This is a genomic window from Collinsella sp. CLA-AA-H167, from assembly GCF_040095305.1.
In the GTDB taxonomy this organism is placed as follows: domain Bacteria; phylum Actinomycetota; class Coriobacteriia; order Coriobacteriales; family Coriobacteriaceae; genus Collinsella.
The window spans coordinates 1-57,671 of record NZ_JBBNGA010000004.1 but is presented as its reverse complement, the minus strand read 5'-3'; the positions used below and the strand labels follow the sequence as shown (position 1 = coordinate 57,671).

General features: G+C 59.8%; 47 protein-coding genes and 4 tRNA genes (1 of these 51 running past the window's edge). 32 read left to right on the top strand and 19 right to left on the bottom strand.

The genetic code is table 11. The features are described from left to right. From pckA to AAAT03_RS03935, 5 genes are all read left to right on the top strand, one after another. Positions 1–1,111: the 3' portion of a phosphoenolpyruvate carboxykinase (ATP) gene (pckA, locus tag AAAT03_RS03955; RefSeq protein WP_349102644.1), read on the top strand. The gene continues 560 nt to the left of window position 1, outside the view; 1,111 of the gene's 1,671 nt are visible here — the last part of the coding sequence; its start codon lies off the left edge, out of view; the stop codon is at positions 1,109–1,111. 227 nt (positions 1,112–1,338) lie between these two features. Beyond that, positions 1,339–2,058: a phenylalanine--tRNA ligase beta subunit-related protein gene (locus AAAT03_RS03950; protein WP_117641034.1), complete on the top strand. Its 720-nt coding sequence runs from the start codon at positions 1,339–1,341 to the stop codon at positions 2,056–2,058. A 173-nt stretch (positions 2,059–2,231) separates the two neighbouring features. After that, entirely contained in the window at positions 2,232–2,681 is a 450-nt protein-coding gene (locus AAAT03_RS03945; protein ID WP_022093866.1) for a MarR family transcriptional regulator, read from the top strand. A gap of 119 nt (positions 2,682–2,800) precedes the next feature. Continuing rightward, entirely contained in the window at positions 2,801–3,655 is an 855-nt protein-coding gene (locus AAAT03_RS03940; protein WP_117641033.1) for a DegV family protein, read from the top strand. 79 nt (positions 3,656–3,734) lie between these two features. Further along, on the top strand, positions 3,735–4,055 hold the full coding sequence (locus AAAT03_RS03935) for an MGMT family protein (protein WP_089572047.1): 321 nt from the start codon (positions 3,735–3,737) through the stop codon (positions 4,053–4,055). A 331-nt stretch (positions 4,056–4,386) separates the two neighbouring features. Here the strand turns inward: AAAT03_RS03935 and trpS are convergent, their stop codons facing one another. Together trpS and AAAT03_RS03925 are read right to left on the bottom strand one after the other, a co-directional pair. Further along, on the bottom strand, positions 4,387–5,436 hold the full coding sequence (trpS, locus tag AAAT03_RS03930) for a tryptophan--tRNA ligase (RefSeq protein WP_089572045.1): 1,050 nt from the start codon (positions 5,434–5,436) through the stop codon (positions 4,387–4,389). A 161-nt stretch (positions 5,437–5,597) separates the two neighbouring features. Beyond that, positions 5,598–6,797 (bottom strand): MraY family glycosyltransferase, encoded by a 1,200-nt coding sequence (locus AAAT03_RS03925; protein WP_349102643.1) that lies wholly within the window; start codon positions 6,795–6,797, stop codon positions 5,598–5,600. A 524-nt stretch (positions 6,798–7,321) separates the two neighbouring features. Here AAAT03_RS03925 and AAAT03_RS03920 point away from each other — a divergent pair. The 5 genes from AAAT03_RS03920 to proB all read left to right on the top strand — a co-directional run bounded on the left by AAAT03_RS03920 (position 7,322) and on the right by proB (position 11,786). Beyond that, positions 7,322–8,260 (top strand): radical SAM protein, encoded by a 939-nt coding sequence (locus tag AAAT03_RS03920; RefSeq protein WP_117637806.1) that lies wholly within the window; start codon positions 7,322–7,324, stop codon positions 8,258–8,260. 151 nt (positions 8,261–8,411) lie between these two features. Further along, positions 8,412–8,484, top strand: a tRNA-Ala gene (locus AAAT03_RS03915). Positions 8,485–8,548: 64 nt separating this feature from the next. Then, complete coding sequence (locus AAAT03_RS03910) at positions 8,549–8,989, top strand: hypothetical protein (RefSeq protein ID WP_117635034.1); 441 nt, start codon at positions 8,549–8,551, stop codon at positions 8,987–8,989. A gap of 84 nt (positions 8,990–9,073) precedes the next feature. Further along, entirely contained in the window at positions 9,074–10,579 is a 1,506-nt protein-coding gene (locus AAAT03_RS03905) for a nicotinate phosphoribosyltransferase (protein WP_349102642.1), read from the top strand. Positions 10,580–10,658: 79 nt separating this feature from the next. Next, positions 10,659–11,786, top strand: a complete 1,128-nt coding sequence (proB, locus tag AAAT03_RS03900) for a glutamate 5-kinase (protein WP_349102641.1) — start codon at positions 10,659–10,661, stop codon at positions 11,784–11,786. Positions 11,787–11,887: 101 nt separating this feature from the next. On the opposite strand, the gene AAAT03_RS03895 is transcribed toward proB, so the two are convergent. Continuing rightward, positions 11,888–13,306, bottom strand: coding sequence for an alpha/beta fold hydrolase (locus tag AAAT03_RS03895; RefSeq protein WP_349102640.1), 1,419 nt, complete (start codon positions 13,304–13,306; stop codon positions 11,888–11,890). A 112-nt stretch (positions 13,307–13,418) separates the two neighbouring features. On the opposite strand from AAAT03_RS03895, the gene AAAT03_RS03890 reads away from it, so the two are divergent. Then, entirely contained in the window at positions 13,419–14,705 is a 1,287-nt protein-coding gene (locus AAAT03_RS03890) for a glutamate-5-semialdehyde dehydrogenase (RefSeq protein ID WP_349102639.1), read from the top strand. A gap of 69 nt (positions 14,706–14,774) precedes the next feature. Here AAAT03_RS03890 and AAAT03_RS03885 read toward each other — a convergent pair whose 3' ends face one another. Next, a complete protein-coding gene (locus tag AAAT03_RS03885; RefSeq protein WP_055252329.1) occupies positions 14,775–15,374 on the bottom strand; it encodes an HD domain-containing protein in 600 nt (199 codons plus the stop codon). 117 nt (positions 15,375–15,491) lie between these two features. Then, positions 15,492–15,977: a CarD family transcriptional regulator gene (locus AAAT03_RS03880; RefSeq protein ID WP_089572030.1), complete on the bottom strand. Its 486-nt coding sequence runs from the start codon at positions 15,975–15,977 to the stop codon at positions 15,492–15,494. Positions 15,978–16,319: 342 nt separating this feature from the next. Between AAAT03_RS03880 and argS the strand changes: the two genes are divergently transcribed. The 4 genes from argS (at position 16,320) to AAAT03_RS03860 (ending at position 23,648) form a co-directional block, all read left to right on the top strand. Continuing rightward, positions 16,320–18,173, top strand: a complete 1,854-nt coding sequence (argS, locus tag AAAT03_RS03875; RefSeq protein WP_117757736.1) for an arginine--tRNA ligase — start codon at positions 16,320–16,322, stop codon at positions 18,171–18,173. 790 nt (positions 18,174–18,963) lie between these two features. After that, the gene (gene rho, locus AAAT03_RS03870; RefSeq protein WP_349102638.1) at positions 18,964–21,477 is read left to right on the top strand and encodes a transcription termination factor Rho; all 2,514 of its coding nucleotides are present in this window, start codon (positions 18,964–18,966) and stop codon (positions 21,475–21,477) included. 313 nt (positions 21,478–21,790) lie between these two features. Continuing rightward, positions 21,791–23,191 carry a hypothetical protein gene (locus tag AAAT03_RS03865; RefSeq protein ID WP_349102637.1) on the top strand — a complete coding sequence of 467 codons (1,401 nt, stop codon included), beginning with the start codon at positions 21,791–21,793 and terminating at the stop codon, positions 23,189–23,191. Between the two features lie 7 nt (positions 23,192–23,198). After that, positions 23,199–23,648, top strand: coding sequence for a VanZ family protein (locus tag AAAT03_RS03860; RefSeq protein ID WP_117583742.1), 450 nt, complete (start codon positions 23,199–23,201; stop codon positions 23,646–23,648). Positions 23,649–23,763: 115 nt separating this feature from the next. Here AAAT03_RS03860 and AAAT03_RS03855 read toward each other — a convergent pair whose 3' ends face one another. Together AAAT03_RS03855 and AAAT03_RS03850 are read right to left on the bottom strand one after the other, a co-directional pair. Further along, positions 23,764–24,654 carry an ROK family protein gene (locus AAAT03_RS03855; protein ID WP_271806931.1) on the bottom strand — a complete coding sequence of 297 codons (891 nt, stop codon included), beginning with the start codon at positions 24,652–24,654 and terminating at the stop codon, positions 23,764–23,766. A 136-nt stretch (positions 24,655–24,790) separates the two neighbouring features. Further along, positions 24,791–25,972, bottom strand: a complete 1,182-nt coding sequence (locus tag AAAT03_RS03850; protein WP_055252293.1) for an aminotransferase class I/II-fold pyridoxal phosphate-dependent enzyme — start codon at positions 25,970–25,972, stop codon at positions 24,791–24,793. Positions 25,973–26,138: 166 nt separating this feature from the next. Here AAAT03_RS03850 and AAAT03_RS03845 point away from each other — a divergent pair. The 3 genes from AAAT03_RS03845 (at position 26,139) to AAAT03_RS03835 (ending at position 26,432) form a co-directional block, all read left to right on the top strand. After that, positions 26,139–26,215, top strand: a tRNA-His gene (locus AAAT03_RS03845). A gap of 22 nt (positions 26,216–26,237) precedes the next feature. Then, positions 26,238–26,313, top strand: a tRNA-Lys gene (locus AAAT03_RS03840). Between the two features lie 43 nt (positions 26,314–26,356). Then, positions 26,357–26,432 (top strand) — tRNA-Lys (locus tag AAAT03_RS03835). Positions 26,433–26,515: 83 nt separating this feature from the next. Here the strand turns inward: AAAT03_RS03835 and AAAT03_RS03830 are convergent. The 5 genes from AAAT03_RS03830 to AAAT03_RS03810 all read right to left on the bottom strand — a co-directional run bounded on the left by AAAT03_RS03830 (position 26,516) and on the right by AAAT03_RS03810 (position 31,077). After that, positions 26,516–27,106, bottom strand: a complete 591-nt coding sequence (locus AAAT03_RS03830) for a hypothetical protein (protein ID WP_349102636.1) — start codon at positions 27,104–27,106, stop codon at positions 26,516–26,518. Continuing rightward, positions 27,097–27,375: a BRO family protein gene (locus tag AAAT03_RS03825; protein ID WP_197032112.1), complete on the bottom strand. Its 279-nt coding sequence runs from the start codon at positions 27,373–27,375 to the stop codon at positions 27,097–27,099. The genes AAAT03_RS03830 and AAAT03_RS03825 overlap by 10 nt, the downstream gene beginning before the upstream one ends. A 161-nt stretch (positions 27,376–27,536) precedes the next feature. Continuing rightward, a complete protein-coding gene (locus AAAT03_RS03820; RefSeq protein ID WP_349102635.1) occupies positions 27,537–29,063 on the bottom strand; it encodes an FAD-binding protein in 1,527 nt (508 codons plus the stop codon). A 256-nt stretch (positions 29,064–29,319) separates the two neighbouring features. Next, positions 29,320–30,324, bottom strand: coding sequence for a GGGtGRT protein (locus tag AAAT03_RS03815; protein ID WP_055252290.1), 1,005 nt, complete (start codon positions 30,322–30,324; stop codon positions 29,320–29,322). Between the two features lie 18 nt (positions 30,325–30,342). After that, positions 30,343–31,077, bottom strand: coding sequence for a nitrogen-fixing protein NifU (locus AAAT03_RS03810; RefSeq protein WP_006235554.1), 735 nt, complete (start codon positions 31,075–31,077; stop codon positions 30,343–30,345). 403 nt (positions 31,078–31,480) lie between these two features. Between AAAT03_RS03810 and AAAT03_RS03805 the strand changes: the two genes are divergently transcribed. After that, positions 31,481–32,293 carry a transposase gene (locus AAAT03_RS03805; protein WP_117758332.1) on the top strand — a complete coding sequence of 271 codons (813 nt, stop codon included), beginning with the start codon at positions 31,481–31,483 and terminating at the stop codon, positions 32,291–32,293. A gap of 658 nt (positions 32,294–32,951) precedes the next feature. On the opposite strand, the gene sufU is transcribed toward AAAT03_RS03805, so the two are convergent. Genes sufU through sufC form a run of 5 tightly spaced genes read right to left on the bottom strand, consistent with a single transcriptional unit; the run spans position 32,952 to position 38,197 of the window. After that, positions 32,952–33,386, bottom strand: a complete 435-nt coding sequence (gene sufU / locus AAAT03_RS03800) for a Fe-S cluster assembly sulfur transfer protein SufU (RefSeq protein WP_117758331.1) — start codon at positions 33,384–33,386, stop codon at positions 32,952–32,954. After that, positions 33,379–34,704, bottom strand: a complete 1,326-nt coding sequence (locus AAAT03_RS03795; RefSeq protein ID WP_206428119.1) for a SufS family cysteine desulfurase — start codon at positions 34,702–34,704, stop codon at positions 33,379–33,381. Before AAAT03_RS03795 ends, sufU begins: the two co-directional genes overlap by 8 nt. Then, positions 34,701–35,972: a SufD family Fe-S cluster assembly protein gene (locus AAAT03_RS03790; protein WP_349102634.1), complete on the bottom strand. Its 1,272-nt coding sequence runs from the start codon at positions 35,970–35,972 to the stop codon at positions 34,701–34,703. Before AAAT03_RS03790 ends, AAAT03_RS03795 begins: the two co-directional genes overlap by 4 nt. Next, on the bottom strand, positions 35,972–37,384 hold the full coding sequence (gene sufB / locus AAAT03_RS03785; RefSeq protein WP_117736726.1) for a Fe-S cluster assembly protein SufB: 1,413 nt from the start codon (positions 37,382–37,384) through the stop codon (positions 35,972–35,974). The genes AAAT03_RS03790 and sufB overlap by 1 nt, the downstream gene beginning before the upstream one ends. 12 nt (positions 37,385–37,396) lie before the next feature. Beyond that, on the bottom strand, positions 37,397–38,197 hold the full coding sequence (gene sufC / locus AAAT03_RS03780) for a Fe-S cluster assembly ATPase SufC (protein ID WP_349102633.1): 801 nt from the start codon (positions 38,195–38,197) through the stop codon (positions 37,397–37,399). A 224-nt stretch (positions 38,198–38,421) separates the two neighbouring features. Between sufC and AAAT03_RS03775 the strand changes: the two genes are divergently transcribed. The 4 genes from AAAT03_RS03775 (at position 38,422) to AAAT03_RS03760 (ending at position 42,800) form a co-directional block, all read left to right on the top strand. Then, positions 38,422–38,853, top strand: a complete 432-nt coding sequence (locus AAAT03_RS03775; RefSeq protein WP_349102632.1) for an Rrf2 family transcriptional regulator — start codon at positions 38,422–38,424, stop codon at positions 38,851–38,853. A 139-nt stretch (positions 38,854–38,992) separates the two neighbouring features. After that, positions 38,993–40,801, top strand: a complete 1,809-nt coding sequence (locus AAAT03_RS03770) for a hypothetical protein (RefSeq protein ID WP_158552038.1) — start codon at positions 38,993–38,995, stop codon at positions 40,799–40,801. A gap of 200 nt (positions 40,802–41,001) precedes the next feature. Beyond that, positions 41,002–42,207 (top strand): AAA family ATPase, encoded by a 1,206-nt coding sequence (locus AAAT03_RS03765; RefSeq protein WP_349102631.1) that lies wholly within the window; start codon positions 41,002–41,004, stop codon positions 42,205–42,207. After that, entirely contained in the window at positions 42,123–42,800 is a 678-nt protein-coding gene (locus AAAT03_RS03760; RefSeq protein WP_349102630.1) for a hypothetical protein, read from the top strand. The genes AAAT03_RS03765 and AAAT03_RS03760 overlap by 85 nt, the downstream gene beginning before the upstream one ends. Positions 42,801–42,820: 20 nt before the next feature. Here the strand turns inward: AAAT03_RS03760 and AAAT03_RS03755 are convergent, their stop codons facing one another. Further along, entirely contained in the window at positions 42,821–43,840 is a 1,020-nt protein-coding gene (locus tag AAAT03_RS03755; RefSeq protein ID WP_349102629.1) for a glycosyltransferase, read from the bottom strand. Positions 43,841–44,096: 256 nt separating this feature from the next. Between AAAT03_RS03755 and AAAT03_RS03750 the strand changes: the two genes are divergently transcribed. From AAAT03_RS03750 to AAAT03_RS03725, 6 genes are all read left to right on the top strand, one after another. Then, positions 44,097–45,200 (top strand): glycosyltransferase, encoded by a 1,104-nt coding sequence (locus AAAT03_RS03750; protein ID WP_349102628.1) that lies wholly within the window; start codon positions 44,097–44,099, stop codon positions 45,198–45,200. 6 nt (positions 45,201–45,206) lie between these two features. Further along, positions 45,207–46,247 (top strand): glycosyltransferase, encoded by a 1,041-nt coding sequence (locus AAAT03_RS03745; protein WP_349102627.1) that lies wholly within the window; start codon positions 45,207–45,209, stop codon positions 46,245–46,247. 74 nt (positions 46,248–46,321) lie between these two features. After that, entirely contained in the window at positions 46,322–47,440 is a 1,119-nt protein-coding gene (locus tag AAAT03_RS03740; protein WP_273377168.1) for a glycosyltransferase family 2 protein, read from the top strand. A 12-nt stretch (positions 47,441–47,452) separates the two neighbouring features. Then, the gene (locus AAAT03_RS03735) at positions 47,453–48,520 is read left to right on the top strand and encodes a glycosyltransferase (protein ID WP_349102626.1); all 1,068 of its coding nucleotides are present in this window, start codon (positions 47,453–47,455) and stop codon (positions 48,518–48,520) included. Continuing rightward, positions 48,521–51,007 (top strand): glycosyltransferase family 2 protein, encoded by a 2,487-nt coding sequence (locus tag AAAT03_RS03730; protein ID WP_349102625.1) that lies wholly within the window; start codon positions 48,521–48,523, stop codon positions 51,005–51,007. Between the two features lie 210 nt (positions 51,008–51,217). Beyond that, entirely contained in the window at positions 51,218–51,661 is a 444-nt protein-coding gene (locus tag AAAT03_RS03725) for a hypothetical protein (RefSeq protein ID WP_349102624.1), read from the top strand. A gap of 388 nt (positions 51,662–52,049) precedes the next feature. On the opposite strand, the gene AAAT03_RS03720 is transcribed toward AAAT03_RS03725, so the two are convergent. Continuing rightward, positions 52,050–53,021, bottom strand: a complete 972-nt coding sequence (locus AAAT03_RS03720) for an Abi family protein (RefSeq protein ID WP_349102623.1) — start codon at positions 53,019–53,021, stop codon at positions 52,050–52,052. 483 nt (positions 53,022–53,504) lie between these two features. On the opposite strand from AAAT03_RS03720, the gene AAAT03_RS03715 reads away from it, so the two are divergent. From AAAT03_RS03715 to AAAT03_RS03705, 3 genes are all read left to right on the top strand, one after another. Then, positions 53,505–54,242, top strand: coding sequence for a hypothetical protein (locus AAAT03_RS03715; protein ID WP_349102622.1), 738 nt, complete (start codon positions 53,505–53,507; stop codon positions 54,240–54,242). Positions 54,243–54,852: 610 nt separating this feature from the next. Further along, positions 54,853–55,626: a transposase gene (locus AAAT03_RS03710; RefSeq protein WP_349102621.1), complete on the top strand. Its 774-nt coding sequence runs from the start codon at positions 54,853–54,855 to the stop codon at positions 55,624–55,626. Between the two features lie 467 nt (positions 55,627–56,093). Then, the coding region (locus tag AAAT03_RS03705) for a GH25 family lysozyme (RefSeq protein ID WP_349102620.1) at positions 56,094–57,671 on the top strand (1,578 nt) is incomplete at its 3' end.

Sequence of the window (57,671 nt, the reverse complement as noted above, 5' to 3'; positions counted from 1 at the left end):
CAACTTCCAGGAGCGCGTGATTTTGGTCGCGGGTACCGGCTACTCCGGCGAGATCAAAAAGTCCATCTTCAGCGTCATGAATTACCTGCTGCCCGTCGAGGACGACGTGCTGCCCATGCATTGCTCGGCCAGTATGGATCCCGTCACGCACGAGACCGCGGTGTTCTTTGGCCTGTCGGGCACCGGCAAGACCACGCTTTCGGCCAACCCCACGCGGCTGCTGATCGGCGACGACGAGCACGGTTGGTCCGACATGGGCATCTTCAACATCGAGGGTGGCTGCTACGCCAAATGCGAGGGCCTGGACGCGCTCCACGAGCCTGAGATCTTCAACGCCGTCCGCTTTGGCGCGATCTGCGAAAACGTGGTGCTCGACGAGAGCCGCAAGCCCAACTACGATGACGTCTCGGTCACGCACAACACGCGCGTGGCCTACCCTGTGGAGCACATTCCCAACGCGTGGACCAAGGGCATGGGCACCACTCCGAGCGTCGTGCTGTTTTTGACCTGCGACGCCTTTGGCGTGCTGCCGCCCATCTCGCGCCTGACGGCCGACGCCGCCATGTATCACTTTGTGACGGGCTTTACGGCCAAGATCCCCGGCACCGAGGTCGGCGTCACCGAGCCCACGCCCACGTTCTCTTCGCTGTTTGGCGAGCCGTTTATGCCGCTCGACCCCATGGTCTATGCCAAGATGCTCGGTGAGCGCATCGCCGACGGCCGCACGCGTGTGTACCTGGTCAACACCGGCTGGATTGGCGGCGGCTACGGCGTGGGCCATCGCATCGAGCTTGCCTACACGCGCGCCCTGGTGGCCCGCGCCCTCGACGGTACCATCGAGGACAGCGAATTCGTGCATGACGATATCTTTAACGTTGACATTCCCACCACGTGCCACGGCGTGCCCGACGGCATCCTGGTGCCGCGCCAGTACTGGCAGAGCACCGCGCGCTACGACGAGGCGGCGCACAACTTGGCCGTGATGTTCGAGGAGAACTTCGAGAAGAAGTACTCGCACCTGCCCGAGTCCGTGAAGGCCGCCGGTCCGCACGCTCAGGTGCACGCCGACGCCCGTCATCGCGGCCGCGGCCTGCTGGGACTCCGACACTAGCGTCGCCGCGAGTCCATATCCGCCACAAAGGGGACAGGCACCTTTGTGGCGGTTTTGCTTGGGCGAATGACTCGGGTTACAATACGCCTGACATATCGCCTCCTTCTCCGGATGGGGGCAGCGTAAGCGCTCTTGTGGCGGCACCGTAGGACTTTGAAGGTGGCCGTCGTAAGGGCGCTTTTTGTTTAGGCACCCGGGCTCGGGCGCATGCTATGAAGGGAGAGCACATGAAGAGTTTCGTTGCCGAGGATTCGTTTTGGGAGCTATTTCCGCAGGCGGCTGTCGGTGTTGTGGTCGTAAAGGGCATGAAGCCCGCGGCTCAGATTCCTCAAGAGGACGTTGATGCGATTGCCGCGTTGCTCGACCGCGCCAATATCGATGCGGAGCGTCACCTGACGAGTGATACCATCAGCGAGAATGCGCCGGTTAAGGCATGGCGCGAGGCATATCGCCTATTCAAGACCAAGAAGGGCGCGCGTTGCTCAATTGAGAACCTGCTCAAGCGCGTGCTCAAAGGAAAGCCGGTGGGCCACATTACGCCCGCGGTGGACATCTACAACACGGTGTCGCTGTCCTACGCGCTGCCCGTAGGCGGCGAGGATTTGCACGCGATTGAGGGAGACCTTTGCCTGAAGGTGACCGACGGTGGCGATTCATTTCTGCCGCTTGGCGAGGAGACAGATGACCCGACGCTGCCCGGCGAGCTCGCCTACATCGATGATGCGGGCGCCGTATGCCGCTGCTGGAACTGGCGCGATGGCGTTCGAACGGCGTTGTCCGATGATTCGGCCGATGCTTTCCTGGCGATTGAGTGCGTGGAGCCCGAGCGGATGGGGGATTGCCAGGCCGCGATCGATCGCTTAGCCGAGCTGCTCGAGCGCTATCTGGGAGCGACGGTTGTCGTTAAAACGCTTGTGACCCGCGACAATCCTTGCGTGGGGCTGTAGCGAAGTCTGCGGATCAAACTCGATGCCCCAAACCACCACAAAGGTGCCTGTCCCCTTTGTGGTGGTTTTTATGTTGATGGGTTAACAAATGGGATATTTGGGTATGGGTGTTGCCTCGTGCGGCTAAGATGTTTACCCGTTAGCATCATGTAAGCGAAAGGCGGTCGTCTCCCATGCAGCAGAACGACGAGACACGTTTCGAGGACTTTGTCGGACTGATCAGCGGGCTCTACAAGGAGATCCAGCGCATTAAGACATCCGAGGGCGCAAGGCTGGGCCTCAAGGGCTCCGACGTTATGTGCCTGTACTATCTTGAGCGCAGCAAGGACGGCCTGACTGGCGCTGACCTGGCTCGCATGGCAGGCGTGACCCGTGCCGCCGTCTCGCGCACGCTCGCGCATCTGGAGGAGGGCGGCTACGTCGAGGTCGACGACTCGGGTGATGCGGCCGTTAAGTATCGTGCCCCGGTGCGCCTGACCGCTCTGGGCGGCGAGAGCATGAGCGAGGCGGACCGCATCATTCGCGAGGTGCTCGACACCACCGGTAAGGCTATGGGTGTGGAGCAGCGCGAGCAGATGTATGCGTCGCTGCGTACGATTCTCAACACCCTGCGTGAGATCTAAGGCCGCCAAGGCATTTGCTTCCCATTAAAAACTGCATAGTCCCGTTTGGGCGCGTATGCCGTGCCGGGGCATTGCTGTCAAAATTCCCCGCGCGGGACCTGCGCAAGAAAGGATTCGTTATGTCCGTCCGCATTATTACCGATTCCGCAAGCGATATGTCGCCGGCGGAGCACCCCGCTCTGCGTGTTCTGCCGCTGTCCGTCACCTTTGGCACCGATGTGTATATGGATGGCGTCGACATCGATCACCAGCGCTTTTACGAGATGCTTGTGGAGCGCGATGAGCTGCCCAAGACCGGTCAGGTCAACCCGTACGCCTTTTCGCAGGCGATTGCCGAAGCGCGTGAGGCCGGCGATGAGGCCGTGATTATTACCGTGGGCGCCAAGCTCTCGGGCACCAACCAGAGTGCTCGTACGGCACTTGCCGAGGCGCCGGGCGGCGACATGTTCGTCGTGGACAGCAATAACGTGACCTTGGGCGAGCGCGTGCTGGTCGAGTATGCGCTGCGCCTGGTGGACGAGGGCCAGGGCGCGGCTCAGGTTGCGGCGGCTGTCGAGGCCGTGCGCGACCGCGTGGTCGTCATCGGCCTGCTCGAGACGCTGGAGTACCTGGTGCGCGGCGGTCGCCTGTCTGCTGCGGCCGGTGCCGTGGGTACGCTGCTCAACGTAAAGCCCGTGGTGGCTGCCGAGGACGGTCTGATCGTGCAGCTGGGCAAGGCGCGCGGTTCCAAGAACGGACGTAACCTGCTCAACCAGAAGGTCGAAAAGGCGGGCGGCATCGACTTTTCCATGCCGCTGGCGCTCGGCTATACGGGCCTTTCGGATGCGGTGCTCAAGAAGTATATCGAGGACAGCGCGGCACTGTGGGCTGGCCACACCGAGGGCGAACTGCCCGTTCACACCATCGGCGCCACCATCGGCACCCATGTAGGCCCCGGCGCCGTAGCCGTAGCCTTCTTCCAGCCCGTTAACTAGCCCACCTGCCAAAACCACCACAAAGGGGACAGGCACCTTTGTGGTGGTTTATGCTATTCCGGGTGGAAGGGAGCGAGCAATGGCGTCTGAGGGCTTTTTTGAGCGGGTGTACGAGGTGGTCGAGCAGATTCCCGAGGGGATGGTCGCCACGTATGGTCAGGTGGCGCTGCTTGCTGGACGTCCACGAAGTGCGCGGTACGTGGGGTATGCCCTGCATGGCAATCCGCGCCCCGGCGAGATTCCCTGTCACCGCGTGGTGTTTGCCGATGGCCGCATATGCGATGGTTTTGCTTTTGGCGGTCCCGATGCTCAACGTGAGCTTTTGCTAGGGGAGGGTGTGGCGTTTAAGGACGACATGCACGTCGACTTGGCCGCCTGTCGCTGGCCTGCAGGGCTCTAGCGGCTCTGCCGTGGCTTAAACCACCACAAAGGTGCCTATCCCCTTTGTGGTGGTTTTGGCAGGTTTACCGAGGTTAACTTATGGAGAAGGTATGGCGGCGCGGTTTGTCGCAGCAAAGTAAACCACGGTGAACTATATTGTTTTCAGCAACGGAGCAGGCAATAGGCGATGAAAAAGCCTGCCCTGTTGAGTTTGATTCGCATTCCTCCCCTCTGTGCGATTCAACGGTGTACTTCGGGAACAGGCCCGCTGGCAACTATCTGCCAGCGGGCCTGTTCCTGTTTCGGTGAGGATTCAGCCTCACCGTCTATGTTGTGCGAAGGCGCTTTGCCTAGTACACCATGCCCATGGCGTCCTGAACCTCGGCCAGGGTCTGCTCGGCAATCTCGTTGGCGCGACGGTTGCCCTCGTGCAGCACGTCCTTCACATAGTCCAGATCGTTCTCATAGCGCTGACGACGCTCGCGGATCGGCGCGAAGTACTCGTTGACGGCCTCGGTCACGTACTTCTTGAGCTGGCCGGAGCCGCCCATGCCAATCTCCTCGGCAATCTCGACCTCGGAACGGCCGGTGCAGATGGCGGCGGTTGAAAGCAGGCCGGACACGCCGGGGCGATTCTCGGGATCGAACGTGATCATGCGCTCGGAGTCGGTCTGGCTCTTCTTGATGCGCTTGGCCGTCTCCTCGGCGGTCATCGAGATGTTAATGGCGTTGCCGTAGCTCTTGCTCATCTTGCGCCCGTCCAGGCCGGGCAGCAGCGGGGTCTCGGACAGCAGCGCGTCGACCTCGGGGAACACCTTGCCGTAACGGTTGTTAAAGCGGCGGGCGATGGTGCGGGTGAGCTCGATGTGCGGCAGCTGGTCGCGACCGACGGGCACCACATTGCCCTTGCAGAACAGGATGTCGCAGGCCTGGTGCACCGGGTAGGTGAGCAGAAGGCCGGTGAGCTCGTGGCCCGAGGCCTCCATCTCGGCCTTGACCGTGGGGTTGCGCGCCAGCTCGGCCTCGGAGACCAGCGACAGGAACGGCAGCATGAGCTGGTTTGCGGCGGGTACGGCGGAGTGCGCGTAGATCATGGTCTTGTCGGGGTCGATACCGCAGGCAAGGTAGTCCATGACCATGTTGTACACGTTGTCCTGGATGTGCTCGGTCGTATCGCGGTCAGTGATGACTTGGTAGTCGGCGATGAGCACGTTGGTCTTGGCGCCCATGTTCTGCAGCTCAACACGGCCCTTGAGGGTGCCGAAGTAGTGACCCAGGTGCAGACGGCCGGTGGGGCGGTCGCCTGTGAGCATGGTGAACTTCTCGGGCGTTTTGGCCAGGCCCTCGCGAATGGCGTTGCTCTTTTGCAGCGCGACTTCGTAGCTGTTCTCGTTTGGCATGATTGCTCCTAACGTATGTTCATGGGTCAAGATGATAACGCGTTTATTGGAGGGTCGGGGCGTAAGTACGCGAGGGGCGGGAGAGCGGCGGTATGTGCGATGGGCGCGGCGTGGCTGCGCGTTTGGCCGGCGGCGCCTGGGCGCAGCCTCGGCAGCTTACCCTAGCGCCTGTGGTGGCGCTCCTTCCTGCGTTCTTCTGCCGCCTGCTCCTCCTGCTTAAAGGCGGGATCGTCGGGGGTGACGAGCTCGTCCTCGTGCGTGCGCTTGTTGTAATGGTGGCGCAGCACGGGCTCAAACAGGTGCAGGTGCTTGGCAAAGGCCGCCGAGCCAATGGCGAGTACGGTAAAGATGAGCACGCGCATGGGCACCTCGACCTGGTTAATCGCGGCGGCGCCGGCCGAAAGCATGATGCACCAGGCGTAGATGGGGAGCACTGCCTGCTTTTGGTTGTAGCCCTCTTGGATCAGGCGGTGGTGGATGTGGCCCTTGTCGGCCTGCCCGATGCTAATGTGGGCGCGCTTGCGGCGCACGATGGCGCTAAACGTGTCGATGATGGGCACGCCGGTAACGATGAGCGGGATGATAAGCGAGGTGAGCGCGGCGGTGCGGCTCACGTTGAGCAGCGAGATGGAGCCCAGCGCAAAGCCCAGAAGCAGCGACCCCGAGTCGCCCAAGAAGATGCTTGCGGGGTTGAAGTTGTAGCGCAAAAAGGCCAGACAGGCGCCAAAGAGCGCAATGGAGAGCGCGGCGGCGTCGATGCGGCCCGAGAGAACGGCCATCGAAAACATGGTGAACGACGCGATGCCGCAGATGCCCGTGGCTAAGCCGTCGAGGCCGTCGATGAGGTTAATGATGTTGGTGAATGCCACCAGATAGATCACGGTGATGGGGTAGGCGAGCCATCCGAGCATGATTTCGCCGGGGGCAAACGGGTTGACGATGACGCCGATCCGCAGGCCGCCGATACAGGCGATAAGCGCGGCGAGGACCTGTCCGGCTAGCTTTTGCTTGGGCTTGAGCTGGAAGACGTCGTCGATAGCGCCGGTCGCAAAGATGACGGTAAAAGAAAGCGCAAGTATGGGGTAGCTGATGTGCAGACGGGGGTGGGGCACCAAAACGGGCGGCCAACCCAGGTACCAGGTGCCTAGGATTTGCACAATACAGGCAACGACCAGGCCCAAAAACACCGCCGTTCCGCCCAAACGCGGGATGGGCTTGGTGTTAATGCGGCGCTTAGAAGGATAGTCGACGGCGTCGAGCTTAATTGCCAAGCGCTTGACCAGGGGCACCGTGAGGAAGGTCGTGATAAAGGCCGCCGCTGCCACGCATAGATACGGTATGTAGCTCGGGGATGAAGCCATGAATCTAAAAACCGCCAAGCGTCGAAGGAAAAGGTCAAAGGTTGCTAAGCGCAAAGGGCATAGCCGAACCATGATACTCGACCAAGGGGGGTGCATGGAATTGCACGCAGCGATAATCACGCGCTTACCAGATATTGGGATGTTGTCGATGGATTGTCGGGATACCGGCGGGGATCCATATGGGCTGTAATGGTGGTTTTCGGCAAATAAAAACCACCCCCCACGTTACGAAAATGAACCCACCTAAAACAGGTGGGTGCCCTCATCGACTGTTCCAGCGTCCTTAACAACGAAGGATACCTGTACTAGGTACGACTGTGTGGGCTCCCTAAATAAACGCGACGGTTCACCCAGTTGCTCCGCGGGGGGCGGAATACCTACATCATAAAGCGGCACTTTATCGATTCCAGTCTTGACATTACAAAAATCGTGTCGGACGATTACGGCGCCTTGGGCTCGAGCCGTCTGTGCGGTTGGTCCCTTTACGTTTGAGCTGCTGAATCGTTGTTTTGGAGCATGTTTTTATGTCGACGCCGTTGACCGAACTTTTTTCGCCCGCCTGCCATTTGTGTCCGCGCCGTTGCGGTGCGGTGCGCGACGAGGGTGCGCACGGCGTATGCGGTGCCGATGACACGCTCAAGGTGGCCCGCGCGGCGCTCCATATGTGGGAGGAGCCGCCCATTTCGGGCGAGGCCGGCTCGGGTACGATTTTCTTTAGCGGCTGTTCGCTCAAATGTATCTATTGCCAGAACCACGAGATCTCGACGGGCAATTTTGGGCTTGAGATTTCGCCCGAGCGCCTGGTCGAGATTATGCTGGAGCTGCAGGACCAAGGTGCCAATAACATCAATCTGGTGACGGCGACGCATTATGCTCACCTGCTGCCGGCCGCGATTGCCGCAGCTCGGGAGCGCGGACTGGTCATTCCAATCGTCTACAACACGAGCGGTTATGAGCGTGCGAGTGCCGTGGCGGCGCTCGGCGATTTGGTCGACGTGTGGCTTACCGACTTTAAGTATGCCAATGCGGCGCTTGCGCAGTCACTCTCTCATATTAAGGACTACCCGCGCGTGGCTGTGTCGGGTCTGGCCCAGATGGCGCGCGAAATTGAGCGCCGCGGGGGAGAGCTGGTAGACGGGGACGGGCTCATGAAGCGCGGCATAATCGTGCGTCATCTGGTGCTGCCGGGGCATGCGGACGATTCGTGCCGCGTGTTGGACCTGGTGTGGCAGACGATGGGCGACGTGCCGATCTCGGTCATGAACCAGTACACGCCCAATGCCCTCATGCGCGAACAAGGCGGCGACCTGGCGCGCGCCGTGACGCGCGAGGAGTACGAGCAGGTGCTCGACCATGCCGACGACCTGGGCTTTACGACGATGTTTTGGCAAGAAGGTGGAGCGGTAGACGAGAGCTTCACACCGGCGTTCGACACCACCGGCGTCCTCACCAGCGCAAAGTAGTGCGCTCGCCGATGATTTTTCTGGGACGGGGATTAAAAAATCATCGAGAGGATCGCCTGCTCGAAAAGTTGTCAAAATAGCCGCGTCCCAAAAAGACTGGGTATTGGGCGTTGACAGTTGGCGAGCCGTAGGTAAAATATCAACTTGTCTTGGGGACGTAGCTCAGTTGGGAGAGCGCTGCCGTCGCATGGCAGAGGCCGAGGGTTCGACTCCCTTCGTCTCCACCCTTGGATTTGATAAGCCGCTGACATTGTGTCGGCGGCTTTTTTTAAAAGAAAGGGCTGTACCATGGCCAAGCTTGAGTCCCAACCACTGTCTGCCGAGGAACGCGCCGAGTTGGAAGAGCTCCGCGCCGAGAAAGCTCGTCGCGAGGCCCAGGAAGAGGCACGCCGCGAGCGTGAGGAGCTGGCCGCCCTGCGTGCCGAGCGTGCGAAGGCCGAGGAGGCCGCCGCGAACGTCGCCCCCGCGCCCAAGCCCGCCGCCGCGAAGCCCGCGCCCACCGCACCTAAACCTCAGCCTAAAAAGGTCGCTCGTTCCAAGTCCGTCGAGCCCAAGCCGAGCCGTGACGAGATGACCTTTGCCCAGCGCATGGTCACCTCCAAGGAGCCTACGGGCGAGAACGAGATCCCTGGCATGGCGCCGGCTCAAAAAATCATCATTGTCCTTGCCCTCATCGCGTTTGTCATCTTTATGGGCTACACGATCCTGACCAGCATGGGCCTGCTCTAGCCCATTCGCGCTGGGTGCCATGCCCGAACACTCTGCCCTTTTCCAACCCTCAACCTCTGCACAACGCATCCGAAAGGTCGCCCCATGGCTTTGACCGACATCTCGCATCCCACCGACATTGCAATGCTCACCGATCTGTACGAGCTCACTATGGCCCAGGGCCTGTGGGAGAGCGGCAAGGCCAATGAGCAGGGTTGTTTTACCGCGTTTTACCGCGACCATCCTTTTGGCAGCGCCTATGCCGTCATGTGCGGCACCGCCGAACTGCCCGAGCTGGTCGAGAATCTGCGCTTTACGCCCGAGGACATCGACTACCTCGCCTCGCTCCAGGCCCCGGCCGGCGGCGCGATGTTCAAGCCTGGATTCCTCGACTACCTGCGCGATTTTCGTGCGCATGTAAACATCGACGCCGTGCCCGAGGGCGAGCTCGTCTTTCCGCGCGAGCCCATGGTTCGCGTCACCGGCCCCGCGCTGGAGTGCCAGCTGCTTGAGACGGCGCTGCTCAACATCGTTGGGTTCCAGACGCTTGTCGCCACCAAGACGGCGCGCGTGGTGCTGGCGGCGGACGGCCGTCCCGTTGCCGAGTTTGGCCTGCGCCGCGCTCAGGGTCCCGATGGCGGCTTGGCCGTCGCGCGCGCGAGCTACGTTGCCGGCTGCTCCTCTACGTCCAATGTGCTCGCCGGCCGCCGCTACGGTATTCCCGTCTTTGGCACGCATGCGCACAGCTGGGTGATGAGCTTCGACTCCGAGCTCGAGGCATTCCGGGCTTTTGCTAAGTCGAGTCCCAAGAACTGCACGCTGCTCATCGACACCTACGACGTACGCGAGGGTTGCGAGCATGCCATTACGGTTGCCAAGGAGATGGAGGCGGTGGGCGAGCGTCTGTCGGCTATTCGCATTGACTCGGGCGACCTCGCCAAGCTCTCCAAGTATGTTCGTGGCCGTTTTGATGCCGAGGCCCTGCCCTATGTGGGGATCTCGGTTTCTAACGATCTGGATGAGTACACGATTCAGTCACTGCTCGACCAGGGCGCGCCCATCGATAGCTTTGGCGTGGGTACCAAGCTTGCGACCTGCTATGACCAGCCGGCGCTGGGCGGCGTGTACAAGCTTTCCGCCCGCCGTGCGAGCGAGGCAGATCCATGGACGCCGGTGGTCAAGCTCTCTGAGCAGCCATACAAGCGCACGATCCCGGGTGTGCAACGCGTGCGCCGTTATTACGACGGCTTTGGCGGCCCGGTCTGCGACATGATCTACGACGAGGACCATCTGGCGGGGGAGGGCGCCGCGCGCGGCAATACCCTTGTGGCCGTGAACGATGCCGCCCTGGTGACCGACGTGTCCGAACTCGAGTATCGCGAGCTGCTGGTGCCGATCGTGCGCGATGGCAGTGCGGTGGCTCCGCGTGAGAGCATCCAGGACGCGCGCGAGCGCTGTGCTTGGGCGCTCGACCATCTGGACGCAGCTTCCAAGCGCTTCCTGTACCCGCAGACCTATGTGGTGGGTATGGAGCAGGGCCTGGCTCAGGTGCGCGACGAGCTCGTGCGTAAGAACATGGCCGCGGCCTCTGCCTTTCCCTGGGCTCACTAATTCCTTGGGCGGTAGGGGCGAGTCACGCTTCCCTGGCCGCCGGCTCGGCCGTTCGCTGAACAGTTGATTGGTTTGACGTATGACGACTTCTTATAAAACGATGGTGGTAAAGATCGGTTCGTCCACGGTGGTGGGCGCCGACGGCAAGGTCAACCGCGCCTTTATCGGCGGGCTTGCCGATCAGGCCGCAGCGCTGCGCGAGCTTGGCTGGCGCCTGGTCGTGGTGAGCTCGGGCGCCATTGCCTGCGGCTATCCCGTGCTGGGCTTCGACCGTAAGCCGGTCGGTGACCTGCCGAGCCTGCAGGCCTGCGCCTCGGCCGGTCAGTGCATCATCTCGTCGGCCTACGACGAGGAGTTCCATGCGCGCGACCTGCTCACCTCGCTCGTGCTGCTCACGCGTCACGACACGGCGCGCCGCACGTCCTACCTGCACGCGCGCGACGCCCTGCTGCGCCTTGTGGAGCTGGGTGTGGTGCCGGTTGTCAACGAGAACGACACCGTCACCGTCGATGAGATCAAGTTCGGTGACAATGACACGCTGGCGGCGCTTGTGAGCTGCCTGGTTTCTGCCGATCTGTGCGTGACGCTCTCGGACATCGACGGCCTCTACACCGCCAATCCGCATGAGGATTCCACGGCCGAGTTCGTCCCGGTCGTGCATAAGATCGACGCCAAGATCATCGCCTCGGCGGGCGATTCTTCCACATCGGTGGGCACGGGCGGCATGATTACCAAGATCCGCGCGAGCCGCATTCTCATGACGGCGGGCATTCAGAGCGTGATTTGCTCGGGCGAGGAGCCCGATGCGCTCGTGCGTCTGGCCCGCTGCGAGAGCGTGGGTACGCTGTTCGATCCGCCGGCGGAGCGCCTGGACATTGCGCCGCGCAAGCTGTGGATCGCACTGGGCGACAAGGCGCACGGCTCGGTGACGGTCGATGACGGCGCCGCGAAGGCGCTGGTCAGTCGCGGTTCGTCGCTGCTCGCGGTGGGTATTCGCGAGGTCGATGGCGTGTTTTCCGAGGGCGATGTGCTCGACGTGTGCGACCCGAGCGGCATGGTTGTCGCCCGTGGTATCGCCGAGGCCGATTCGGACGTGCTGGAGCTTGCCGCCGGCCGCCGCCAGGACCAGATTGCCAGCAACCGCCTGCTCGCAGACCTGGCCGAGAAGCCCGCGATCCATAGGGACAACTTGATAGTGTTTGCATAAAGAGAGGCAGCGCTGCGGCTCGTTTTGCCAGCAGTGCTGCCTCTCCTTTTCCGGCACTTGGGGACGTTCCTTATGTGCCGGCACTTTGGGACACTCCTTTGCTAGAAGATCTGGCGCAGGTCTCCGCGGTTGAGGGCTTCGTAGAAGAGGTGCTTGAACACCACGCTGCCGTGCAAGCCGTCGTGCTCGAACTCGTTGGTCACCCAGGCATGCGAGTTGCCCACGCGACTGAGCGTATCGAGCTGCATGACCGAGTCCACGTACATGTCATCGAAGTACACCGCGGCCTGCAGGGGCACCTCGTTGCACGCCAGGCGCTGCGGGTCGTAGATCTTGTCCCAGCTTGTGTCTTCCATAAGCAGATCCATCGCCGGCTTGAAGGGCTTAAGTTCGGGCATCTGCTCAAACATCCACGGGAACATGGCCTCGCCGGTAAACATGAGCGGTCGCGTGAGCGTGTCGAACTCGGCACGACGGGCCTTCTCTTCTGCCGCGGCCCAGCGAATGGGCATGGTGTCGCCGTCGGCGTAGATGAACTCCTGAAGCGTCCAGTACAGCGGATTCGTGCGCATGTTGGTGCGCTCGAAGGCGCGTATCAAAAAGCTGTCAGATACCGAGGCGCCGCAGGCCAGCGTGCCGTCGCCGTCAACAAAAGCATGATCGATAATCCAATGCATGCGCTCAAAGCTCGGCTTCATGCCAAAGTCGCTGCCCATGAGCTGTAGGCGTTCGACCGTCATCGGCGAGCCGTCGGGTAGCACGGGCTTTTGCTCCTCGAGGGCATCTGCCAGGGCCGCCACGCGCTCGACGTCGGCGGGGTAGCGGTTGTAATACTGCTGCGTCTTGGCGGCCATGCGCGGGAAGGTGTGCGCGTAGACCTCGCTTGCGCTCGCCGGTACGTGGGGGATGCCGCCGCAGGTAAAGCTTGCCGCCACGCCCTCGGGGAAGAGCGACAGGTAGCTCAGCGTCAAAAAGCCGCCGTAGCTCTGCCCGAGCGTGACCCAGGGCCTGCCGCCAAAGCCCACCAGGCGCAGGTACTCAAAATCGCGCACGATGGAGCTGGCGAGGTGGCGCTTGAGGAAGTCCGCCTGCGAGCGGGCAGCATCGGAGCCGGCCGCCTCGGCGCGCTCGCCCAGTGCGGCAATCGTGCGCCCGTCTACACAGCTGCTGCGCCCGGTACCGCGCTGGTCGGGCAGCACGACGCGGAAATGCTTGACGGCCTCTTCGATCCAGCCATCGCTTGTGGGCGACAGCGGACGCGGGCTCTCGCCACCGGGGCCACCCTGCAAAAAGAGAAGGAGCGGCAGGTCGTCGTTGATGCGGTCGGGTGCGCAAACCACGCGGTAGAAGAGCTTGATGCTCTCGGGCGCGCCGGCGATGGGTGTCGGTATAGCGCCGCGGCGCATGGTGCTGCCGACGGCCAGGAGCATCGGCTCCAGGCCGCGCCAGTCGAGGGGGACGTCGATGCTGTGGTCCTCGACATACAGGCCGGGGACGTGGTACGAAGTGATGAGGGCCATGTGAGTCTTCCGTTCGTTGCGGTGTTTCGGGTTGACCAATTCTACCGCCGCGGGCGAGGCCATGCGCAAATCGGCTACCATGGTTGCAAACTTCTAGGAGAAAGGGCCGCCCATGTCGGTCGATATAGCCACGTATGTCCACGATCTTGCCGTTGCCGCTAAGGCAGCGTCGGCCTCGCTTGCCACGGCGAGCGACGAGCAGCGCCAGGAGGCCGTGCGCGCCATGGCCGCAGCGCTGCGCAACGGTATCGACTCCATCGTCGCCGCCAACGAGCTCGATATGTCCGCCGCGCGCGATGCGGGGACCTCGGCGGGGCTCCTCGACCGTCTGCTGCTGACGCCCGAGCGCGTTGAGGGTATGGTCGCCGGCCTGGAGAAGCTCGCCGAGCTGCCCGATTCTGTCGGCCGCGTGCTCGACCACCGCGTGCTCGCAAGCGGCGTGGACCTCACCCGCGTGAGCGTGCCGTTGGGCCTGGTCGCCATGGTGTACGAGGCGCGCCCCAACGTGACGGCCGACGCCGCGGGCATCTGCATCCGCACCGGCAACGCCTGCATTCTGCGCGGCGGCTCGCTGGCCTATCACTCGTGTGCCATGATTGCCGAACTGCTGGCCGATGCGCTCGAGGCCAAGGGCTTCCCGCGCGAGGCCGTGTCGATGATCGAGTCTACCGACCGCGAGGCCACCGGCGAGCTCATGAAGCTCCGCGGCGTCGTCGATGTGCTCATTCCGCGTGGCGGTGCGGGCCTGATCCAGCGCTGCGTGCGCGAGTCGCTCGTTTCGGTGATCGAGACGGGCACGGGTAACTGCCACATCTACGTGCATGAATCCGCCGACTTCGATAAAGCGCTCAATATTATCGTCAACGCTAAGACGCAGCGCGTGGGCGTGTGCAATGCCGCCGAGTCGCTGCTGGTCGACCGTGCCGTGGCCGATGCGTTTTTGCCCGCGGTCGTGGCCGTGCTGCATGACCACGGCGTGCTCATTCACGGCGACGAGGCCACGTGCGCCGCATGCGCCGACGCCGGGCTTGCCGAGGGCGATGACTACGTTGCCGCGACTGAGGAGGACTGGGGTCGCGAGTATCTGGCGCTCGAGATGAGCGTGAAAGTCGTGGCAAACGAGGACGACGCCATCGCACACATCAATCGCTACGGCACGATGCACTCCGAGGCCATCGTTGCCGAGGACACGGATGCTTGCGAGTGCTTCCTGGACGCGGTCGATGCCTCGGCCGTGTACGCCAACGCCAGCACGCGCTTTACCGACGGCGGCGAGTTTGGCCTGGGCGCCGAGATCGGCATCTCGACCCAAAAGCTCCACGCCCGTGGCCCCTTTGCCGCCGAGGCCCTCACCACCTACAAATACAAGCTCCGCGGCACCGGTCAGGTCCGCCCCTAACCCCTCGTAAACGAAAACCGCCACAAAGGTGTCTGTCCCCTTTGTGGCGGTTTTAGGTGGCGTGGGCGGTTAGGCCTGGAAGGTATCGCGGTCGGGGGCGAAGGACTGCATGGCCGCGATGGTACGGTCGAAGAGCTCGGGGAGCTCCCAGCCCAGCATCTCGGCACCCTGCGTAATCACATCGCGCGAGCAGCCGGCGGCAAAGCGCTTGTCCTTGAATTTCTTCTTGAGCGACTTGGTCGTAAAGTCCATGACGCTCTTACTCGGACGCATGATGACGGCAGCACCGATCAAGCCGGTGAGCTCGTCGCAGGCAAACAGGATCTTTTCCATCTGCAGCTCGGGCTTGGGCAGCGAGGTGTTGAAGTCCGACGTGTGCGTCTGAATGGCGCGAATGAGATCGGGAGAGGCGCCCTCGCCTTCAAGGATCTCGGCCGCATAGATGGTGTGGTTCATGGGGTCGTCCTCATGCTCCTCCCAATCTAGGTCGTGCAGCAGACCGACGATGCCCCAAAACTCCTCGTTCTCGGGGTCGAACTCGCGCGCAAAGTAGCGCATGGTGCCCTCGACCGTTTCGCCGTGGGTGATGTGGAACGGGTCCTTATTGTGCTCGTTGAGCAATTCGAACGCACGGTCGCGGGTGATTCCGGCGGAAAGTGGCTCTGCCATAAAAGACTCCTTGTGCTCGCAGGTATCGCTAAGAATGAATACTACTAGAACGACTAGAACGAAAAAACCACCACAAAGGTGCCTGTCCCCTTTGTGGTGGTTTTTGGCGCGGATGGGTTAGTTGAGGGCGGCTTGGGCTAGGCGGGCTTCGGCGGCCTCCTCGGTGACGCCCAATGCCACGGCGAACTCCTCGATGGAGCGGCGCTTGGCTTCCTTGAGTACACGCATATAGTAAGAGCTGGGCTTTTTATCGGCTTCCTCGGCCTGGCGAATGCGGTGCATCATGGTCTTTGCCACGCGGACCGTCTCGGGCGCGCCCAGCTTGAGCTGCTGCTTAAAGTGTGTCTCTTCAAGCGAGCTGTTGCGCTCGGTAAAGGTGTCGCACTCCAGCTCGTCATAGTGGCTCAGCAGATGCTCGGCATCTTGCTGAGAGATGGCGGCATGCAGACGGTCGGCCTGCGCCACGGGGTACATAAGGATCGTCTGCGCATGCCCTTGCTTGGCCTCGAGCAACAACATGGGCTGCGGCGTGTCGTCCCTAAAACCGACGACGGTGCAGACTCCCTGACCCGGATGAATGACGTGTTGACCGATTGAGAACATGCTACCTCCAACTTATACGAATTTACGTATGTCTAGAATAACACGCTGACGTGCGCAAATCCTCGCTTTATGCAGGAAAAGCACACAACTCTGATAGGTAAGAGTATTCGATAAAAGACACAGCTCATTCACACCTTTATGCTTTTTCAACGCGTGCATAATCTGCAGGCAGACCGGCATCTTTGAGTGACTCCATACAAGCTGTAGTCAATTTTGTGCATATGCAATTTCGATTGGCTTTACCCTGCGACAGTGCCCCTCGCTTGTGATAGAGTGCTACAAACTCTGGCTTTTGCCCTACGAGTGACCAAGAGCTCGGGGGCTTTAACACAAGGAGGATCTATGCCCGAGAAGATTGAAGAGCTGGTACGCGCTGCGCTTGCTGCGGCCCAGGAGGCCGGCGACCTTTCCGCATTTGAACTTGACGATTGCGCTATCGAGCGACCGGCTGACACTTCTCATGGCGAGTGGACCTCTACCATGGCCCTGAAGTCCGCCAAGCTGGCCCACTGCGCCCCGCGCAAGATCGCCGAGGCCATCGTTGCCCATATGCCCGAGGATCCCGCGATCGAGAAGGTTGAGATCGCAGGCCCCGGTTTCATCAACTTCTACCTCTCCGTTGCCGTCAAGAATGCCATCTTTGGCGAGGCTCGCGAGAAGGGCATGGACTTCGCTAAGTCCAACGTCGGTGGTGGCCTGAAGACCCAGGTCGAGTTCGTTTCCGCCAACCCCGTCGGCCCCATGCACATTGGTCACGGCCGCTGGGCCGCTCTGGGCGACTCCCTTTGCCGCGTCATGGACCACGCCGGTTACGACATCCAGCGTGAGTTCTACATCAATGACCACGGCTCTCAGATGAACACCTTCGGCAACTCCATCAGCACGCGCTATATGCAGCTTGCCGACATCATCGCCAAGCAGGGCGTTGATATCGACGAGGCTCACAAGCTGCTGATCGCCGACCGTGACGCCTTTGTTGCCGACGAGAACGACGAGCACCCCGAGACCCATCCGTATCAGGACAACTTTGCCGAGACCTTGGGCAAGGACTCTTACGGCGGCGACTACATCATCGACGAGGCCGCCGAGTTCTGGCGCACCGACGGCGACAAGTGGGTCGACGCCGATCCGCAGGAGCGTATGGAGAGCTTCCGTGAGCGCGGCTACGTGAAGATGGTCGACAACATGCGCGACCTCTGCCACGCCGTCAACTGCGACTTTGACCGTTGGTACTCCGAGCGCTCGCTGTATGTGAAGGACACCGAGGGCGAGACCGCCGGCACCTCCGCCGTCGACCGCGCTTTTGAGAAGCTCGACAAGATGGGCTACCTCTACACCAAGGACGGCGCCCTGTGGTTCCGCTCCACCGATCTGGGCGACGACAAGGACCGCGTCCTGATCAAGTCCGACGGCGAGTACACCTACTTCGCCTCCGACGTCGCCTATCACTGGGATAAGTTCCAGCGCGTCGACCACGTCATCGACATCTGGGGCGCCGACCACCACGGTTACATCGAGCGCGTCCGCTGCGTCTGCGACGCTCTGGGTTACCCCGGCAAGTTCGAGGTTCTACTGGGCCAGCTCGTCAACCTGCTGCGTAACGGCAAGCCCGTCCGTATGTCCAAGCGCAAGGGCACCATGGTGACCCTTCAGGAGCTCGTCGACGAGGTTGGCTCCGATGCCGCTCGCTACACGCTCATCTCCAAGAGCTCCAACCAGATGGTCGACTTCGACATCGAGGCCGTTAAGAAGCGCGACAACTCCAACCCGGTCTATTACGTGCAGTATGCTCACGCCCGCGTGTGCTCCATCCTGCGCCGTGCCGCCGACGTTACCGCCGAGCAGGCCGACGAGATGGGCATGAAGGCCGTTGCCGCCAAGGCCATCGGTGAGAACGTCGATTACTCGCTGCTGACCGACCCGACCGAGCTCGCCCTTTCGCGCAAGCTCAACGAGCTCACCGACCTGATCGCCAGCTGTGCTCGCGATCGCGCCCCGTTCCGTCTGACCCACTTTGCCGAGGAACTCGCCGGTGACTTCCACAGCTTCTACGCTGCCTGCCAGGTGCTGCCGAGCGAGGGCCGTCCCGTCGACCCCGAGCTTTCGCGTGCCCGTCTGGCCGCTTGCGATGCCGTCCGCGTGACGCTCGCCCTGGTGCTCACCCTCGTTGGCGTTTCCGCGCCCGAGCAGATGTAAGCTACGGGTCATTTGACCGTGTAGGTTCGGCTTTGCTGAACCCTATAAGCCCGATCTCCATGCGGAGGTCGGGCTTTTTTCGTTTGGCGGGGCTTTTAGGCGTGTTGGAAAATGCTACCAAATCGCAACTATACCGGTTTACGGGGCTGAATCGCTGCCTGGCGACCATAGCGACAGCAGTGAAAATAAAACCGCAGCTAGACGGTTTATTGTTTCTTGAAAATGCAGGGTATGGTTGGCTTGCAGCATTCTGGCCCCGTAATCCGGCGTAGTTTTGAAAATTGTCCCTTGGGGACGGAGGAAAATGGATCATTTTCGTCTCGCGGAGGGGTGGTGGGATACCGTCCGCCGCGAATCGTGCTCATCTCCTACGTTTGGACGCATATCCCGAACCATGCCGAAAAGTACGATATTAAAACCGCAGGTAGCAGACTCGTTGTTTATGAAAAAAACAAGGGTATGGTCAGGGGCTCGGGTGCAAACGTAGTAGATGGGCGCGATTCGTGGCGCGGCTATTCCGGGTGCCACGGCTTCACTCCTCTGGCGCGACATTTCAAGGCGCTTTTGAGGAGGAGTGTCCCTGATGACTAGTCGTTTAAGAACGTCCCCAATGACTAAGTTGCAGGTGGCGGCGGTTGTGTTACACTAACGCTGCGTAGTTGACGCAATCATCTCGATACAGATCAATGATGTCCGTCGTTTTGAACGGAACTAGACTGTTTAGCCGCCCTGAAGGTTTATGCAGGGAGCATGTGATCACAGGGCTTGAAAAGAAAGTTGAGCAAACACTGTGTCTGATCAACAGCAAGAAAACGAAATAACGACGACGCAGGCCGCTCCCGCTGCACCGGTTGCGTCGGACCAGGTCGCGGCGCCCGCTCAAGCCTCGGCTCCTGAGACGCCTAAGGCTGCTCCGGCAAAGCCCAAGCGCATGCGCCGCACGGCCAAGCCTGCCGCTGACGGCGAGGAGGTCACCAAGCCAAAGCGCCGTACCACGCGCACGACGCGCGCCAAGCTCACCGTTGCAGCTGACTCCTCGGCGCCGATTTCCGATGAGGTCGCGCAGGCACGTGCGTTGGCGCAGATTAGCGAGGCTCAGGTGGTGCGCGCCCGCCGTCGTGCTGCCGAGCGCGAGGCCGCGGCTCTGACCGAGCTTGCAGCTCCGTCTGTACTCGAGACCCCTGCCGCCACCGAGGTTCCTGCCGCCGACCAGCCGACCGAGAAGCTGGCACCGCGCACACGCCGTCGCACGGCTGCTAAGGCCGAGCAGGTTGCGGAACAGGTAGTCCCCGAGCCCACTGAGACTTCGGTCCGTTCCGCGGCAGGGGAGGGTGCATCGTCTGTTGAGCCCGCTGCGCCTGTCGAGGCCAGCGAAGTTCCCGTTGTCGATCCGGCTTTGCGCCCGCACCGTCGCGGTCGCAAGCCTAAGGCCTTTGTCGAGGCCGAGAAGGCCGCAGCCGCAGCCGCCGCCGCTCGGGATGCTGCGGCGACCGCCAAGTCCTCAACTGCTGCCGATGAACCCGTCCAGGATGCTACGACTTCCGAGGCCGTTTCTGCCGATGCCGAGCCCGCCGACGTCCGTCCCGGTCGCAGGCGTCGCACTGCTGCTAAGCGCACGTCCAAGGCTAAGGCTGCCAAGAAGGGCGCGTCCGAGGATTCCACCGAGACGACCGCCGATGTATCGACTGATGCCGCCGAGCCCCAGGACGTCGAACAGCCTGCATCCGAGAAGCCCAAGCGCGGTCGCAAGAAGTCCGTTAAGGCCAAGGCCGCCGAGCAGCATGCTGATGTCGAAGCGCAGGTTGATTCTGGCGCCGAGGCCAATGACGCCGCTGCGGCCAATGTTGACACCACCGCAACCGATGGTGCCGCCCCCGCCGAGAGCGAAGACGGCGCTCGCCCCAACCGTCGCCAGCACAAGCGCAACGAGGAGCGCAACGAGCGCAAGGACGAGCGCAACAACGACCGTCGCAACCGCCAGCGCGATCGCAAGCAACGCAACAAGGAGCGTAATGCCGCTCCCACCGAGCCTACGCTTTCGCGCGAGGAGCTCGCTGCCATGAAGGTTGCCGAACTTCGCGAGAAGGCCAAGGAGTTCGAGATCGAGACGACCGGCAAGAAGAAGGCCGAGCTCGTCGAGGAAATCTACGTCACCGCTGCGAAGGCCGAGGGCTTCCGCGACATCAAGGGCATTCTGCAGATTCGCCCGGACAGCTCCGGCATCATCCACGCCCATGGCTACATGAAGTCCAACGACGACGCCTTCGTGCCCGCCTACCTCATCCGCTCCGCGCGCCTGCGCACGGGCGACGTCATCGAGGGCTCGCTGCGTCCTTCGCGCGGCGGCGACAAGCGCGCCGGCCTCGCCAAAATCACGACCGTCAACGGTCTGGACCCCGAGCAGATTCGCAACCGTCCCAAGTTCGGCGACCTCACCCCGGTCTATCCCAACGAGCCGCTGCGCATGGAGCACGGCAAGGACTCTATTACCGGTCGCGCCATCGACATCGTGTCACCGATCGGCAAGGGCCAGCGCGGCCTGATCGTGTCCCCGCCCAAGGCCGGCAAGACCACGATCCTCAAGAAGATCTGCCAGTCTATCTCGATTAACAACCCCGAGGTGCACCTCATCTGCCTGCTCGTCGACGAGCGCCCCGAAGAGGTCACCGATATGCAGCGTTCCATCAAGGGTGAGGTTGTGGCGTCGACCTTCGATATGCCTGCCGACAACCACACCCGCGTGGCAGAGCTCGTCATCGAGCGCGCCAAGCGCATCGTAGAGCTGGGTGGCGACGTCGTGGTGGTGCTCGACTCCATCACGCGCCTCGCCCGCGCCTACAACTTGGCGGCGCCTGCCTCGGGCCGCATCCTTTCGGGCGGCGTCGATTCGGCGGCACTGTATCCGCCCAAGCGCTTCCTGGGTGCAGCCCGCAATATCGAGAACGGCGGCTCGCTCACCATCCTGGCCTCTGCCCTCATCGACACCGGTTCCAAGATGGACGAGGTCATTTTCGAGGAGTTCAAGGGCACCGGCAACATGGAGCTTAAGCTCGACCGCGACCTGGCCGACCGCCGCATCTTCCCGGCTATCGACCCCGTTGCCTCCGGTACGCGTAACGAGGACCTGTTGGTCGACGAGCAGATGCGTCCGTTTGTCTTTGGTCTGCGTCGCATTCTTGCCGGCATGAACAATACCGAGCGTGCGGCGGCGTCGTTTATCAAGGGTCTGAAGGGCACCAACACCAACCAGGAGTTCCTGGTGCGTTCGGCCAAAAAACACAGCGACTACGAGCAGACGTTCTAGGTTGTCATCCACGCGCTGCGATAGTCATCAATGCGATAAAGGGTCGGGGCTTTGAGCCTCGGCCCCTTTCCATTGCGCCGCTCCGCGCTTATTTTTGACCGTAAGACCGACGAGCAGCAGGTTTCCCGTTTCAATCCGACATCGTCACTTGCAATCGACAGGACGGTTTCGCATAATAACTTTTAAGCTTCGCGACGGAAAACGCAGATGAAACGAACCATATACCGTTGCTTTGGGGCATAGCCCCGCTTCATCTTCTCTCGCGCAGCCAACTGAATGATGCGATTTGGGTGCTGGAAGATGGGGAGAGCTCATGGCTTCTTCTGATGCAACACAACGAGCAGTCCTTGCCGGACTTTCGTGCGGGATCGGCCTTGCCGCTCCCGTGGTTATGTATGCCGCGACGCTGCCGTTTTCGTCGGTGAACGAGACGGTCGTGGCGGGTGCAGTTCCCTTCGCCGTGGGCGCGGTGGCGGGCGTGGGTATCTATGCCGCCTCGCTGGGTATCTCCGAGTATCGTGCGCAGCGTGAAGAGCGTCTGTTCCAGCCCGATGCCATGGGCGGTGCCGCCAATCTCAATCAGCATCAAAGCGAGTTCAAGACCGCCTCGATTCCAGCTCAGCAGCAGGATGCGATTCCGTACGCTGCGGCTTCTGCTTCTCAGGCTCAGTCGGAGCAGTCTACCTCGGCATTCCTTTCCGGCCTGACTGGTGCGTTCCAGCGCCGTCATGCCGATGATGGTGTCCCTACCATCGCTCGAGCCGCAGATGCCATGGACGAGGCCGAGGCTTGGTCCATGATCGACAGTATGCTCGACGACGATTCGCCGGTGAGCTGCGACCCTGCGCGCTCGCGCGACGTCTATCAAGTCGCCATCGACGAGCTCACCAACGGCGGGCAGACCGGCTCCTTCAATCGCGACGACATCGCCGCCGCGGCACGCGCCGTGTCTGGCTCCCAGGCCGCCCCTGCGGGCAGCACGGCGGCTTTTGTGGCACTCGTTGCCAACGCGGCAGCCAATAACGCCTGCAGCGCCACCTCGGCGGACGTGAACGCTTCTGCCGATAATTCGTACGTTGATGAAGCCATGACCGCGGACGAGGAGGCCGTTGCCGCCCGCCGTGCCGCCGAAAGCTCGCTTTGGGGCGCTCCTGCCCAGCAACAGGCGGCTGAGGCTGCGCCGTACAACGCAAACCTCGCCAGCATGCCTATCATTTTCGGTGCCGCGGACATCGATCTCGATGACCTCGATGAGCCTGCAGCCATCACCGCATCGATTGATGCCCAAGATCGCATCGACACCGGCGACCTTCCGGATGCCTCGCTCGAGGTTGATGTCCCCATGGCCGATTACTCGGGCCACGAGGACATGTGGGCCGCTGCCACCGCGATTCTGGACGAGATCGACGAGCCTGCTCCTGTTGCAGCTCCCGCTCCCGTCGCTGCCCCTCAGCCTGCTGCACCCGCCTATGTCGGCCGTCACAGCGCTGTGTTCCCCGAGGATACCGCCCGTATCTCGCGCGAGGGCATCGAGCGAGCCGAGGTTATTGCCGCCGGCATTATGGAAAATCGTCGTCACGAGCGCGTCAATCAGATCCTCGAGGAAGAGATCGAGCGCCTGCAGTCCTCTACCGCCAAGCGTACGGGCCGTGCCTATCTGAGCGTTATCGAGGGCGGTACCGCCAGCTTCGCGCCGCTCCGCGCGGAGGCATAACTTCTGCATGGTTAAGATCAATCGAAAATGGGCGGTCGTAACCTGCCTGATGGCGCTCTTGATCTGGGGCAATTCGCTGGTTCCCGGCTCGGGGTCGGGCTCACTGAGCCTAACGGTCATGGAAGCTATCCGCGGTTTCCTGCACGGCGTGGGACTTCCATATGAATGGGTGACCAACTTTGTTGTTCGTAAGTGCGCGCATTTTACCGAGTATTTGGTGCTCGGCATCCTGGCAACGCACGCCTTTGATTTTGAGGGCCGACGCACCTTTGACGTGCTGCTGCCCACGGCAGTGTTCCTGCTGCTGATTCCCTCGATCGACGAGACGATTCAGCTCTTTGTGCCGGGACGCGCCGGCATGATCACCGATGTGATGATCGACTGCTGTGGAGCGGCAACGGGCGTTGTGCTCCGATATCTCTTACGGTCGCTGATGTGCGCCAAAAAGGCCGCCTAAGGACGCATTGTTTGGTCCTAGGCGGCCTTTTTTATTGGAGGGCTTATATGAGGTGTGGCGGCGTCGTTCCGTAGGTCGGATTTGCCGGGCGCGCCACGCCCTGTGGGTGCGTCTGCTACTGAAGCGCCTGAGCGCCCAGGGCCAAGCAGCCCATAATGCCCTGTTTGCCCTCGAGGCTGTTGTTGACGATGTAGTTATCGATGTCGGCCATCTCGGGCGTGACGATGTAGCCGTTGAGCATCTCGGCGCACTTCTTGCGCGCGAGCGGCACGATGGGGGTGTGGTCGGCCACGCCGCCACCGATGACGATCTTTTGCGGTGCGTAGCACAGGATGTAGGTCATGAGCGCCTGCGCCAGATAGCCGGCGAGCAGGTCCATGGCCTCCGGGTCATCGGCCATCTCTCCGGCGCTCTTGCCACCCCAGCGCTTTTTGACGCCGGGACCGGCGATGAGGCCCTCGAGGCAGTTGTCGTGGAAGGGGCAGCCGCTGTGCTCGCCGATGGTGTCGCGCGGGTCGCGCGTGACCAGGATGTGACCGGCCTCGGGATGCATCATGCCGTGCACGAGCTTACCGCCCGAGAGCACGCCGGCGCCCACGCCGGTACCGATGGTCAGATACACCACGTCAGTGAGGCCCTGGGCGCAACCAAAGGTGACCTCGCCCAGGCAGGCGACGTTGACGTCGGTGTCGTAGCCGCAGGGAATATTGAGCTCGTTTTGGATGGTGCCCAGCAGGTCAAAGTAGCGCCATGCCGTTTTGGGCGTCTCCAGGATCTTGCCGTATTGGGACGAGGCAGGGTTGACTGCGGTGGGGCCAAAGGCGCCGATGCCCAGCGCGGCGATGTCCTTGTCGGCAAACCATGCGTTGACGGCCTCAACGGTCTCCTGCGGGGTCGTGGTCGCAATCTGCTCGCGTTCCAGGACCGTGCCGTCTGCATAGCCCGTGGCGCAGACCATCTTGGTGCCGCCGGCCTCGAGCGCTCCGATAAGCTGCTGCTCTGCCATAGTATTCCTCTCTGGACGAGTTGCTCCGTGACTAAAGTATAGCGCTCTAAAAAATGAATGAGGTCGCTATAAAAAGAAACCTCATGGCCCAACGGGTTCACGAGGTTTCTTTAGTGCCTTTAGTTACTGACCGTCCTTACCCGCGCGGGTTGATTTTATCACGTAGCGACTTGAGGTTCTCAAGCGCAGCGTTGAGCGTCTCGTCTCGCTTGGCAAAGTGGAAACGAATCAGATGGTTGACGGGCTCGCGGAAGAAGCTCGAGCCCGGAACGGCGCCCACGCCCACCTTGGAGGCCAAATCCTCACAGAAGTCGAGGTCGCTGTCATAGCCAAACTCCGAGATATCCATCATCACATAGTAGGCGCCCTGCGGCACGTTGTGCTCAAGACCGATGCTATCGAGCCCCTGACAGAATAGGTCGCGCTTGGCGGTGTAGAGGTCGAGGACCTCCTGGTAATAGCTGTCGTCGAATTTGAGGGCGGTGACGACAGCTTCCTGCAGGGGAGCGGCAGCACCCACGGTGAGGAAGTCGTGGACCTTTTTAATGCGCTCGGTGATCTGGGCCGGGGCGATGGTGTAGCCCAGACGCCAGCCGGTGATGGAGTACGTCTTAGACAGCGAACTGCAGCTGATGGTTCGATCGAACATGCCGGGCAGCGTGGCCATATAGACGTGCTCGTGGGGCGCGTAGACGATGTGCTCGTATACCTCGTCGGTAATGCAGTAGGCGTCGTACTTTTTGCAGAGGTCGGCGATTAAGGTGAGCTCCTCGCGCGTAAAGACCTTGCCGCAGGGGTTGGAAGGGTTGCACAGGACGATGGCCTTGGGATCGTTGTCGCGGAAGGCCGCCTCGAGTGTCTCGCGGTCAAAGTCGAACGCAGGTGGGTTAAGCGGCACGTAGATGGGCTCGGCACCCGAGAGGATCGTGTCGGCGCCGTAGTTCTCGTAGAATGGCGAGAAGATGACGACCTTGTCGCCGGGGTTTGTGACCGTCATCATGGCGGCCATCATGGCCTCGGTGGAGCCGCAGGTGACCACGATGTTCTCGTTGGGGTTGATCGGCATGCCCATAAAGTGCTCCTGCTTGGCGGCAAGCGCCTCACGCATGGCCTGGGAGCCCCAGGTGATGGAGTACTGGTGATAGAGCGGCTTGGGGTCGCTGGCGATGGCGCTCAGGCTGTTGAGCAGCTGCGCCGGGGGATCGAAGTCGGGGAAGCCCTGCGACAGGTTGACGGCGCCATACTTATTGGAGATGCGCGTCATGCGGCGGATGACCGAATCGGTAAACGTTGCCGTACGGTTGGAGAGTTCTTTCATGCTTGTCCTTTCGAGCATTTGCAGTGGGGCAAGTTTACTCCTATGAAACCGGTGGGAATTGCTCGAAATGGTCTCGAAAAACTCTTTTCAAAATTCTTGAAAATTGGGGCTTGCATCGCGTGGCGTTCCTTGCAATAATAGTCGAGCGCGAAGCGCACAGGACACGGTGGGTGTAGCTCAGTTGGCTAGAGCGACGGGTTGTGGTCCCGTAGGTCGAGGGTTCGAGTCCCTTTACCCACCCCAGTTCTTGCTTCGTGTTGATATCGGGTCGTTAGCTCAGTTGGTAGAGCAGGGGACTCTTAATCCCAAGGTCCAGGGTTCGACCCCCTGACGGCCCACCACACGATATCTCCTCTAAAGTCCGCTACGACGGACTTTAGCTTTGGGTCGTTAGCTCAGTTGGTAGAGCAGGGGACTCTTAATCCCAAGGTCCAGGGTTCGACCCCCTGACGGCCCACCAAAGATTGTTAAGACGGTCAACTTCGGTTGGCCGTCTTTTTTATTAACCTCGCATGAGGCTGAACCCGTAAGGGCACAGACGCTTTACAAGTCGAGCCTGCCCTGGGGGTCGGTGAATCCGTCTGTACCCTCCTTGAGCTTTTTCTCGTCTGCTTTCACGCGACGTTCGAGCTTCTTTGTATCTTCGGCAGGCGGTAGGTTCTCGGGTACAATTCCGCGGTCGATGAGGCTGCCACGCACGCTTGTGTTGTTCTCGACGTGCTCTTGCTTGATCTTGTCCAGACCGTACAGGTCGTGTTCCTCGGCGTTGAAGGCCGTCATCGAGTTCGTAAGGTCCTTTGCTTTGATGAGGACATCGGCTAACCTGTCCGCCAATGCCGCGCTCTTGGGTATGCCGAGCTGCTGCTTCATTTCCGCCGTGCTTCTGCCGCCGAATAACGCTTCGTCGCCCTTCGACTTGATGATCGCGAATCCTTTGGAGTCCACGCCGCGTTTGAACGCAATACCCGAGAGCTGTTTCTCTGAATCGGATAGCGAGTGGCGCGCCTGTAAGCGCTGAATCTCTGCGAAGCGCTGCTCTATGAGCTCTTGGCGGCGCGTCTGCACGGCAAAGTATGCCTGGGCGAGCGCGATCTCTGGCTTGTTTGAATCTCCGTTTTGGGCGATTAATAGCATGCATAGCGCGTAAGCTTGTAGTCTTTAACCGCGCGAGCGGCGACACCGGCAGTTATCATTTTCGTGGTGTCACGAAAATGGGAATCAACTGGAGTTTTGTTTGTTTCGCACGAGACTTTTGCCCTCTTAACAACTTCGGCGAAGTTCTCCCATCGAGTGTATCCCATGGGTTCCATTAAATCGCGTGCGAGCCAATACTCAACGCCGTCTTCCACATTGGCGTAGCTATCAAGTTCGACACGCCACTTCTCGATATCACTACTGTCCATATCTCCTCCTCGCTGATCTATTGTCTATGCGCGCTTTGCCCGCTCTGTACTCAGAATAAGGATACGCTGCCGTGCGGACACGAATGGGCCCCGTGCTACTTCGAGGTCACGGGGCCCATAGATATCGATTAGTTGTGCTCTGCTCTAGATAGGTGTCCAGTTTAATTCGATCGATAGTGCGAACCCAGGCTTTCGGTCCGCTTGCGCATGGCTTTGACCATCTCCGTTGCCAGCTGATTCTGCGATTGCAGGCGGGCGAGGGCTGCGATCTCGCTGTCTTTGGCATGCGGCTTGCTCAGCGCCGTTGCCTCGTCTTTCAGGCTTTCAAGCTGTTGCAGGGCCTTGGATAGACCTGCTTCGGTCCTGTTGATCATGCAATAGGTACTCATCGTGTGCTTAAGGCTGTGTGTCAGGCGTTCGGCATCTGTTGTGGCAATGCCATACTGAGGGAGGGCGATATCCATCGGAGCGGCCGCCTCGGGAGCGTCCAGCGCTGCTTGGGCTGCCGATGCGCCCGCGATGCGCCCAAACACGATGCCGTTGGCGCTTGACAAGCCGCCGATGCGGTCGGCGCCGTGCATGCCGCCTGTTGCCTCACCGCAGGCGAAGAGGCCCTCAATGCCCGTGTACGCGGTCATGTCGATCTTGATGCCGCCGTTAGCGGCGTGGGCATACATCGCAACGCGCATCTCGTCAGTCGGGGCGATGCCGTGCTCGTCTTGCAGCCAGGTGGCAAAGGCCTGCACAAACTCTGGGACATCCTCGTGAGGGAAGTCGTAGTGGAGTGCCAGGCCTTCGACACTTGTCTGATCGATGACGAGATCGATAGCGCGGGAGGCCAAGCGTGACGTGAAGGGACCATATCCAGAGCGCTGCTCGAGCAGGTCGTCCAGCTTGTCGTCGGCAATATCTACCGGCTGGTCTACATGTACGTAGCGCCAGGTTTTCTCGTTGAAGACCAGGTTGCGCTTGGGCTCGATGAAGCCGGGCATCATCTGCATGAACTCTATATTAGTAAGTGTTGCGCCGTGCGCCAGCGCGATGGCCTGCGAGGAGCTGAGCACATCAGCCGACGTAAGGCTGCGCTCGAACAGGCCGCTTGTGCCACCGGCTGCGATGATCGTGGCCTTGGCGGCAAAGGGCACGATTCGATTTTCGGTGAGGTCGTAGAGCACGGTTCCGGTTATTCTGCCGTTCGTGTCCTCAACAAGGTCGATAAGCTCATGGCGGGGGAGCAGGCGAATGCCGAGCGACTCGATCCGGGCTGTCAGAGCGTCCTCAAGGGGTTTGCGGGTGAGGCCGCGCCACATGCGCGTCTTGTGGTCAAAGCAGGGGATAAACTGCTTTTGCTGGGCGCTCTCGGCGCTTTGCGGACGCTGGAGCTCAACGCCCAGGTCTTGCTCGAGCCATTCAATTGCCTGGGGAATGCCGTGGACAAACGTCTGGACAAGCTCGGGGTCGGCGACGCCGCCACCAACGGTCTGGATGGTATCGATGAGGTCTTGTTCGTCGTCTTCGTTAACGGGTCCGATAAGCCCCAGGCCCCAGGTTCCGGGGAAGAAGCTCGATCCACTCATAGTCTTGCCGGCGCTTGCCACAGCGACGGTTGCGCCCGTGCGTGCCGCTTCGATGGCGGCGCAAAGGCCCGCAATGCCAGATCCAATTACCAGTACATCAGTCGATTCCATCGGATTCCTTTCTCGTCCGGCGCATTGTCGCATGGGTGATCGGCAATGGGGCCGCAAAGACTCGGCAAATCGGTAAAGGGCAAATATGGCAGGTGGGCGTCATGGACGTTCTGACGCTCCGTCTCATCACATCTCGTATTTCGCCCCAACTGATATATCGGCATTAGCTGCCCTGCGACAGCGTAAACAAAAAGAGCCGCTACCCCGAAAGGTAGCGGCTCCAAAGCTCAACTATGTGAGCATCGCGCGGGCGCGACTAGGCCTTGAGGGCCTCCTCGACGGCGACAGCGCAGGCGACGGTGGCACCGACCATGGGGTTATTGCCCATGCCGATGAGACCCATCATGTCGACGTGCGCAGGCACGGAGGAAGAACCGGCGAACTGGGCGTCGGAGTGCATGCGGCCCATGGTGTCGGTCATGCCGTAAGAGGCAGGGCCGGCGCCCATGTTGTCCGGGTGCAGGGTACGGCCAGTGCCGCCACCAGAAGCGACGGAGAAGTACTTCTTGCCAGCCTCGAGGCGCTCCTTCTTGTAGGTGCCAGCGACGGGGTGCTGGAAGCGCGTGGGGTTGGTGGAGTTACCGGTGATCGAGATGTCGACGTTCTCGTGCCACATGATGGCAACGCCCTCGCGGACGTCGTCGGAGCCGTAGCAGTTAACGGCAGCGCGGGGACCATCGGAGTAGGGGATGGTCTCGACGACCTTGAGCTCGCCCGTGTAGTAGTCGAACTGGGTCTTCACGTAGGTGAAGCCGTTGATGCGGGCGATGATCTGAGCGGCGTCCTTGCCCAGACCGTTGAGGATAACGCGCAGCGGCTTCTTGCGAGCCTTGTTGGCGTTCAGAGCCAGGCCGATAGCGCCCTCAGCGGCAGCGAAGGACTCGTGGCCAGCCAGGAAGGCGAAGCACTCGGTGTCGTCGGAGAGCAGCATAGCGCCCAGGTTGCCGTGGCCCAGACCGACCTTGCGGTCCTCGGCGACGGAGCCGGGAACGGTGAAGGCCTGGATGCCCTCGCCGATGATGGCGGCAGCCTCAGAAGCGGTCTTGGCGCCACGCTTGACAGCGAGAGCACAACCGAGGGTGTAGGCCCACTCGGCGTTCTGGAAGGCGATGGACTGGGTGTTGTTGACGATCTCACGCGGGTTGAAGCCCTTGTCGGTGCAGATCTGCAGAGCTTCCTCGAGGGAGGCGATGCCGTTGTCGGCGAGGCACTTGTTGATCTTGTCAGCGCGGCGCTCGTAACCTTCGAACGTAACAGTCATAGTTATTTCCCTCCCTTTCTACTCGTGAACCGGGAACACGCTGGCGACGGAGTGAGTCTCCTCGTCGGTGCGCGGGTCGATGTACTTGGCAGCGTTCTCCCACTGACCATAGTGGCCCATAGCGCCAGCGATGGCCTCCTCGGGGGTCTTGCCGGCCTTGACGGCGTCGGTGAACTTGCCGAGGTTCAGGAACTCGAATGCGATGATCTCGTTCTTGTCGTTGAGAGCCATGCGGGTGACGTAGCCCTGAGCGAGCTCGAGGTAACGAGCGCCCTTGGCCTTGGTGCCGAACATGGTGCCGACCTGAGAGCGAAGGCCCTTGCCGAGGTCGTCGAGGGAGGCGCCCACGGGCAGGCCGCCCTCGGAGAACGCGGTCTGGCTGCGGCCGTAAACGATCTGCAGGAAGATCTCGCGCATAGCAACGTTGATGGCGTCGCAGACGAGGTCGGTGTTGAGGGCCTCGAGGATGGTCTTACCGGGAAGGATCTCGGAAGCCATGGCGGCAGAGTGGGTCATGCCCGAGCAGCCGATGGTCTCAACGAGGGCCTCCTCGATGATGCCGTCCTTGACGTTCAGCGTGAGCTTGCAGGCGCCCTGCTGAGGTGCGCACCAACCCACACCGTGCGTAAGACCGGAGATGTCGGAAATCTCCTTAGCCTGGACCCACTTGCCCTCCTCGGGGATGGGTGCGGGGCCGTGGTATGCACCCTTGGCAACGGGGCACATGTTCTCCACTTCCTGTGAGTACTGCATGCCTCTCCTCTCTATCGTGTTGGCGTCCCGTCTGGGGGTCGTGGCTGGCGATTGCCGGGCGACCCTTCGAAAGGGACATGACATGCAGCCCCTATAATACCGCGAAATGCACGGAATATTCGGCGAACGGCTCAGTTTTCGTAGCGAGAAGTCCGGAAGTTTAAATTGAAACGGTTTAACTCTATGTTCTGTGGTCGCGAACTTCCGTAGAGGGGGTTCGTCTTGGGCAAGCTTTTGGTCAGCTCTTGTAAGCGTTGCAGGGGCTGACCTGTTGCAACGGTGCCGTTCGCCGCCTATTTACTGCCTTTGGCCGCGCGAGTCTATTGTTTTGCGTGGATGTTTTGATGGCACGCTTCAATCGTGCTGTATTGGATGGCAAGCAGATCCCGGCGAAGGGAGCGCCATGCAGCGCGTTTGGAGAACGGTTACCGGCTTTTACCATGTCTGTGCCCGCGGTACGGGCAAGCAGCTCATCTTTGAGGGCGATGAAGACCGGTGGGAGTTTTTGGAGTTGATGCGCGACTGCTGCCGGGAGGCAGGCGTCACGGTTATCGCTTGGTGTCTTATGGGCAATCACGTGCATCTGGTGCTGGCAGATTACGAGGACGCGATGAGCGCGGCGATGCACCGGCTGCTTTTGACGTACGCGCGGCGGTTCAATAAACGCACGGGGCGCACAGGTCATCTGTTCCAGAACCGTTTTGACCGGCGCTCGCTCGATACCGACTGGCAGGTGATGGAGGCTATTCGCTCCGTACACGCCGATCCACAGGAGGCGGGCGTTGGCCTAATCGAGCGTTATCCCTGGAGCAGCTTTGCGGAGCATTTGCGCGCTTACGACGGTGACGCGGCTGATGTCGCGAGGGGATTTTCTGATCCTTCTTGCGTGCTTGAGCTCTTTGGTTCTGCCGAGGGCTTTATTGCCTATTCACTTTCGACGCCCGACGGCGGCGAGCCAGCGCTGGGCGATATGAAAGAGACGGAGTGGGAACGCCACGCCTTTGCCGGCAAGATGGCTAAGGAACTCGGGGTTCCGCTTCGCGGGGTTAAAGCCGCACCGCCGGCGCAGCGCGATACCGTTATTTTTGGATTGCACGATGCCGGTTTCACGGTGCGCCAGATTGAGCGCTATACCGGGATTGGCAAAAGTACCGTCTCTCGTATTGTGCGTGCCCGCGCGCGGACGGCGATGCGGACTGGCGGAAACGTGATGTAGGGTCGCCTGTGCGCCGCAGATGGGGTCGTCCATACGCCGCAACAAGCGTTCAAAAGCTTGGTGCGGCAACTGCACTTCTTAATATGCATAGAACAATCGCCATCTTGCATAAAATAAGGGCTCAGTCCGGGTTTGCCCGTGCCTACCCCCATCTGCGCCGTGCAAAAAATGGAGTTTTCAGCATCGCGGTACTGCCACTACCGTCGCAATTTTGCAACATACGGGCCCCGAAGCTATTTATGCCTGCCGATGCGCTCCCGAAGCTCATGTTTGCGCCCCTGAGACCACGATGCTTGTTCTAAAACGCACTATATATGCGCCTGGAGACGTTGATTAACGCTTTCGATGCGTATACACACAGCTTGGCGTGCTGAATATTCGCAAAAATGCACGCCGCTCCCTATGGGACCCGTCTGCAGCAGGCGCGAAGCGAATCGGAGCCCAGCTGGATGGGGCATGGGACGATGCTAGGCGTGCTCGTGGCCCTGCCGCAGGCCTTTGGTGCTGTGGAAAACGCCCGTGTTCGCGTCTGGCTGTGTGGTAAATGACAGACGGGGTGCCGGACGCGCGGACTTTGTGCGTTCGCGCTCATTAGAAAAAACAGAGCCGCCCGTATCGGGCGGCTCGGCAATCAAAAACCTTGGATTCGGGGCATACGCTACTGGTTTGCTTGCCCCTCGAGCATGCCGTCGAGGGTGCGCCAGGCGAGCTCGGCGCATTTGACGCGGGCGGGCATGTGCGAGATGTCCTGGAGCTGGGCGGCCTCGTCCAGATCTTCCAGGTCCTCCTCGGAGAGCTGTTCGCCGCGGATCATGGCGAGGAAGAGCCCTGCCAAGCGACGCGCTTCCTCGACCGTCTCGCCGGTGATGAGGTCGGCCATGATGTCGGCGCTGGCCTGACTGATGGCGCAGCCGTGGCCGGTAAAGGAGGCCTCCTCGATCACGCCGTTCTCGACACGCAGCTGCAAGGTGAGCTCGTCTCCGCAGCTGGGGTTGATGCCGTCGTGCTCGTGCGTGGGAGCATCCATCTCGTACTTATAGTCGGGGTGCGAGTTGTGCTCCATAAATGTGGTGGAGGTGTACAGATTACCCATTGAATGTGCTCCAAACGTGATGCAGGCCGGCGATGAACTTGTCGATGTCGGCCTTGTCGTTGTAGAAGGCCACGCTGGCGCGGCAGCAGGCAAGGTTCTCGACGCCCAGCCAGGTGAGCAGCGGCTGCGCGCAGTGGTGACCGGCGCGGATGCAGACGCCGTCCATGTCCATGATGCTCGCGACATCGTGCGGGTGGATGCCCTTGACATTAAAGCTCACGACACCGTGGTGGTTATCCCAATAGATTGAGCCGATGATCTGGACAAAGTCGAGCTGCATGAGCTCGCCCATCAGGTAGTGGACGAGTGCCTGCTCGCGTGCCTGGATGTTTTCGTAGCCCACCGTGTTGACGAGGTAGTCGAGGGCGGCGCCTGTGGCGAAGATGCCGGCGGCGTCCTGCGTGCCGGCCTCGAACTTCTCGGGGACGGGAGCCCAGACGGCGTCCTGCTCAGTAACCGAGTCGATCATCTCACCGCCGGTAAGCATGGGCGGCATGGCGTTGAGCAGGTCCATCTTGCCCCACAGCACGCCGATGCCCATGGGGCCCATGGCCTTGTGCGCACTAAAGGCAAAGAAGTCGGCGCCCAGGTCGGCCACATCGACCGGCATGTGCGGCAGCGACTGCGCGCCGTCGACGACCAGGTAGCCGCCGTACTTGTGCACGAGTTTGCCGAGGTTCTTGACCGGGTTCTCGACGCCCAGCACGTTGGAGACCTGTCCCACGGCTAGGATCTTGGTCTTGGGACCCACCTTGGCAAGAACCTCCTCGGTGGTGAGCTGGCCGGTCTTGGTGGGGTAGAGGTAGACGAGCTTGGCGCCGGTTTCGCGGCAGACCTGCTGCCACGGAATCAGGTTGGAGTGGTGCTCCATAATGGTGATGACGACCTCGTCGCCCGGTTCGAGCACTGTGGGCGCAAAGCTCTTAGCGACCAGGTTGAGCGACTCGCTCGTGTTGCGGGTGAAGACGACCTCGTTGGCCTGTGAGGCGCCGATGAGGTCAGCGATCTGCTGGCGGACCTTCGCGATGGCGTCGGTGGCCTCGACGGACAGCGAGTACAGGCCGCGCAGGGGGTTGGCGTTCATGCGCTGGTAGAAGTCGCGTTCGGCGTCGAGCACACAGGCAGGGCGCTGCGCGGTGGCGGCGCTATCGAGGAAGGCGATCTCGGGGTGCTGCTGGAACAGCGGGAACTGGCCCTTGTAGGGGTTGGTCTCGATGTCCACGGTGGGCCAGCAGCGCGAAGCCTCGTCGCTGGCGTCGAGCTCCATGGGCTCGGGGGCAGTACAGGTATCGCATTTAACGTGCTCGGTGTCGATCATGCGAGCTCCTCTTCAAAGTTGTCGATCAGGTTGTTGCCTAGGCGGACGACGGCGGCGCGGGTGCGCTCGTCGGTGGCGGAAAGCGCGGCGTCCTCCAGCTTGGCGCGGATGAACAGGTCCTCGGCGGCGTTTTGGTCAAGGCCACGGCAGGCGAGGTAGAACAGCTGCTCGTCGCGGACGTGACCGATGGTGGCGCCGTGGTTGCCGGCGACGTCGTCCTCGTCACAGAGAATGACGGGAACGGTCTTGTTGTCGACGCCCTTGTTGGCCAAAAGCACCGTCTCGCGTTCGGTGCCGGTTGCACCCTTGCAGCCGTGCACGAGGTCGATGGTGCCACGGTAGACCTTCTTGGACGTGCCGGTCAGCACGCCGTTGGCGTCGATCTCGCACTCGGTCTTGCGACCGCGGTGGCGCAGCTCGTAGTTAAAGTCGCGCACCTGCTCGCGGGCGCCCAGGTAATCGGTATCGATGGTCACCTTGGCGGTATCGCCCAGCAGGTCGCCGGCAAGGCCGGTGGCGCTGGCGCCGGCACCCAGGACAGTGTGCTGCACGTTGACGCGCGCGCCCTCGTCTAGGAACAGGCCGGTGTCGTCGAGTGCGATCCAGCTGTCGTCGAGTGTCTGCGTGCAGGTCACGTTGACGGTGGCGTACTCGTGGGCGCACACACGCAGCACGGAGCCCACGACGCCCTCGCCGGCAACGGGGGAGTCCAGGGCTAGGGCGAGGTCGAGCGTTGCCTGCGGGCGGGCGACGACGTCGATGGCGGCAATCGCAGCCGCTGCGTCGACGCCACTCACGCGCACGGTAACGGCGGCGTGCTGGTAGGCGGGAACATCGATGACGATGCGCTTGGTGGCGTGCTCGGTCAGATACGCATAGGCGGCCTCGCCCATGCCGGTCTCGAAGGCCTCGGCAGGGGAGAGCTCCTCCTCGAGCTTGATGGCGCCGGCCTGGTAGACAGAGGTGGCGGGCACGTCGAGCTCGGTCTCGGGCGTGATGCGGGCACGGTCGGCAGCGTCGCCGGGGGCGGAGGCGCGGCGCTCGGGGAAGCGCTCGGCCATGGCGTCCATGGCGGCGTCGAAGGCGTCGGCCGAGCCGGCAAGCTGCTCGTCCAAGCCCTCGACCTCAACGGCCTCGGCGGGGGCGGCGGCAAGTTCGTCCGAAAGCTCGAGCTTGGTCTGGTTCATCTTGAGCCAGCCCCAAGTTGCGGCCGGCATCGCATTAACCTGCTCGAGCGTGGTAGCAGCGGCGTTGGTTTCCTGTTTCATTATCCGATCGCTCCTTCCATCTCGAGCTTGATCAGGTTGTTCATCTCGACGGCGTACTCAAGCGGCAGCTCCTTGGAGACCGGGTTGGCAAAGCCGTTGACGATCATGGTGCGGGCCTCTTCCTCCGAGATACCGCGGCTCATCAGGTAGAACACCTTGTCGTCGCCGATGCGGCCGATGGTGGCCTCGTGGCCGATGTCGACGTTCTTGGCGCGGATGTCCATAGCGGGGATGGTATCGGAGCGGCTCTGGTCGTCGAGCATCAGCGACTGGCAGCTCACGGTTGCCTTGGAACCCTCGGCCTTGGGTGTCGCCACAATAGAGCTGCGGAACGTCTGGATGCCGCCGCTCTTGGAGATGCCCTTGGTCTCGACCGTTGCCGAGGTATCGGGCGCGTTAAGTACGACCTTGCAGCCGGTATCGAGGTTCTGGCCGGCGCCGGCAAAGGTGATACCGGTAAAGCTCGAGCGAGCCCGGCGGCCGTTGAGCACGCTCATGGGGTAGAGGTAGCCCACGTGGCTGCCGAAGGAGCCGCTGATCCACTCGATGTCGCCGTCCTCGTCCACGCGCGCACGCTTGGTGTTGAGGTTGTACATGTTCTTGGACCAGTTCTCGATGGTCGAGTAGCGCAGGTGCGCACGCTTGCCAACAAAGAGCTCGACGGCGCCGGCGTGGAGGTTGGCCACGTTGTACTTGGGCGCGGAGCAGCCCTCAATAAAGTGCAGGTCGGCATCGTCCTCGACGATGATGAGCGTGTGCTCAAACTGGCCGGCACCCTTGGCATTGAGGCGGAAGTAGCTCTGCAACGGGAAGTCGAGCTTGGTGCCCTTGGGCACGTAGACAAACGAGCCGCCCGACCATACGGCACCGTGCAGGGCCGCAAACTTGTGGTCGGTGGGCGGGATGAGCGTCATAAACTTCTCGTGGATGAGCGGCTCCCACTGCGGATCGTGCAGGGCCTCCTCGATGCCGGAGTAGACGATGCCCATCTTGGACGCCGTATCCTGCATGTTGTGGTAGACCAGCTCGGAGTCGTACTGCGCGCCGACGCCCGCCAGATAGCTGCGCTCGGCCTCGGGGATGCCCAGGCGCTCAAAGGTGTTCTTGATGTCGTCGGGCACCGACTCCCAGTCGTGCTTTTGGTCGGTGTTGGGCTTGACATAGGTGACGATGTTGTCCATGTCCAGGCCCTCGATGGAGGGGCCCCACGTCGGATCGGGGAAGCGGTTGAAGATCTTGAGGGACTTGAGGCGCAGGTCAAGCATCCACTGTGGCTCGTCCTTCTTGGCGCTGATCTCGCGCACGATGTCGGGCGTAATGCCGGCGTCCAGGCGCTCGAATCCCTCCTCGCCATAGGTGAAGTCGTAGAGGCTGCGGTCGATGTCCGCGACCTCGGTGCGGTTCTTGGTCATTGCGTCGCCCCTTTACGCCTGCTGCCCGGCAGCGGCGGCCTCGGCCTGGGCGCGCTGCTCGGCGGCCTCGCGCTCGAAGGTCTCAAAACCGTTCTTGTCGATCCAGGGGATGAGCGAGGCGTCGTCCTCGCGCACGATATGACCCTTGACCATAACGTGGACGCGGTCGACATCCAAGTGCTCCAGGATGCGCGTGTTGTGCGTGATGATGAGCATGGAGCCGTCGCGGCTCTTGCGGTAGGCGTCCATGCCGTGGCTGACGGTGGAAAGCGCGTCGACGTCCAGGCCTGAGTCGGTCTCGTCCAGAATGGCGAGCTTGGGCTGCAGCAGCAGAAGCTGGAGCATCTCGACCTTCTTCTTCTCGCCGCCCGAGAAGCCCACGCCCAGCTCGCGGTTGAGATAGGCGGTATCCATGTTGAGCTCGGCCGCGAGCTCCTTGACGCGGTGGCGGAACTCCTTGCCCTTCATCTCCAGACCGGGGCGGCCGGCGATGCTGGCGCGCAAAAAGCTCGACAGCGGCACGCCCGGGATCTCGACCGGGGCCTGAAAGCTCAGGAACAGGCCGGCACGCGAGCGCTTGTCGGTGGTGAGCTCGGTGATGTCCTGGCCGTCAAAGATGATGCGGCCGTCGTTGACGGTGTAGACGGGGTCGCCCATGACCAGGTGACCAAGGGTGGACTTACCCGCGCCGTTGGGGCCCATCAGCACGTGGGTCTCGCCGGCGGCGACTTGCAGGTTGACGTTGTGGAGGATGGTCTTCTCGTCCACGGAGGCAGTCAGACCTTCGATGGAAAGCAGCGGATTTGTGCTCATGCTGTCCCTCTCTGTATATGGTGTACTCATAGGTGTACTAAACCCTAGGAATCTTCTCGGAATAAAGTTACTATGGGTTCGGCGTTAGTCAAGGGAAAACCCGACTAATCCACTCGACTTTTCAAATTCTGGGACAAAATAACCTGTTGTGTTTGTCCCACTTACTTAAGATTTGGGACAAACAAACCTGGTTATGTTGTCCCAGATGCGATGGGAGGGTAGGTATGCTCATTTCTTCCAAGGGCCGCTATGCCCTCCGACTGATGATCTATATCGCAGCGCTTGGTGACGCCGAGGGCAAGATCGCCCTGCGCGAGGTCGCCGACCGCGAGCGTATCTCGCAAAAGTATTTGGAGCAGCTGGTTCGTCCGCTTATGAAAGCGGGCCTACTTAAGAGCGTGCGCGGCAAGGGCGGCGGCTACATGATGGCCAAGGACCCGGCCGAGGTGCGTGCCGGCGACATCCTGCGCGCCGTCGAGGGCAGCACGGCTCCGGTGGCGTGCGATGGCATCGACAACAGCTGCACCCGCAGCGATTTGTGCTCAACCGTCAAGTTCTGGCGCGGCCTGGACGACGTGATCGAAAAGTACGTCGACGGCGTGACGTTGGCCGACCTGGCCGCCGTCCCCGAAGTCAACTTCAACATCAAGCTGTAGGTTTAGCGCAATTCCTTAAGATTTCGCGGAGGGTTGTTGCCGTTTACCGAGGGGTTGTTGTGCAACAACGGGCGAGCTGCAATACTTATTTTTATCTTTGCAAACTGCACTTTAACTACACCAATGCAGGGAGGATCTTATGCAGCCCAAGCATTCTGCGATTGTCGCGGGCCTGACGCTGGCGCTTTCGTTTGGCGCCGTTTCCGCGCCGGCACCCGCCGCTGCCGAGGAGCCCACGCCGGGCGTTGCCTCGGATGCGACCGATATCGATAAGGGTCTCTATACCCAGCAGTCCTTTTCGGGCGTGCTGAGGTCGGTCCAGGGCGTTTCGTTTGTTAACGTGACTCCCGAGATGAAGTACTTCACCAAATATGAGAGTCACGGCAACTATAACCAGGGCTTTTCGTACGGTGACGGTTATAACGCGCTGGGTTATTACCAGTTCGACCGTCGTTGGTCGCTCATTCCGTTTATGAAGCAGGCCTACAACTACAACCCCGAAAAATACAGCATGCTCAAGGATGCGATTGATCGCGGCAGCGAGATTTCCAACATGAGCAATGCCATGTACGAGAACGGCCAGCTCACCGAGTTGGGCCGTATTGCGCAGGAGGCCTTCCAGGGCGCTTATAACATCGATCCTGTTGAGTTCTCAGCTCTTCAAGATGCCTATGCGTACAACTCGTACTATGCGGTGACCGAGGCGTGGCTCAAGAGTGGCCTGGGCATTGATATTTCGGGCCGTGCCGATTGCGTTAAGGGCATGGTGTGGAGCATCACCAACATGTGCGGCACCGGTGGCTGCAGGGACTTCTTCCGTTGGGCGAATCTCTCCAACGATATGTCCGACCGCGAGTTTGTGACGGCGCTTTCCAACAGTGTGGTCAATAACGTGGCGACCAAGTATTCGAGCCAGCCCCAGTATCATGAGGGCTGGAAGAACCGCTACCGCAATGAGCTGAAGGACTGCTTGGTTTATATCGCCGAGGACGAGGCCGCTGCGACGCCCGTGCAGCCCGAACCTACGCCGGCGCCCTCGCCGACGCCTGATTCGAATGACGACTCGAGCGACGATGCCAACGATGACAGGATGGATGCGCCCTCGACCGGTGCTGACGGTGATGGCTCTGCTGGTGGCACTACCAACAACGGCTCTACCTCGAACGGTTCCGATTCAAACGGCTCTGCTGCGGGCGATTCGTCTTCAAGCTCTGCCGGCAATACGGACAGCGACGCTTCTGGTTCGACCGGCGCTGGCACCTCTAACTCATCCACCGGCTCGAGCGATTCGTCCGTTGGCACCGGCTCTAACAACGGCTCCGGCTCTGACGCAACCCCTGGTTCCGATGCTTCCAAGGATGACTCGAATAAGGCGCCGGACGTTCCCGTTGCTTCGCCGGACAAGAAGCCTTCTTTCTCCGAGCAGCTTGGCTCTACGCTGGGCTCTTCGCTGATGGCTGGCGTCAATAACGGCTCGACCCAGAACAAGGGCAACTCTGATCAGGTTTCCACGGAAAAGATCGAAGCCGCAAAGGGCGACTCCAAGGACAAGGCTTCCGAGAAGACCGAATCCGATAAGGGTTCTAGCTCTGAGGAGAAGAGCGACAAGTCCGAACAGAAGAAGGACGAGGATAAGAAGTCTGAATCTGAGGAGAAGGACAAGAGCAAGGCCGAGGGCGAAAAGAAACAGTCCGAAGACGACGACAAGAGCGGTGCTGACAACCAGGTCCAAGAGCAAAATGACTCCAAAACGGTGACCACCACGACCACGACGACTACAACTACCAAGTCCTCGGGCGGCAACATGCCCAAGACGGGCGATCTGATTGTGATGGCGAGCCTTGCCAGCGCGAGCTTGGCCACACTGGGCGCTACGTCTATCGTAAGTGGTAAGCATAAGCTCGATCAGCAGAAGAAGGCTTCTGGGGAGGACGGCTCGGAGGAGTAATCTTCTAGATCGTTTTCTATAAGAGTTTGGGACGGGGTCCGGTGCGGCGGCATCGGGCCCCGTTTTTGTTGTGCAACGATTTGTTATGCCCCCTCGGGGGTCTGCTGCTACCGTTGCCCGAAACGTTTGCATGTCGATATTGTTGCGCTCTACCCGCTCGCTACAATGGGCATCGTGCTGCGTTAGAAGGAGAGTTTACGGTGTCTGAACAGGCGAATTATGGTGTTGCTCATGCGTTTGGCGCACGGTTGCTCAGTTATGCGGATAACGCAGCTCTGCCGGTTGATGTACACGACTTTTCCGATGCAATCAATCGGTGTTTACTCGTCGATAAGACTATGTTTATTGCCGATATATTGGACAGCGAAGCACCTGTTGCGGTTTGCTGTCGGCCCAAGGGTTTTGGCAAGAGCATGAATCTATCGATGCTCAAATGCTATTTGGAACGACCTGATCACCGGCGGCCGGATCGAAGCCCGTTCGTCGGCTCCCAGATTTGGCAGGCGGGCGGCGGTCACTATCGTGATGAGTACGCGTGTTATCCGATCATCACGCTCGACTTTTCAGCTGCCGCTGCGGGGCGCGACGCCGATGCTGCGGCGGCTATTCGCAGCGCTGTCGCGAACGAGTGCGCCCGATTGCTGCCGCTGCTTGCCGCACCTGATCTGTCAAGACGTGAAGTCCGTCTTATCGAAAGGGCGGCGCGTGGGGTGGCCAGCGATAAGGAGATCGATGCGGCGCTTGGCGTGCTTATCAAGCTGCTCCAGGCAGCTTTCGATGAGCAGGTTGTTCTTCTGATAGACGACTACGACGCGGTATGTCCAAAGCGTTTGGACGCTAAGGACGACGGTAGCGTGGATTCCCTAGAGTCGCTCAGCCGAATGCTGTTCGACACCATTGCCGACGCCGGCGACTCGTTGCGATTGACGTGTCTTATGGGCGAGCGCCCCGGTCCTGCCGAGCTTGCGTTGTCCCAACGTGGGGTTTCCTATCGGTCGGCGACAGCGTTGTCGAGTTGGTGTGATCGATGGTTCGGTTTTTCGGACGACGAAGTCCAAGTGCTGTTGGATTGCATCGGTCGCAACGGCTGTCTGGATGACGCGCGTGAGTGGCTCGAGGGCTATCTGTTTGGTGGTTTTTATTGCTCGAGCCCGGAGCGCGTGGTGGACTACGACATCGCGATTGCGTCGCGCCCGTTCGGGCGGATCTGTATTGTTACGCCGACCGTCTGGGCGCATGCGTCGGCGACTGGAATCTCATTCGCCTGTCCACATTGTTCGATTTGGTTGAGCCGCATGGGTTTATTGAGGCGCCAGTGCATATGCATGCCGAGGAGGTCGATGCCGCCAAGCCCGAAGATATCTGGACTGCGCTGTATCTGTCTGGATTCCTTACGACGGATATGACGGGGCATTCGGAGGACGGCGCGTGCCTTCGTTCCCTGCGTCTGCCTAATAACGAAGTGCGTCAGGCGCTCCGTCTTGTAATTCTGGAATGGTTTGAGTGCGCCGTTGAGGACGTTGGAGTTATCGACTCGTTCCATGACGGGCTGTGTCGAGGAGACGAGGACACTGTAAAGCAAGCTTTGGGCTGTGCTATCGGCGATCTGGGCATCGATGTGGGCCAATCAGATATGCCGACAGCCTATCATCTGGCGCTTCAGGGGCTCTGCTTTGGACTGCCCGGCTATTGCAATCCCAGCTCCAAGCGAAGTGGCGTCTCGGATCGCTGGGATATCCAGGTGATTCCCACCGGTCGGGTGTTTGACGTGGCCGACACGCTCGGCATGCTCGATGAGCGACCGCTCATTACGGTCAACATGTTGTACGACCCTGGCGTCGATGCCCTGGGCCTGGAACTGTTGGCGGTTCAGGCGCTGCTCGACATAGAGCGCGACGGCATCGATGATATCCGCGTGCCGCGCCCCGCCGTCGGGCGCATGCGTTGGGGTTTTGGCTTTGACGGTCAGCGTGTGTCCGTGGTGTGCCAACGACTGTAGCGGCGGGCGAAAGCCCTTTACTACTCGGCGTCCTTCAGGGGCGGCATGGGCTTCCAGTTGGGATCCTTAACGATCTTGCGGGCGTCCTTCATGCCGCGGCGCAGCGCCGGAATGCCGGTCTTAAAGCATTTGTCGACTGCTGCCAGACGAATGAACTCCTTACAGAAGGTCGCGGCATTGCCCAGACGGAACAGCACGGGGTGGTAGTCGCCGTAGATCTGCATGTAGCGTGCCAGATAACCGCGGTTGCGCATGATGTAGTAGCGGTTGGTGTCGCTCGTGGAGTTGAGCTGTCGTTTGCCGGCGATATCCCAGTTAGAGACGGCGCGGGCGCGCTTGAGCACCACGTCGGCGACCACGGCGGCGGGGAAGTGCTGGCTGGCTACGTAGCCGTAGCAGGCATCGTCGCCGTAGATAAAGAAGCGCGCGTCGGGCAGGCCAATCTTGTCGACCACGCGGCGCGAGAACATGCCCCCCTCAAAGCACAGCTGGTTCATGGCGCGGTAGCCCTCGGGACCCAGATCCCACTTGGCGATGGGGTTGGGAATGCCGAGCGAAAGGATGAGTTGGTACTGCCAAAAGAAGGCGCCGCCGTCAAAGTCCAGGCGTGAACCCTGGATAACATCGTAGCGGTCGGTCCACTTGGCCAAGCGCTCGATGCCTTCGGGGATGACGAGCACGTCGTCGTCCATCACCCAGAACCACTGGGCTCCCAGATCGTAGGCGCATTTAGTGCCAGCGGAGAAGCCGCCCGCACCGCCGCCGTTTTCGAGCTGCGGGGCGTAGATGACACGGTCGGTGCCGCCCTGCGCGTCGGGCTGCTCGGTGTCGATGCCCCACAGGTTGGCCAGGCGCTCGTTGAATGCGGTGCACATGGCCTCGGTCTCGCGCGAATTCTCGTTATCGACAATCACGATGCGCCAGGGCGTTGCCGTGAGCTCGGTCATAGAGTCGAACAAGTTTGCCAGGAGTTCCTGGCGCTTGTACGTAACGACGACGATGGCGAGCTTATCGATGGGGGCGGGGAGGGTTGAAGGCATGGGGCAATAATTCCTTTCACGCGCGGCGCGCATGCGCTGCACGGAAGCTATCGAATACGTCCTTGGGACTGTCCTATTGTAAAGGCTCGGCGCACCTTGGCGGCAAGCTTTGAATAAAACGCAGGAACCTGCCACGGGCCCGCCGCATGACGTGCGGCTACTTTGCCCGCAAGAGGCTCCATAGATTATATAAACGCCCGCTGGCGCGCTGACCCTTTGATACCATGAAACGACAGGTATTTCCTAAGGAGCACATTTGTCTACTAACGCCTCTGGCAGCCCTGTTCTGTCGCTGCTTATTCCCATTTACAATGTTCAGCGCTACCTGCGCGAGTGCCTCGATTCCGCCCTGGCGCAGACGCTCAAGGATATTGAGATCATCTGCATTAACGACGGGTCGACCGACAACTCGCCGGCGATTATTCACGAGTATATGGAGCACGATAGGCGCGTCAAGATGATCGACAAGGCCAACAGCGGCTACGGCGACTCGATGAACCACGGTCTGGAGATGGCGCGCGGCAAGTACGTGGGCATCTTGGAGTCCGATGACTTTATGGCGCCCGACGCACTCGAAAAGCTTGTCTCGGCCGCCGATAGCAATAATGCCGACTTTGCGAAGGCGAACTTTGATTTCTACTGGTCTAAGCCCGAGGAGCGCCGTTCGCTGCACGAGATGTTTAGACCTCAGGATTGCGGCAAGCCGGTGCACCCGAGCGATACGACGCAGTTCTTTAAGCAAAAGCCGTCGATTTGGTCGGCCGTCTACCGCCGCGATTTTCTTGAGCGTAACGGCATTACGTTCCTGCCGACTCCGGGGGCATCCTTTCAGGATACGTCATTTGCCTTTAAGGTGATCGCGTGCGCCGATAAGGCTGTTTGCCTGCACGATGCCGTGTTGTCGTATCGTCAGGACAACGAGAATTCCTCGGTCAATTCTTCGGCTAAGGTCTTTTGCGTCAATACCGAGTATGCTGAGATTGAGCGTTGGATTCGAGAGGATTATGCCCGTGACCACGCAAGTGATGACGTCGCGCGCATGCTCAAGTTCAATCAGCTCATTAAGTACGATTCGTATATGTGGAACTACGTGCGCCTGGCGCCTAAGTTCTATAAGGAGTTCCTGGTGCAGATGGCTAAGGAATTTCAGGCGGCCTTGGACGCGGGGGAGTTTTCGCTTGACGACCTCAAGCCGTGGAAGCGCGCGAATCTCGCTGCCATCCTCAAAGATCCTGAGGGCTGGGTTGACGAGCATCCGAGCTTTGCGACGGATGGTGCCTTGGGGCGTGCTAAGTATTACGCCTCGGTTGGAGGCCCAGGCGTGGTCGGCGCCTTCCTCATCGAATCGCTGAGGGGGTAGGTCGGCATGGGAGAGGCCTCGTGTCCTAAAGCTACCATTGTCGTCCCCGTTTATAACTCTGCGCGCTCCATTCAGCGATGCCTCGATTCGCTGTTGGCTCAGTCCGAGCGTTCGATTCAGGTTGTCTGCGTCAACGACGGTTCGACTGATGATTCGTTGAACGTGTTGCGCCAGGTCGCGCAGGCCGACGATCGCGTACTGGTGATTGACCAGGAAAACGCGGGCGTCTCGTGTGCTCGAAATGCCGGTATCGATGCCGCCGAGGGCGAGACCGTCTTTTTTGTGGACGCCGACGATTACATCGATGCCCAGACGGTCGAGCGCGTGCTGTATGCCATGGAGTCTGCAGATGCCGAGGCCGCCGTTTTTGGCGGCGTCTGTGAACCAGCCGATGCTGCCCCCAAACGCGTTCAGCAGCTCATGAGCCCCAAAGCTGGTACCTTCGGCGCCCGTGATCCCCAACTGCTGTTCCATTCGAATGCGCAGCCTTATGCCTGCCGTGCGGCTTTTTCGCGCGAGCTGCTCAATCGCGAAGGCATTCGCTTCGCCCCCGGTTTGGCTTTGGGCGAGGACGTCGTCTTCCAATTTGCGGCTTATGCGCTTGCCCGCAAGACCGTCGTCATGCCGGACAAGTTCTACCACTACGTGATGGAGAGCGAATCGGCGACGCACGAGTTCAACAGTGCCGAGGCTCGCGCCAAAAAGCTTGACGCCCACATGAGGATGCTCGAGGAGGTCTTGGAGGACTGGGCGGCCTACGAGCTTTTGGACCTGTGTCCCGGCGAGCTGATTGCCTGGTTCCTGGACCTTATTGTGTTTGATTTGGCACGCTTGGATGCTAATGGCTACCGCCGTGTAGCCGCTTGCGTCAACATGGACTTCACGACGTTTTTGGGAACGGAGTGGGCGGATATGCCTGCTAAGGGCGCCGTTCGCCGTGTTGCCCACAAGCTCGTTGCGGCGACCTCGGGCGTTTCGATGGCAGACGCCGCGCTGTTCTATCTTTCGACTCGCGGTCTCAAAGCCTGCCTGGAGCGCTTTATCTAATTCCAAGCGCTGCCGCCCGCCGCAACCCGGCTGTTAAAATAACCCTGTTACACGCTATTCAACAGGAGGTTCTCTTGCAGAACTCTGATACCCCTAAAGTTTCGCTGCTTGTGCCCATTTGCAATGTCGAACGCTACCTGCGCGAGTGCCTCGATTCCGCCGTGGCTCAGACGCTTAAGGACATCGAGATCATTTGCATTAACGACGGCTCCACCGATAGCTCGCCGGATATCATCCGTGAGTACATGGAGCGCGACCCCCGTGTAAAGATGATCGACAAAGCCAACAGCGGCTACGGCGACTCGATGAACCGCGGCCTGGAGATGGCATGCGGCGAATACGTGGGCATTCTGGAGTCCGACGACTTTATGTTTGAGGATTCGCTCCAAAAGCTGGTCGCCAAGGCCGATGCTGAGCATGCCGATGTGGTGAAGGGCGACTTTTACCTGTATTGGTCCACGCCCAGCGAACGCCGTGAGCTGTTTGGGATCATCGACGAGCATATGACGGGCGCCGCGTATCGCCCTGTCGATCGCCCGGGCATCTTCTACCGCAAACCTTCCATTTGGTCGGCTATCTATCGGCGCGAGTTCCTCAACGACAATCAGATTCGGTTCCTTCCCACGCCGGGTGCCTCGTATCAGGACGCAGGCTTTAACTTTAAGGTTTGGGCTTGCGCCGAGCGCGCCGCGTTTATTGCGGACCCCATTTTGTGCTATCGCCAGGATAACGAGAAGAGCTCCGTTAATTCGCCCAACAAGGTGTTTTGCGTGTGCGACGAATATGCCGAGATGCAACGTTTTTTGGACGAGCGTCCTGAGCTCAAGGCTCAGCTCCAGGGCATTTTAATGCGCATGAAGGTCGATACGTACCGCTGGAATGATGAGCGTCTGGTCGATGAGTTGCGCGAGCAGTTTTGGGAGAAGGCATCTCCCGAGCTCAAGGCCGACTGGGATGCCGGTCGCTTTGACCTGTCGCTGTTCGACCCGCGTGGCGAGACCGACTTGCGCCTGATGGTCAAGTCGCCCCGCGCCTATATCGATTCGCGCTTTGACTTTAAGAAGCCGGGCAAGCTCAATACGTTTAAGCATTACTTTAAGATCGGCGGCCTGCCGCTGGTGTGGCGCGTGCTGACGTATCAGCGCACCTACGGCGACAACCCGCACCCTGATGACGTTCCCGCCGCACAGTAGGAGCGAGTGATTATGGCTACCCCCAAGATTTCCGTTGTCGTTCCCATCTACAAAGTGGAGGAGTGCCTGGCCTGGTGCCTGGACTCCCTGCTTGCGCAGGATATGCCCGATTGGGAGGGCGTGCTGGTCAACGATGGCTCGCCGGACGGTTCGCGCGATATTGCGGTTGCCTATTGCGAAAAGGACGCGCGCTTTACGCTGGTCGATAAGGAGAACGGCGGCCTGTCGAGCGCCCGCAATGCGGGTATCGCTGCGTCCACGGCGCCTATTGTTGCTTTTTTGGATTCCGACGACCGCTTTACGCCCGATGCATGCCGCGTGATCGTCGATGCCTTTGAACGCGAGGATTGCGACGTGTTGACCTTTGGCGCGAATCCGTATCCGCTGGAGGCGGGGTATCCGTGGCTTAACTATGTGCTGAGCCCGCGCGATGTGTCGTTTGAAGGCTATAGCTCTGACCTGCTGTTTAAGGAAGCATCTCGCCCCTTTGCATGGCGCACCGCCTGCAAGCGTGAGTTTTTGCTGGGTAACGGGATCGTGTTCGACGAAACCGTCAAGTATGGCGAGGACCAGGTCTTCGATTTTGCCGTGTACGGTCGTTCGCGTAAGACCGCGCTTATCTCGAACAAGCTGTATGACTACCGTGTCGCGCGCAAGGGCTCGCTTATGGACACTATGCGCTATGACGACGAGACGCGACTGCTGGAGCACGTGAAGATTTACTCCGCGGTGATGGCTGACTGGCAGCGCGACGATCTCGATGTACAGCACGCCGATGACCTGGCGTACTTCCTATGCGATCTGGTGCTGTACGATGCGCTCAGGTTGCTGGGTTCGGACTGCGGCAAGGTGCTTGCTGCCGTTGCCACGGCGCTTGCCGATTCTGCTGTGGGCGGCGATGCCGCGCTCGCACTATGCGCTCCTTCTGTTGCTGCTATGGTGCGCGCGGCGCTTACCAGCAAGGCCCCCAATGTCCGTGAGTGCAAAAAGCTCATGTTCGATTACGACGTCTTGAGGTTTGGGCGCCTGGGTGCCTGCAAGCGCATGGCGGCGAACGCCCTGGGAAAGCGAGAAGTGTAGATGAGTATCAAGCGTTTGGCACTTTGCCGCAGTCAGGGCCGTCTGTTTGTGCTGCTTCGCTATGTCGGTCAGGATGTCGCCGCGCTTATTGAGCAGGAGGGTTCTCAAGCGTTTGCCCATGCGACGACGAGCGGTTCTTGTGTGCCGTCGCTGGTGCTCCCGGTCGATCATGGCCGTGTGCGTGCGCTTTGCCCTTCCGTTTCCGATTACGAGCGCGAGCTCGCTGTCTTGGTGCTTCCGTTTTTGGATGGTTCGTCGATGGATGTCGTTTTTGCATCCGGTGGCCAAAGGTTGGGCTCCATTCGCCTCGATAGCCGCGTGGCCAAGCTGGAATCCAAGATTAACTACAAAGCAAAGCCTGCGCTGTGTGCGCTTATCCGCGATGCGCAGCGTGGCGAACACTGCGGCCGCTACGAGATCGATGCCATTCGCTATTTGCCGGCAGACGCCGGCGCGGTGTGGCGCTATGAGGTCACCTGGGCGGGAGACCCCCAGTGCGCACCTGAGCTCCAGATCTTCGATACGCATATGAATGCCATCGATGTCACCGTGCATGTGTTTGAATCGCAGGTCGATGTTCCCCAGCGCAACGGTTGCCGCGTCAATAAAACGTATCTGAGCGTAGAGATGCCTCAGGATATACGAGATTTTGTCGCGATCGTGAGCGATCCCACAGAGCGGATCCAGAGCGGGTTTTGCGCCATGGATGGTCGCCTGTACAACGGCATGGTCGACGACAGCTGGAACCGCATGAAGGACGCGCGCGCAGACGACGCAGCTTATCGACGTTGGTTTGAGCAGCATCGCGCAAAGCCGGGCGATTTGGCGTGCCAGCGTGTCGCTTCGGCGGCCTTTGCCTATAGGCCGCTCGTGAGCATTGTGGTGCCGTGCTACAAGACTGATCGGGTCTACCTGCGCGAGCTGCTGGATTCGGTGCTAGCCCAGAGCTATGGCAACTGGGAATTGCTGCTGATGGACGCCTCACCCGAATGGGATGCGGTGGCCGACCTTGCGGCGGACGCCAATGACGAGCGCGTTCGCCGCATCGAGCTTCCCGGCAACGGCGGCATTGTGGTCAACACCAACGCTGGTATTGAGCAAGCGACGGGCGACTACATCGCCTTCTTGGACCACGATGACATTCTGGAACCGGACGCGTTATTCCACTATGTTGCCGCGCTGAACAAGGCTGCCGAGGACGAGCGTCCCCAGGTCCTGTTCTGCGACGAGGACATGTTCCAGAAAACGGGGGAGTGGGGCCAGCCGGTCTTTAAGACGCGGCTCAACGTCGACCTGCTCTATAGCCATAACTGCGCGACGCATTTCCTGATGGTGGAGAAGGCGCTCATCGATCACATTGGTACGTCCCCAGAAGACGTCGCGGGCGCCCAGGATTACGACCTTACGCTTCGCTGCCTTGCGGCGGGCGCGCGGTTTGAGCATGTCGCGCACGCGCTGTATCACTGGCGCGTTCATCCGGGGTCGACCGCCGATGGCTCTGCCGATAGCAAGCCGTATGCTATTGAAGCCGGGTGCCTTGCGCTCCAGCGCCACTTTGACTCACTGGGCATTCGTGGAGCGGTCGAAGAGACCGAGACGCCGTTTGTCTATCGCATGCGTTATGCGCTGCCGGAGCCTGCGTCGCTGGTGAGTATTGTGATTCCCACCAAGGATCACATTGAGACGCTTGACGCCTGTGTGATGTCGATTGCCCAGAAGGCCACGTATGCCAACTACGAGATCGTTTTGGTGGAGAACAACAGCGAAGCCCCGGATACGTTTGCGTATTACGAAACCCTGCCAGAGCGCGTGGCTGCGGTATCCGAAGGCAAGGGCACCGCGCGCGTTGTGTACTGGCCGGGCGAGTTCAATTACTCCCAGATCATCAACTTTGGCGTGGAGCATGCCAAGGGAGATTACCTGCTGCTGCTGAACAACGATACAGAGGTCATAAGCCCCGATTTCATCGAAGAGATGATGGGCTATCTGCAGCGTCCCGATGCAGGCGTGGTGGGTGCCAAGCTCTATTTTGCCGACCATCTGGTGCAGCACGCTGGCATTTTGGTCGGCGTGCGTGGCGCACTTGCCCATGCCAACCAGGACTTCTCGGCAAAGCGCGAGGGCTATCTTGCCCGCGCTGTGCGCCCGGGCAACTTTAGTGCCGTGACGGGCGCCTGTCAGATGGTGCGACGCGACGTATTTGAGCAGGTCGGAGGCTATAACGAGGAATTCGCCGTCGGTTTTAACGATGCTGACTTTTGCCTGCGCGTGTGGGAAGCGGGCTTCCGCACCATCTTTACGCCCTATGCCGAGCTGTACCACTACGAGTTCACCTCGCGCGGCAGGGAAGAGGCCAACGAGGAAAAGCTGCGCCGTTGGAAACGCGAGCAAGCCCTGTTCATGCAACGCTGGCCGGAGTTCTTCTTGACGGGCGATCCGTGGCTCGGACCGAACCTATCCTCCGAGAGCGAGTATTTCTCGGTCTAAAGCAATGGTTTTTAGGAAGTACTAAACTTTCTTTCGCTATGAGCTTGGAAGAAAGCAACGTTGGACTACCTACTAAGATAAATTACGAAAGCTCGATACTTCCGCGATAAGTTTATACAGGCTTATATAACTCGATATTATCCGATATGGTCTACGATAAAAATTTAAGCAATGATTGACCGTTAATCGATTTCCTAGAAAGGCAAACAAGTGGAGGTAGCGCTCTCTATGGGTGATAGTTTTGTCGCGACTGGTTTGACCATAGAGGACAATCTTCTGTCGAGAGCCGTTAAGGCCACTAAGGGCTATGCCTATCTGGTGCAACTGGTCGGTTATTCCATTTGGCAGCGCGCCAATTTGCATCGTGCCAAAAGTGCCATCGTGAGTGAGCGCGATGTTGCCGAAGGTATTGCGCTGGCAGAAGCTCGTTTTCACGATGTTGTTCACGAGCCCGCGATTTCTGGACTGGGGCATAACGATATCAAATACCTTTTGGCGATGTGCGAGGATAATCAACAGTTTAAATCAGCCGAGATTGCTAAGCGCATGGGTAAAAAGACCAATGAGGTCAGCTCCATTAGGGCAAAATTGCACAAAGAGAGGTTATTCAGGCGCCACAGAGAGGCTACGTGCAGTTTGCCGTGCCGGACCTAGATATTTATCTGCGAGAGAATGCCGAGGAGATTCTCGGGCGGTTCTAAATCGAGGCTTTCATCCAGGTTCACAACTGTCGAAGAACCGTCGTGAGATCCCTAAAAATGACACTGACGAGTGGGTTGTATTATCTTCTGCGCTTGTGGGCCGGGTGTACTGCTGGTTGCTGTCTGAGTTAGTGATTAATGATAAGGATTTGGGAGGATGAGCTAATCGAAAACCGATGGGAATGTCACTCAGAAGGACGTAGCGCCTTATGCTTCGCTTTCTATGGCGGCGCTCTGGGTGCCTGGAAAAAAGGAGGGCCCGAACTTGTCGGGCCCTCCCAGGTGTCGCCCGAAGGCTACCACCGCTGTTGTTAGCAAAGTCTACCACAACATTTTGTCCTCTACGATTTCGTGACATATATCTTCAGAAGTTTGAGCTTATTCTGGGTTTCGGTGCGCACAAAGCTGCCGTAGATTCCAGGAGGAAGTTCCTTCTTGTAGCGAAGTACAATCCCCTCGTAGTCGGAAACAAGCCGCTTCCTATCGGTCTTGGGCAGCTTCAGAAGTTCGAGAAGATAGACGACGAGAATGACGTAGTCGGTGATGTCGGAGAAGTTGATTAAGTCGATGTTCGTCTCACTTTTCAAGAGCTTCCCGACGTTCTTCGAGATGTCGCCTGTTTTGAATCGAACATCCGAGACGATGGCGTTGTGGGCGATGGCGTTCCTCAGGTCCTTGAGCGCAAAGATAATGGAGAGAAGGAGGGCCTCTGAATCATATTGGGAAGGCATCCCCATATCGGCGACGATGGCACCTTTAATGGGATGGTCGAGGCAGGCGTAGAAATTGCCGAACTCTCCCAGGGTCATGGACTCGAAGATAGCCCAGATTGGGATCGTTCTCCCTCGATCACGAAAGTGTTTGAAAAATGGCTTTTTGTCCTGCTCGCGGGAAATTAGCCCGTCAACGTTTTGTCGCAGTCTGAGCCTTTTCGCCCAAGACTTCTTGTAGGCAACCGTACCGGGATTATATCCTCTGTATGCCGTCAGACAGCTCCTGTAGATATCATCGAAGTCTTCGCTTTTGGCATAGCTAAGCACTGCTTCTAGCGTGTAGTTCTTTAGGGCGGTTTCAATTGTCATGATATGCGGATAGAGCAGGGTCTTGATCTGCATATCCATGGCGTGGAGAGATGTAATCTGGTTGAAATCGCTGATGGGGAGCCTATTCGACGAATCTCCCGCGAACCGAAACCCCTTGTATCCATGGTAGTAGCCGATGTTCTTGAGCTTTCGTTTTTGCCCTGATCCACCGATTGAAATCCCTTGATTCCGGAGATGCTTCATAAGGGAGTTGATGGATCTGGGCGGCACGGTAGAGCCTTTCTGTCAACAGTTTAATATGATGGGATTGTATCACGGTGGGGGTCATCGTTTCACTTTGCGTTTGCTGCCTTTGTAAGGGCTAGGCTAGGCTTTCACGTTTATGCTGACAACAGGACGCCTCAATATCGGTGGCCCATGGTGCTGGATCTAGATTATGTTTGCCATGTTTGATAACGAGTAGCTATTACTAAGTGATTTCGATTGCTGCTCCAACGCAAGCGGTGCATGGTTGAATGCGTCTGGTTCAGTTTTGAGTAAACAGGCCCAGACTGGTCAATTGGCTTATGATTCGCGAAAGCGACGGCTATTACCGAGGAGCATGCTGCGATCCATTGGCTTAATCGCGAGAACGAGAATTGCCTACTCTATCAGCGGCGCAGTATATTATCTTTGAAACTGATGCTTAGTGGTTTCGCGTTTCTGCCGTCGAGCCCTTATTCTTCCCCCCCCCCCACATGTGGAGGCTTGCCCATGATAGAGATTTGGCACATTGAAAAAGACAATGCGGCAGGCATGTTCGCACAATGCGTTGATATTAACGGTGCAGATTTGCCGCCAGCCCTCCCTTGGGTCGAGCCTTCCCTCAATAACCTATGGCTTGAGGCGTGTAGCTCTCATTTGTGCGGAAACTACCAAGCTGCAATTATTACTACCTCTGTTCTTCTTGAATTTACCTTAAGAATGGTTGTTTCGAACCTTGATGAAGTGCCATCAATACGAAAAGACCACGGTGAGATGTTCGAGAACCAAACCTTGAGGCCAGTCATCAACTCTGCGAAAAGTAAAGGGCTTTTGTCGGGCAATACAAAGAAATGGTGGGAAGCTTACTGCGAGCATATTCGAAACAAGATTTGCCATGGCGATTTGCTGCATATTCTTGATGACTGCAGAGATGTTCCTCAGTTCGTTGATTATTTTAATCCCATAGAATCGAGGGAGAATACAGAGCGGTATTCTTACGAGCAAGTTATTACACATCCTGCGGTGTTTCATCATAAGACAGGCAGAAGATTCTCAAAGTATTTTCTTCACGATGCCTACGGCAAGCTATCCGAACTTATAGGGCAAACGGAATGGGATGAGTACGATGAGTGGTGGGAATCGCAAAAGGTTGCTTACGATAGCTTTTTTGCATACCGTTGGAATTATCCATCTCTTAAAAGTGGCATACAATCCGCGCGTAGGCCATTTGGATCCGCAAGCGAATGATGACTTAGCTTAGCTGTGTTTTTGCTGGTTATTGCGGTTGTCTGTCGTTTGTTCCTGCCCAGATTCAACCGGATTGCATCCGCGAATACCTAAACCAAAGGATCATCTCTTGTCTTCTTGTAGTCAAACACCTGACTAACGCGCGCCAGGAGAACCTCCTTATCGGTACGCTGCACACATTTTCAGCGCCGGATGTGCCTGTGACCGTGCTCGCCGACAACATGAGGAATGTGGTCATCCGCCGCGACGCCGGACGCGATAGTCCTCGCGAGCAACAGCGCTTTGAGCGGGCGGGATAAGTTCTTCATGAGAGACGATACGCTCCTCTGCGCCCATGCCGGGCTGTTCGACAAGACATCGGTGTTAGTGATGCGGAGTTCGAAAAACCCCGGCAGGGAGCTCGATGCCTGCTCGGTAGAGGTCGTCCCACAGGTGACAAAGGTAAGGGGGCCTAGTCCAGGGGGGCGTAGGAAAGCACCAGGAAAGTCAGATCGCGTCGAAAATGATGGTGTAAGGGCGATACCCTAGCGTCCGTTTAACGAAGAGCGGCCTTCGTCCTAGAATCTGAAATCACCACAACAACAGGTTCTAGGAAAGGACGAAGACCGCTATGGAAATCTTATCAGACCCGACGCCGGACATGCTCGCCATGCCCCGGTTCGACGACGGCGCCATCGACATGCAGGAGCTGCTCAGGCGCCTCGCCGAGCAGGTCGTGAATGCGGTAATGGACGCCGAGGCCGACCAGCTGTGCGGCGGCGGGGCGAACAGCCGCAACGGCTACCGGGAGCGCGGCCTCGCCACCTGCGTCGGCACGCTGACGCTGCGCATCCCGAAGTTCTGCACCGGCAGCTTCTTCCCCGACGACGCGATCGAGCGCTACCAGCGCGTGGACCGCGCCCTCGTGGCCGCCGTCGCCGAGATGTACGCCACCGGCACGAGCACCCGCAAGGTGCGGCGCGTCGCCGAGAAGATGGGCGTGTCCAGGCCCTCCAAGGACCAGGTGAGCGCCATCGCGTCGAGCCTGGACGCCGACATCGATGAGCTCTGCTCGAGGCCCCTCGACGGCTCGCCGGTGCCCTACGTCTGGCTCGACGCCACCTACGTCAAGTGCCGCCGCGGGGGCCGCGTGGCCTCCACGGCCGTCGTCACGGCCATCGGCTGCGACGCGGGCGGCTGGAGGCGCGTCCTGGGCGTCGACGTGGTGGACACGGAGTCGTATGACTCGTGGCTGGCCTTCCTCGGCCGCATATTCGACGGGAACGTTGCGGCGCATGAGCCTGATGAAGGAGATCCAGACGGGGAGCGGCTTTCGGCAGTGTTCGAGGACGGTGCCGGTGGGGGAGGTGAACCTCCTGCCGCAGCAGCGGCAGCGCCACCTTGAAACCCCGGCCGCGGTCGATCCGTTCCTCCAGACGCCCCCGGCGCCGCACTCCGGGCGCCCCGAGTCCGGCCGGTAGGCCGCGGCGGCCTCGGCGGGTGCGCCCACGCCGACCTCCTTGCGGCTGCGCCTCTCGTCTACGGCTTCCCTGAGTGGCAGGAACTCGTCGGCGGCGTGGCCCGCCACGAGCGCCCCGAAGGGGTTTGCTCTTCCCATATGGATCTGCCCCATCTGCCCGAACGCCCACCCGGAGGGATTGTCGCCACACAAAGATTCGGGTGGGCGCTCGGGCAAATTCTCCGTTTGGCTGGGCAGAGCATGGCATTCGGGGCCTTCCGGCCCCCGAATCATCACCTGTTATCTAAACTGTTAGAATCTGTTATTAAGCAGTTGCACTGTCTGCGTCAACGCGTATTCGATAAAATGCATTTTCGATTAACTTTGACTTGTTACGAGAATTTGGAATAGCTATGGGTCAGTTTAAAAGGGCGTTCGTCTTTATCATTGCGATGATTGTGTCATTAGTTATTGTCGCGACACCGTCTTTTGCTGACGAATCTTCGAGAGTTCTTGTTGAAAATTCTTGGCGCTTTCAAGATGGTCAGTCAATTACTCTTGAAGAAGACTCCGAAGATGCTGGAATTTCAGCGTATTCGCTCAGCAGGCTACCTGATGGTGTCACTGCTCAGGGTATCGATGTGAGCGAGCACCAGGGCAATATCAATTGGGATGCCGTTAAGGCGAGCGGTGTTGATTTTGCGATTCTTCGAGTTGGCTTTGGTGCGCCGTCTTTCGGGGGAAGAACTGATTATCAGTTCCAGCGTAATATCTCTGAGTGTGAGCGCTTGGGGATTCCGTACGGTATTTATCTTTACTCGTATGCGTGGGATGATGGACAGGCGGCAGATGAAGCGGCATTCGTTATTAGCAATATTGCGGGCCACAGCCCGCAGCTGCCTATCTACTACGACCTCGAGGATAATTCGATTATAGCTGACGGTCGCCAAGGAGGTATAGCCTCAAGGGCTTCAGTTTTTTGCAATCGGATTTTAAATGCTGGCTATAAGGTCGGCATTTATGCCAACTTAAATTGGTTTAACAACATCCTGACCGACCCCGTGTTTAATTCACCGTCATGGGACCATTGGATTGCGCAATATAATTATCAGTGTGATTACGCGGGCAAGTACAGCTTTTGGCAGTATGCGAGTGATGGTAGCGTTGATGGAATCAGCGGTTCCGTCGATATGAACTATGCGTATGGTGCCACTGGAGTAATGTCTGATCAGGATAAAGCGGCCTGGGAAATTAATTCCTATTATGAAGCGCACTCTGCTCAGCTGGGTAATAAAGATGGAGGAATTGTCCACGAGGGCACTTATTCCTATTTAAAGTGTGAACTTGGAAGAGTGTATTGGACTAAGAAGTCCGGTGCCCATTCTATTTGCGGTTTATTTTTCCAAAAATGGTGCGATTTGGGGATGGAATCTTCTGAGCTAGGTCTTCCGGTTGGCGATGAAACGTCTAGCTCGTCCAATGGATCGGGTTCTGCCCAGGATTTTCAAAATGGGTCTTTACATTGGACTGATGAATACGGGTTCGTCTCCGTCCGCAGCGGCGCGATAAGGAGCGAGTACGTCAGGAGGGGCTGGCAGGCCGGCCCCCTCGGGTGGCCCGTGGCGGAGGCCGAGGCGCTCCCCGGCGGCGGCTCCCAGCAGCGGTTCCAGAACGGCACCATCGTCACGTCTTCCAAGGGTACGTTCGAGATTGACGGCGAGATGCTGGACCTTTGGACGTCCCTGGGCGGGGTTGACGGGCTGGGCTACCCCCTCAGCAATGCGGCGTGGTTCCCCCAGAACGGGGGAGGCTACTCGACCGATTTCGAGAGGGGCTCGATCGCCTGGACCTCGAGCCACCATGCCGTCTCCGTCCGCAGCGGCGCGATAAGGAGCGAGTACGTCAGGAGGGGCTGGCAGGCCGGCCCCCTCGGGTGGCCCGTGGCGGAGGCCGAGGCGCTCCCCGGCGGCGGCTCCCAGCAGCGGTTCCAG

Coding starts and splice junctions, on each gene's coding strand:
- AAAT03_RS03895 (WP_349102640.1), bottom strand. CDS start 13,306: ATGGCCCTCATCACTTCGTACCACGTCCCCGGCCTGTATGTCGAGGAC.
- AAAT03_RS03815 (WP_055252290.1), bottom strand. CDS start 30,324: ATGACTGTTACGTTCGAAGGTTACGAGCGCCGCGCTGACAAGATCAAC.
- AAAT03_RS03760 (WP_349102630.1), top strand. CDS start 42,123: ATGCATGCCGAGGAGGTCGATGCCGCCAAGCCCGAAGATATCTGGACT.
- AAAT03_RS03935 (WP_089572047.1), top strand. CDS start 3,735: ATGGCGTCTGAGGGCTTTTTTGAGCGGGTGTACGAGGTGGTCGAGCAG.
- AAAT03_RS03710 (WP_349102621.1), top strand. CDS start 54,853: ATGGAAATCTTATCAGACCCGACGCCGGACATGCTCGCCATGCCCCGG.
- AAAT03_RS03950 (WP_117641034.1), top strand. CDS start 1,339: ATGAAGAGTTTCGTTGCCGAGGATTCGTTTTGGGAGCTATTTCCGCAG.
- AAAT03_RS03885 (WP_055252329.1), bottom strand. CDS start 15,374: ATGGCAGAGCCACTTTCCGCCGGAATCACCCGCGACCGTGCGTTCGAA.
- AAAT03_RS03905 (WP_349102642.1), top strand. CDS start 9,074: ATGGCTTTGACCGACATCTCGCATCCCACCGACATTGCAATGCTCACC.
- AAAT03_RS03735 (WP_349102626.1), top strand. CDS start 47,453: ATGGCTACCCCCAAGATTTCCGTTGTCGTTCCCATCTACAAAGTGGAG.
- AAAT03_RS03755 (WP_349102629.1), bottom strand. CDS start 43,840: ATGCCTTCAACCCTCCCCGCCCCCATCGATAAGCTCGCCATCGTCGTC.
- AAAT03_RS03860 (WP_117583742.1), top strand. CDS start 23,199: ATGGTTAAGATCAATCGAAAATGGGCGGTCGTAACCTGCCTGATGGCG.
- AAAT03_RS03880 (WP_089572030.1), bottom strand. CDS start 15,977: ATGTTCTCAATCGGTCAACACGTCATTCATCCGGGTCAGGGAGTCTGC.
- AAAT03_RS03865 (WP_349102637.1), top strand. CDS start 21,791: ATGGCTTCTTCTGATGCAACACAACGAGCAGTCCTTGCCGGACTTTCG.
- sufB (WP_117736726.1), bottom strand. CDS start 37,384: ATGACCAAGAACCGCACCGAGGTCGCGGACATCGACCGCAGCCTCTAC.
- AAAT03_RS03770 (WP_158552038.1), top strand. CDS start 38,993: ATGCAGCCCAAGCATTCTGCGATTGTCGCGGGCCTGACGCTGGCGCTT.
- AAAT03_RS03805 (WP_117758332.1), top strand. CDS start 31,481: ATGCAGCGCGTTTGGAGAACGGTTACCGGCTTTTACCATGTCTGTGCC.
- AAAT03_RS03940 (WP_117641033.1), top strand. CDS start 2,801: ATGTCCGTCCGCATTATTACCGATTCCGCAAGCGATATGTCGCCGGCG.
- AAAT03_RS03920 (WP_117637806.1), top strand. CDS start 7,322: ATGTCGACGCCGTTGACCGAACTTTTTTCGCCCGCCTGCCATTTGTGT.
- AAAT03_RS03925 (WP_349102643.1), bottom strand. CDS start 6,797: ATGGCTTCATCCCCGAGCTACATACCGTATCTATGCGTGGCAGCGGCG.
- AAAT03_RS03890 (WP_349102639.1), top strand. CDS start 13,419: ATGTCGGTCGATATAGCCACGTATGTCCACGATCTTGCCGTTGCCGCT.
- AAAT03_RS03855 (WP_271806931.1), bottom strand. CDS start 24,654: ATGGCAGAGCAGCAGCTTATCGGAGCGCTCGAGGCCGGCGGCACCAAG.
- AAAT03_RS03820 (WP_349102635.1), bottom strand. CDS start 29,063: ATGGAATCGACTGATGTACTGGTAATTGGATCTGGCATTGCGGGCCTT.
- AAAT03_RS03715 (WP_349102622.1), top strand. CDS start 53,505: ATGATAGAGATTTGGCACATTGAAAAAGACAATGCGGCAGGCATGTTC.
- proB (WP_349102641.1), top strand. CDS start 10,659: ATGACGACTTCTTATAAAACGATGGTGGTAAAGATCGGTTCGTCCACG.
- AAAT03_RS03945 (WP_022093866.1), top strand. CDS start 2,232: ATGCAGCAGAACGACGAGACACGTTTCGAGGACTTTGTCGGACTGATC.
- AAAT03_RS03795 (WP_206428119.1), bottom strand. CDS start 34,704: ATGATCGACACCGAGCACGTTAAATGCGATACCTGTACTGCCCCCGAG.
- AAAT03_RS03745 (WP_349102627.1), top strand. CDS start 45,207: ATGGGAGAGGCCTCGTGTCCTAAAGCTACCATTGTCGTCCCCGTTTAT.
- trpS (WP_089572045.1), bottom strand. CDS start 5,436: ATGCCAAACGAGAACAGCTACGAAGTCGCGCTGCAAAAGAGCAACGCC.
- AAAT03_RS03810 (WP_006235554.1), bottom strand. CDS start 31,077: ATGCAGTACTCACAGGAAGTGGAGAACATGTGCCCCGTTGCCAAGGGT.
- AAAT03_RS03775 (WP_349102632.1), top strand. CDS start 38,422: ATGCTCATTTCTTCCAAGGGCCGCTATGCCCTCCGACTGATGATCTAT.
- AAAT03_RS03790 (WP_349102634.1), bottom strand. CDS start 35,972: ATGAAACAGGAAACCAACGCCGCTGCTACCACGCTCGAGCAGGTTAAT.
- AAAT03_RS03830 (WP_349102636.1), bottom strand. CDS start 27,106: ATGCTATTAATCGCCCAAAACGGAGATTCAAACAAGCCAGAGATCGCG.
- sufC (WP_349102633.1), bottom strand. CDS start 38,197: ATGAGCACAAATCCGCTGCTTTCCATCGAAGGTCTGACTGCCTCCGTG.
- argS (WP_117757736.1), top strand. CDS start 16,320: ATGCCCGAGAAGATTGAAGAGCTGGTACGCGCTGCGCTTGCTGCGGCC.
- AAAT03_RS03730 (WP_349102625.1), top strand. CDS start 48,521: ATGAGTATCAAGCGTTTGGCACTTTGCCGCAGTCAGGGCCGTCTGTTT.
- sufU (WP_117758331.1), bottom strand. CDS start 33,386: ATGGGTAATCTGTACACCTCCACCACATTTATGGAGCACAACTCGCAC.
- AAAT03_RS03825 (WP_197032112.1), bottom strand. CDS start 27,375: ATGGACAGTAGTGATATCGAGAAGTGGCGTGTCGAACTTGATAGCTAC.
- AAAT03_RS03910 (WP_117635034.1), top strand. CDS start 8,549: ATGGCCAAGCTTGAGTCCCAACCACTGTCTGCCGAGGAACGCGCCGAG.
- AAAT03_RS03850 (WP_055252293.1), bottom strand. CDS start 25,972: ATGAAAGAACTCTCCAACCGTACGGCAACGTTTACCGATTCGGTCATC.